This is a genomic window from Gelidibacter algens (assembly GCF_001678675.1).
Classification (GTDB): domain Bacteria; phylum Bacteroidota; class Bacteroidia; order Flavobacteriales; family Flavobacteriaceae; genus Gelidibacter; species Gelidibacter algens.
Map to the genome: position 1 here is coordinate 115,343 of NZ_LZRN01000001.1, position 57,671 is coordinate 173,013.

Annotated in this window: 45 protein-coding genes and 3 pseudogenes (2 of these 48 running past the window's edge); 19 read left to right on the forward strand and 29 right to left on the reverse strand. The window is 38.3% G+C overall.

The features are described from left to right. From A9996_RS00545 to A9996_RS00565, 5 genes are all read right to left on the reverse strand, one after another. Window positions 1–108: the start of a TonB-dependent receptor gene (locus tag A9996_RS00545; protein ID WP_066429690.1), read on the reverse strand. It extends 2,121 nt beyond the left edge of the window; the window shows 108 of its 2,229 coding nt (coding positions 1–108); the start codon lies at window positions 106–108; its stop codon lies off the left edge, out of view. Window positions 109–209: 101 nt separating this feature from the next. Continuing rightward, window positions 210–671, reverse strand: coding sequence for a hypothetical protein (locus A9996_RS00550; protein ID WP_066429694.1), 462 nt, complete (start codon window positions 669–671; stop codon window positions 210–212). 39 nt (window positions 672–710) lie between these two features. Further along, entirely contained in the window at window positions 711–4,838 is a 4,128-nt protein-coding gene (locus tag A9996_RS00555) for a non-ribosomal peptide synthetase (protein WP_066429701.1), read from the reverse strand. Between the two features lie 27 nt (window positions 4,839–4,865). Further along, the gene (locus A9996_RS00560) at window positions 4,866–5,102 is read right to left on the reverse strand and encodes an acyl carrier protein (protein WP_066429702.1); all 237 of its coding nucleotides are present in this window, start codon (window positions 5,100–5,102) and stop codon (window positions 4,866–4,868) included. Beyond that, on the reverse strand, window positions 5,099–6,670 hold the full coding sequence (locus A9996_RS00565; RefSeq protein ID WP_066429704.1) for an amino acid adenylation domain-containing protein: 1,572 nt from the start codon (window positions 6,668–6,670) through the stop codon (window positions 5,099–5,101). Before A9996_RS00565 ends, A9996_RS00560 begins: the two co-directional genes overlap by 4 nt. Before the next feature lie 358 nt (window positions 6,671–7,028). Between A9996_RS00565 and A9996_RS00570 the strand changes: the two genes are divergently transcribed. From A9996_RS00570 to A9996_RS00590, 6 genes and pseudogenes are all read left to right on the forward strand, one after another. Further along, complete coding sequence (locus A9996_RS00570; RefSeq protein WP_066429706.1) at window positions 7,029–8,288, forward strand: HupE/UreJ family protein; 1,260 nt, start codon at window positions 7,029–7,031, stop codon at window positions 8,286–8,288. A gap of 24 nt (window positions 8,289–8,312) precedes the next feature. Then, window positions 8,313–10,661, forward strand: a complete 2,349-nt coding sequence (locus tag A9996_RS00575; protein WP_066429709.1) for a non-ribosomal peptide synthetase — start codon at window positions 8,313–8,315, stop codon at window positions 10,659–10,661. 17 nt (window positions 10,662–10,678) lie between these two features. Then, a complete protein-coding gene (locus tag A9996_RS20775) occupies window positions 10,679–12,277 on the forward strand; it encodes a phosphopantetheine-binding protein (RefSeq protein ID WP_282955914.1) in 1,599 nt (532 codons plus the stop codon). Between the two features lie 539 nt (window positions 12,278–12,816). Then, the gene (locus tag A9996_RS20325) at window positions 12,817–13,458 is read left to right on the forward strand and encodes an MFS transporter (RefSeq protein WP_248912298.1); all 642 of its coding nucleotides are present in this window, start codon (window positions 12,817–12,819) and stop codon (window positions 13,456–13,458) included. Beyond that, window positions 13,388–14,011 (forward strand): MFS transporter, encoded by a 624-nt coding sequence (locus A9996_RS20330; RefSeq protein ID WP_248912299.1) that lies wholly within the window; start codon window positions 13,388–13,390, stop codon window positions 14,009–14,011. Before A9996_RS20325 ends, A9996_RS20330 begins: the two co-directional genes overlap by 71 nt. Window positions 14,012–14,123: 112 nt before the next feature. Next, window positions 14,124–15,091 (forward strand): annotated as a pseudogene (locus A9996_RS00590) (tRNA dihydrouridine synthase). Between the two features lie 86 nt (window positions 15,092–15,177). On the opposite strand, the gene A9996_RS00595 reads toward A9996_RS00590, so the two are convergent. From A9996_RS00595 to A9996_RS00605, 4 genes are all read right to left on the reverse strand, one after another. Then, entirely contained in the window at window positions 15,178–15,576 is a 399-nt protein-coding gene (locus tag A9996_RS00595) for a hypothetical protein (RefSeq protein WP_066429722.1), read from the reverse strand. Window positions 15,577–15,617: 41 nt separating this feature from the next. Further along, window positions 15,618–16,208, reverse strand: coding sequence for a T9SS type A sorting domain-containing protein (locus A9996_RS00600; RefSeq protein WP_066429725.1), 591 nt, complete (start codon window positions 16,206–16,208; stop codon window positions 15,618–15,620). Window positions 16,209–16,632: 424 nt separating this feature from the next. After that, window positions 16,633–16,821 carry a hypothetical protein gene (locus A9996_RS21025; RefSeq protein ID WP_428838879.1) on the reverse strand — a complete coding sequence of 63 codons (189 nt, stop codon included), beginning with the start codon at window positions 16,819–16,821 and terminating at the stop codon, window positions 16,633–16,635. Further along, window positions 16,793–17,185, reverse strand: coding sequence for a DUF7010 family protein (locus A9996_RS00605; protein ID WP_248912300.1), 393 nt, complete (start codon window positions 17,183–17,185; stop codon window positions 16,793–16,795). Before A9996_RS00605 ends, A9996_RS21025 begins: the two co-directional genes overlap by 29 nt. Before the next feature lie 482 nt (window positions 17,186–17,667). Here A9996_RS00605 and A9996_RS00610 point away from each other — a divergent pair, with 482 nt between their 5' ends. The 6 genes from A9996_RS00610 to A9996_RS00635 all read left to right on the forward strand — a co-directional run bounded on the left by A9996_RS00610 (window position 17,668) and on the right by A9996_RS00635 (window position 24,069). Beyond that, window positions 17,668–19,116: an NADP-dependent isocitrate dehydrogenase gene (locus A9996_RS00610; protein WP_066429728.1), complete on the forward strand. Its 1,449-nt coding sequence runs from the start codon at window positions 17,668–17,670 to the stop codon at window positions 19,114–19,116. A 165-nt stretch (window positions 19,117–19,281) separates the two neighbouring features. After that, window positions 19,282–20,625: a dihydroorotase gene (locus tag A9996_RS00615; protein WP_066429730.1), complete on the forward strand. Its 1,344-nt coding sequence runs from the start codon at window positions 19,282–19,284 to the stop codon at window positions 20,623–20,625. A gap of 12 nt (window positions 20,626–20,637) precedes the next feature. Next, window positions 20,638–21,600 carry an L-threonylcarbamoyladenylate synthase gene (locus A9996_RS00620; protein ID WP_066429732.1) on the forward strand — a complete coding sequence of 321 codons (963 nt, stop codon included), beginning with the start codon at window positions 20,638–20,640 and terminating at the stop codon, window positions 21,598–21,600. A gap of 14 nt (window positions 21,601–21,614) precedes the next feature. After that, complete coding sequence (locus A9996_RS00625; RefSeq protein WP_066429739.1) at window positions 21,615–22,463, forward strand: DUF6671 family protein; 849 nt, start codon at window positions 21,615–21,617, stop codon at window positions 22,461–22,463. 321 nt (window positions 22,464–22,784) lie between these two features. Continuing rightward, entirely contained in the window at window positions 22,785–23,687 is a 903-nt protein-coding gene (locus tag A9996_RS00630; RefSeq protein ID WP_066429742.1) for an AraC family transcriptional regulator, read from the forward strand. Window positions 23,688–23,718: 31 nt separating this feature from the next. Next, the gene (locus A9996_RS00635) at window positions 23,719–24,069 is read left to right on the forward strand and encodes a bleomycin resistance protein (RefSeq protein WP_066429745.1); all 351 of its coding nucleotides are present in this window, start codon (window positions 23,719–23,721) and stop codon (window positions 24,067–24,069) included. A gap of 120 nt (window positions 24,070–24,189) precedes the next feature. Here the strand turns inward: A9996_RS00635 and A9996_RS00640 are convergent. From A9996_RS00640 to A9996_RS00650, 3 genes and pseudogenes are all read right to left on the reverse strand, one after another. Continuing rightward, window positions 24,190–25,020, reverse strand: a pseudogene (locus tag A9996_RS00640) (3-keto-disaccharide hydrolase). A gap of 16 nt (window positions 25,021–25,036) precedes the next feature. Further along, a complete protein-coding gene (locus A9996_RS00645; RefSeq protein ID WP_066429749.1) occupies window positions 25,037–25,624 on the reverse strand; it encodes a gluconate 2-dehydrogenase subunit 3 family protein in 588 nt (195 codons plus the stop codon). Window positions 25,625–25,626: 2 nt separating this feature from the next. Further along, complete coding sequence (locus tag A9996_RS00650; protein ID WP_066429752.1) at window positions 25,627–27,318, reverse strand: GMC oxidoreductase; 1,692 nt, start codon at window positions 27,316–27,318, stop codon at window positions 25,627–25,629. Between the two features lie 189 nt (window positions 27,319–27,507). Between A9996_RS00650 and A9996_RS00655 the strand changes: the two genes are divergently transcribed. Genes A9996_RS00655 through A9996_RS00665 form a run of 3 tightly spaced genes read left to right on the forward strand, consistent with a single transcriptional unit; the run spans window position 27,508 to window position 30,852 of the window. Then, window positions 27,508–28,479: a sugar phosphate isomerase/epimerase family protein gene (locus tag A9996_RS00655; RefSeq protein ID WP_066429754.1), complete on the forward strand. Its 972-nt coding sequence runs from the start codon at window positions 27,508–27,510 to the stop codon at window positions 28,477–28,479. Between the two features lie 32 nt (window positions 28,480–28,511). Continuing rightward, window positions 28,512–30,023: a glycoside 3-dehydrogenase gene (locus A9996_RS00660; RefSeq protein ID WP_066429761.1), complete on the forward strand. Its 1,512-nt coding sequence runs from the start codon at window positions 28,512–28,514 to the stop codon at window positions 30,021–30,023. 55 nt (window positions 30,024–30,078) lie between these two features. Continuing rightward, entirely contained in the window at window positions 30,079–30,852 is a 774-nt protein-coding gene (locus tag A9996_RS00665; protein ID WP_066429762.1) for a 3-keto-disaccharide hydrolase, read from the forward strand. 475 nt (window positions 30,853–31,327) lie between these two features. On the opposite strand, the gene A9996_RS00670 is transcribed toward A9996_RS00665, so the two are convergent. The 4 genes and pseudogenes from A9996_RS00670 to bshC form a co-directional block, all read right to left on the reverse strand. Beyond that, the gene (locus A9996_RS00670) at window positions 31,328–32,530 is read right to left on the reverse strand and encodes an IS4 family transposase (RefSeq protein ID WP_066429769.1); all 1,203 of its coding nucleotides are present in this window, start codon (window positions 32,528–32,530) and stop codon (window positions 31,328–31,330) included. A 371-nt stretch (window positions 32,531–32,901) separates the two neighbouring features. Further along, complete coding sequence (locus A9996_RS00675; RefSeq protein WP_169817225.1) at window positions 32,902–37,533, reverse strand: LamG-like jellyroll fold domain-containing protein; 4,632 nt, start codon at window positions 37,531–37,533, stop codon at window positions 32,902–32,904. A gap of 405 nt (window positions 37,534–37,938) precedes the next feature. After that, window positions 37,939–39,309, reverse strand: a complete 1,371-nt coding sequence (locus tag A9996_RS00680) for a pyridoxal phosphate-dependent decarboxylase family protein (protein ID WP_066429932.1) — start codon at window positions 39,307–39,309, stop codon at window positions 37,939–37,941. 50 nt (window positions 39,310–39,359) lie between these two features. Further along, window positions 39,360–40,962 (reverse strand): annotated as a pseudogene (bshC, locus tag A9996_RS00685) (bacillithiol biosynthesis cysteine-adding enzyme BshC). A gap of 121 nt (window positions 40,963–41,083) precedes the next feature. Here bshC and A9996_RS00690 point away from each other — a divergent pair. Both A9996_RS00690 and A9996_RS00695 read left to right on the forward strand, forming a co-directional pair. Further along, the gene (locus A9996_RS00690; RefSeq protein WP_066429775.1) at window positions 41,084–43,573 is read left to right on the forward strand and encodes a M14 family metallopeptidase; all 2,490 of its coding nucleotides are present in this window, start codon (window positions 41,084–41,086) and stop codon (window positions 43,571–43,573) included. 77 nt (window positions 43,574–43,650) lie between these two features. Beyond that, on the forward strand, window positions 43,651–44,964 hold the full coding sequence (locus A9996_RS00695; RefSeq protein ID WP_169817226.1) for a carboxypeptidase-like regulatory domain-containing protein: 1,314 nt from the start codon (window positions 43,651–43,653) through the stop codon (window positions 44,962–44,964). Window positions 44,965–45,144: 180 nt separating this feature from the next. On the opposite strand, the gene rimO is transcribed toward A9996_RS00695, so the two are convergent. Next, complete coding sequence (rimO, locus tag A9996_RS00700; RefSeq protein ID WP_066429784.1) at window positions 45,145–46,452, reverse strand: 30S ribosomal protein S12 methylthiotransferase RimO; 1,308 nt, start codon at window positions 46,450–46,452, stop codon at window positions 45,145–45,147. Between the two features lie 151 nt (window positions 46,453–46,603). On the opposite strand from rimO, the gene A9996_RS00705 reads away from it, so the two are divergent. Further along, the gene (locus A9996_RS00705) at window positions 46,604–47,680 is read left to right on the forward strand and encodes a serine hydrolase domain-containing protein (protein WP_066429786.1); all 1,077 of its coding nucleotides are present in this window, start codon (window positions 46,604–46,606) and stop codon (window positions 47,678–47,680) included. Here A9996_RS00705 and A9996_RS00710 read toward each other — a convergent pair. Then, window positions 47,677–49,317, reverse strand: coding sequence for an amidase family protein (locus A9996_RS00710; RefSeq protein WP_066429935.1), 1,641 nt, complete (start codon window positions 49,315–49,317; stop codon window positions 47,677–47,679). The two genes, A9996_RS00705 and A9996_RS00710, sit on opposite strands and share 4 nt — an antisense overlap. Before the next feature lie 84 nt (window positions 49,318–49,401). Between A9996_RS00710 and A9996_RS20780 the strand changes: the two genes are divergently transcribed. Beyond that, the gene (locus A9996_RS20780) at window positions 49,402–49,524 is read left to right on the forward strand and encodes a hypothetical protein (RefSeq protein WP_282955915.1); all 123 of its coding nucleotides are present in this window, start codon (window positions 49,402–49,404) and stop codon (window positions 49,522–49,524) included. A 132-nt stretch (window positions 49,525–49,656) separates the two neighbouring features. Here the strand turns inward: A9996_RS20780 and ftsY are convergent, their stop codons facing one another. From ftsY to recR, 11 genes are all read right to left on the reverse strand, one after another. Then, window positions 49,657–50,610, reverse strand: a complete 954-nt coding sequence (gene ftsY, locus A9996_RS00715; protein ID WP_066429788.1) for a signal recognition particle-docking protein FtsY — start codon at window positions 50,608–50,610, stop codon at window positions 49,657–49,659. A 265-nt stretch (window positions 50,611–50,875) separates the two neighbouring features. Next, entirely contained in the window at window positions 50,876–51,028 is a 153-nt protein-coding gene (locus tag A9996_RS00720) for a DUF4295 domain-containing protein (protein ID WP_066429791.1), read from the reverse strand. Window positions 51,029–51,035: 7 nt separating this feature from the next. After that, on the reverse strand, window positions 51,036–51,218 hold the full coding sequence (rpmG, locus tag A9996_RS00725; protein WP_007648529.1) for a 50S ribosomal protein L33: 183 nt from the start codon (window positions 51,216–51,218) through the stop codon (window positions 51,036–51,038). A gap of 26 nt (window positions 51,219–51,244) precedes the next feature. After that, complete coding sequence (gene rpmB / locus A9996_RS00730) at window positions 51,245–51,481, reverse strand: 50S ribosomal protein L28 (RefSeq protein WP_066429794.1); 237 nt, start codon at window positions 51,479–51,481, stop codon at window positions 51,245–51,247. 78 nt (window positions 51,482–51,559) lie between these two features. Beyond that, a complete protein-coding gene (locus tag A9996_RS00735) occupies window positions 51,560–52,807 on the reverse strand; it encodes a competence/damage-inducible protein A (protein WP_066429798.1) in 1,248 nt (415 codons plus the stop codon). After that, window positions 52,807–53,148 (reverse strand): hypothetical protein, encoded by a 342-nt coding sequence (locus A9996_RS00740; RefSeq protein WP_066429800.1) that lies wholly within the window; start codon window positions 53,146–53,148, stop codon window positions 52,807–52,809. Before A9996_RS00740 ends, A9996_RS00735 begins: the two co-directional genes overlap by 1 nt. Next, entirely contained in the window at window positions 53,149–53,760 is a 612-nt protein-coding gene (locus A9996_RS00745; protein ID WP_066429937.1) for a fumarylacetoacetate hydrolase family protein, read from the reverse strand. A gap of 296 nt (window positions 53,761–54,056) precedes the next feature. After that, entirely contained in the window at window positions 54,057–54,833 is a 777-nt protein-coding gene (locus A9996_RS00750; RefSeq protein ID WP_066429939.1) for a 3'-5' exonuclease, read from the reverse strand. A gap of 169 nt (window positions 54,834–55,002) precedes the next feature. After that, a complete protein-coding gene (locus A9996_RS00755; RefSeq protein WP_066429802.1) occupies window positions 55,003–56,358 on the reverse strand; it encodes a dihydrolipoamide acetyltransferase family protein in 1,356 nt (451 codons plus the stop codon). Window positions 56,359–56,465: 107 nt separating this feature from the next. Beyond that, window positions 56,466–57,569 (reverse strand): glycosyltransferase family 2 protein, encoded by a 1,104-nt coding sequence (locus tag A9996_RS00760; protein WP_066429805.1) that lies wholly within the window; start codon window positions 57,567–57,569, stop codon window positions 56,466–56,468. A gap of 7 nt (window positions 57,570–57,576) precedes the next feature. Next, window positions 57,577–57,671, reverse strand: the 3' end of a protein-coding gene (gene recR / locus A9996_RS00765; protein WP_066429807.1) for a recombination mediator RecR. 523 nt of this gene lie beyond the right edge of the window; only the last 95 of its 618 coding nucleotides appear in the window; its start codon lies beyond the right edge, outside the window — the gene reads right to left on this strand; the stop codon is at window positions 57,577–57,579.

The window sequence follows — 57,671 nt, forward strand, 5'->3', positions numbered from 1 at the left end:
GACGCCTTCTAGTGCTTCATTACCTTGTGATGCAACTGTGCCACTCAGGTTATGGGCATACATTATACTCCCTAAAAGAGTAAATAAAACTGTAAAATATTTTATCATTGTGCACTGTTTTTTTATGCAAATGGATTATTGCGAATTGGAAAATAAATTTGATAATAGGAGGGGAGCTGAGTCGCCATGTAGATGGCAACCTAAAGCGTTCAAGAAAATTGCGGAGGTTGCTTGCTCATATTTAAATAACCGGCTGTGACTTTTTTGATAAGCGGATTGTATTCGCCTCTAAAAAATGTCATAAGTATTTGTGGTGAAGTGTAGGCATGGGTGGTAATATGTTTGTCCAACTTATCAATGCTTGGTACTGTTTCGTTGTCGGAATCATGGTCGTCTGACGTATTGAATAGGGATTCATAAAGGTCAATTGCTACATGCGTGTGCTCTTTTAGCGATAGATCATGTTCATGATAGGAATGCGTGATACCTTCCTGTTCGGAAACAGAGTCATGCCCAATGAGACCACTAGGAGCTTTGGCTACATGCGAAATTTCATGAAAAACGGAGCTTATTTCATGATGTAAAGGATTGGCCAAATAGCAAAGCCCTATGAGCAATGCCAAATAGTTCATAACGCAGGGCTTCAAGCCTTTTTTGTGACTGAGGTTCATAGGGTATGCTATATTAACGAAAACTTAAGTTAGAAGGTTTTATTCTTCTAAAAGTGCCATTAATGTTTGTTCTATATATGCACTATATTCTGCAATAGTGGGTAGTTCAAAGATTTTATTCAAAGGGAAATTTAATTCAATTTCGTCATTAATTCTGGCCGTTGCACGAATGGCGGCCAAAGAGTGTCCTCCCAAAGCAATAAAATTATCATAAATACCAACTTTTTTAAGTTGTAAAACTTCTTGCCATATACGTTCCAAAATTTCTTCTATTTCGTTTCTTGGGGCTGCATAAGGCGTGTCTAATTCCAATTGAACGCTAGTTAGATTTTTCAAAGCTTTTTTGTCGACTTTGCCGTTTTTGGTTAAGGGAATTTCGTTTAAATGCTTAAAAACGGTGGGCACCATATAGGAAGGCAGTCTTTGTTCTGCGAATTCTCTAATGTCCTTTAGTGATAAATTGGGGTTACCAGTATAATAGGCTACCAGTTTGTCAGAATTCTGCCAATCATCATCGGATTTGTCATAACCGATTTCTTTCATAATACGTTTAACCTCGGTCTCGTCAATAACCTCATTGATTTCTTCAAGACTTTCGTCACGTGTTTTATGTCCTAATCTGACGTCCCAACTGTACGGAAATGAATAATTGCTATAGCCCATTTCTTTTTTATGGACATAAATTCCGACTTGGTTGATGAGACAATTGGTAGACCTACCAGTATCAGTAGGTCGAACCCAGCCTACATTCTCCTTTAAATACACGAGCAGTTCTTCAAGACTCACATCGCTAAAACGATAGAAATCCACGAATTCCACTTTTTCGTAAAGCTTATCGTCGTCAAACATAGAAACGTCTAAAAGTTTCTTCACGGCATCGTCTTCCTGATGGTAAAGTTTTCGGGCCTCTAGAATGGTTTGATCAATCTTCTTGGTATCTAACGCTTCGTCCCAAAACAATTCTTCGGTCAGTCTCGTCTCAAAAAATTGACCTCTTGAAAGACCGGTTACGATAAAGGGGATCTCTTTTTCTAAAGCTATTTGGGTACTGAGGGTATATATCGTTTTAAAGCAACCGTTGCACACATTATGATGCCTGTGCAGACTATCGACAAAAATGTCGTTCATATGAGGTGTTTCTCCATAAACATGGTCCACACCTAATTTTTTAATGATGGTATCAATATTTGCTTTGGCCTGATCAGAAATGTAGCCATTGTCCATCGTAAAAGCCAGCACCCTTAAGCCCATATTGACCAATCTGGCCAAGACGTAGGTACTATCTTTACCACCACTCAAAAGCGAAATACAGTCATAGTTAGGATTTTGATTTCTTTTGGAAGTCAACACCTGGAGCAGCTCATCATCGTTTTTGAAATAGCGTTCAGCTTTCACTTTATAACTTTCAAATGCCGTACAGAGATGGCATACCCCGTTTTCGTTGAAATCAGTATTGGGATAGTTTGAAGGAAGCCCACATTCTATACAATTCACCACGTCTTCTTCAGGAATAGACGTTTTGTCTTCTATCAATACAACGGCACAGAGGTCAATTTCTGGATAATTGACAAGATTCGATTCGATATCAGATAACTCGATACGATACCCTCTTAATTTTACTTGGTCATCGGTTCTTCCTAAATATTCAAATTCTCCGTTCCCGTTTATTCGGCACAAGTCACCAGAACGGTACATTTTAGAATCTTTAAAAAAAGGATTTGCGACAAATTTAGCTTCTGTCATTTCAGGAGCATCGACATAGCCTTCCGCCAAACCGATGCCGCTCAAATATAGTTCTCCAACAACACCTTGGGGCACTATATTGTTATGGCTATCCAGAACATAGGCTTGCATATTCGCGATTGGCGTACCTATTGGGACGGATGTTCCTAGATGTTTTTGAGAGTCAAATTCACTCACTATGCAGCCAATAGTAGCCTCGGTTGGACCATATTCATTAAAGATTCTTAACGGATTGGGGAATGCAGATTGCATAGATTTTGCAAGGGCTATTTTAAGGTCTTCACCACCAATAATCATGGTATGGATGTAGGAAGAACTGATTTTTTTTTCTTGAACAAGAGCCAAGTGCGAAGGTGTCAGTTTAATGGTATTCACCATGTTGTCTTCAAAAACCTGCATCAGGCTCATATCGGCACCAAAAGTGTTCTCTTTATAGGTTATAATTCTGCCACCACTAATCAATGGTAACAGCGTCGAAGTGATGGTGAGGTCAAAACCGATGGAACTAAATAAGGGGAAAATCGATTTTTCATTGATGTTGTAAGCTGCCTTTGCCCAACCCAAATAATTGCTAAGAGCGCTGTGGGATATGCGAACGCCTTTAGGTTTACCAGTACTGCCCGATGTATATAAGATATAGGCCATGTCATTCTTTTTTAAATCCGATTGAATGGCCGTAAACGGCTGTTTCGAGATTTCTGAGCGTTCCTTGGTTATATCACATAATCGGTTTGAGTCTATATCTAAGTTTTTGATCAATCCACTTTCGGTCAATACCAGTGAGGCATCCGAATTTCCGATAATAAACCTAATACGTTCAGAGGGTTGGTCAGAGGGTATAGGTATAAAAGTGGCGCCCAATTTTAAAACCGCTAAAACCGCAATAATATACTCTGGATTTCTATAAAAATGAAGTGCTACTTTTTGGTTTTCAAGTATTTTTTTCTCATACAAATAATGAGCAAGTTGATTGGCTTTCTTGTTCAGCTCAGAATAGGTTAATGTTTGTTTGTCGCCCTGTAAGGCTACCGAATTAGGTCTTTTTAAGGCATTTTCTTCAAAGTAGGTAAGTGCAGTTGTTGTTGGTTCAACTATTTTAAAATCAGGGTCTATAAGTAATTTTTGCTCTTTAGGGGTTACTAAACTGGGCACTGAAATATCCATTTCAATATCCTGAAGCATGGCATCGAGAAGACTTAGCAAATGGTTAGGCACCTTTTGTTGCAGCTCATGATCAAAAGTACCGTGATTCAAGTCTAGCATTATCTTGTATTCTCCATTTGTTTCAGGGACCATGACATGACATCTCATTTGATGGTTACTATCAATATGACCAGTGTAAATCCATTCGGAGGTAGTTTTGAAACCATTGAAATTGGAGAAGCCGGTATGTATATAATTGAGGACTACATTAAAGCTGTTGCTGATCTCAGACGTCACCGTATCCTGTAACGCGTGTTTTAGGTTGTCGCTGTTTTCAAGTTTAACACGCTGTAACAGCGTTTTGAAACTATCGGCGTCATCAATTTCTGTCAACATGGGGAAAATCTCAAGAAAGTAGCCTACGGTGTGATGAAACTTTCTGCTGATCCTATTGTGCAAAGGCGCTCCGATAGATAACTTTTTTTGGCCACTGACCCTATACATAAAAATGAACAGTAGGGTTGACATGACATTGAACAAGGCTAATTGTGCTGTCCATCCCTTTACTTCAGGACGTTGTAAAAAGAGTTGTAATTTTTGTGAACGTTCTCGCCCCAAATGAAGAAAGACTCTTGAGGCTTCCGTCGCATCTGGTTTGGGATGAATACCATAAAAGGAATGGATTTTTTCTATATCACGGACCTTGGAAGACCAATAGCTGTCTTCGTGGGTTTTCGAACTGGCTGCATCCAATTCAGATTTGACATAGTCTAGATACGAGGCGCTATCAACGGGTTGAATTCCGTCATGATGACCCGATAGAGCTTCATAATATTTATTCATTCTATCGAAAATGATTTTTCGAGATACCCCATCGGTAATCAAATGGTGCATGTTCATGAACCAGATATATGTGTTCTCACTTTTTTTGATCAGGACAGTGTCAAAAACTTGCTGCGATAAATCCAACTTTTTCAAACTGCGGTTCAGGAGCCAATCTGAGATCATATTAAATTCTGGGTCAGAAGAAAAATCGATGACTTCTATGTTATAGTCCAATTTATCCTTTGCCTCTTGATATGGAATTCCATCTTCTTCATAAAACCGAATTCTCAACGCATCAGTAGTATCGATGAGCAACTGAAAAGCCTTCTCAAAGATTTGCTTATCAATGGCACCTGATATCTCATAAGAATAGGCCGTGTTATATAAAGGAACGTCTGGATTCATTTTTTGACCGACCCAGAGAGACATTTGACTTGCGGTGAGCTTTAGCTTCATGTATAAATTATTTGTGACTTAAAAAACTTAGATTTGAGGTTTTGATAGATAGGTAGATATGCTGCGGACAGAATTGAAATTTTCGACCGTCATATCCTCTGGATTTATAGTTACTTGAAATTCATTTTCCAAGAAGACCACTAGTTTCATCATTCCCAAAGAATCGACGATACCATTTCCTAAGAGGTCTTCATCCATATCTATGCTTTCTATAAATTCAATAGAAAGTTCGTCTTTAATATAAGTAATGATCTTTTCGTTCATAAAGTTTGTGTTTCAAGCAGTTCGATTATTTTATTTCGATCTATTTTTCCGGTTCCTGTTCTTGGAAATTTGTGCATAATAGTAATGTTTTGTGGTACCATATAGGAGGGAAGGAATAGTTTGCAAAAATCAATAACATCATCGGCGTTGATTTTCGCTCCATCTGCTAAACAAACCACTGCTTCAAGTTCTCTTATTTCTAAATCCTTTTTCACCACTATTACGGCCGCTTCGGTGATGAGTTCATTTTTTAATAAGATGGCTTCAATGTCGTCTAACTCAATTCTATACCCCCTAAGTTTTACCTGACGATCTATTCGCCCTAAAAACATGAGCTCTTTTTGTTCATTCTCATAAACCAAATCGCCCGTCCTATAATAAATATGATCATACCCAGGAGCCATTTCTATTTTGAAAAAGGATTTTTCAGTAAGTTCTTTTCTATTCCAATAACCGATCATCATTGTGGCTGTTCTGATCACTAGTTCTCCAGGTTCGCCATTATTTACCGGTTGATCGTCAGTGTCCAAGATTTTGAATTCGGTATTGTTCCAAACGGTACCCAAGGGTATCGGGTCGTCAGTTTCGGGTGGTTTCTCTAAAATATAGTAGGTGCATCGTGCTAGTTCTGACGGCCCATAGGAGTTGATGAATTTGGCATGTGGCCATTTCAGCATCAACTGCCTAAGCTGCTTAACGGGAAATACTTCGCCCCCAAACCTTATCCATCGTAAAGCACTGAAATCATGTTTTTCAATATGCCCATGCAATAAAACCTGTATCAAAATCAGGGGTACAGAAAACCAAATCGTAATGTTTTCCTTGGCTACCAATGCTGATAAACTTGCGGGAAGCTTTACGTAAGAATCGGGAAAAATTACCGTTGTGGCTCCTACTAAGGGTCCTGATAGGTACCCAAAAAGCGATTGGTCAAAATGCAGTGGCGCAAAATTTCCGATGATATCGCTATTGTCTAAATTATGTAAATCGGCTTCTAGCTTTGCCAAGCTCAGCAAACTGTGATGGGAGTGCATAATTCCTTTGGGCATTCCGGTAGATCCAGAAGTATATAAAATAGAGGCCAGATCATGTTCTAAAATTCTGGCCGGTGAATAATCATCCAATGTCCTAGAAAAGATAGCTTCCCAAGAAACGGTCTTTACGTCTAAATTTTCCGAGAGGCCAACTATGGATTTAAGAAAAGGGGCTTTTTGAGTAATTAATTTTATTTTTCTAGTTTGCGCTGGCGTTGTAACGATATGTTCTATCCCACAATCATTTAAAATTATAAGTATTCTTTCTAAAGGTAAAAACGGGTCAATAGCTACGAAAGCTCCGCCAGACTTAAGAATGCCGTAAAATGCAACGGCGGTATCAAGACAACGATTCATAAAAATAGCCACGCGATCTCCTCTGATAAGGCCTTTGTCTAAAAGGTAAGACGCCAGCTGATCGGCTTTGCTATCTAATGCTTTGTAAGAAATAGAGTCGTCTAAACATTTAAACGCATCTTTTTCAGGGTAACGGACTGCCGATTGCTCGATTAAATTCGTAATATTATAAAGCATGTATCATAAATTAATTATATGGAATGGTTTTTCATCAATATATTCCTGCTGACAATCCACTAATTTTGTAAATGACTAAGTTAAATCAAGATTATGAGGTTATCAAAAATAGGGGGTGTCCCTAAACCATTAAAACCGTAAGTTGGTCGAAAAAACAACAATTACGTGACAAATTTGTTAAATTAGTATCATATTTATTTGAGACACATAAACTGTTTAAACTATCAATCTTATCAAAAAAGTATTTAAAATCAATAGTAATCTTATCTTCTAAAGATTTTGATAATTTATTTGCAGAACTATAGCTTAAACAAATATTTGGTCTTAACTACAACCAGTTTAAACTAACCAATACCTTATGAGAAAGTTACATCTACAGATTACTTTCATTTTGCTTTTTTTAATACCAATTTTCACTTATGCCCATAAACCTGATAGAAGTGTAGTTTATCTTAGGGTCTATGAAACTGGGGGTATTGAAGGTCATTTTGATCTCGGCGTCGAAGATTTAAAGAAATATTTAGGTCTTGATCTAAAGTTGCACCCAACTTTGGAGGAGGTTGAGGTTTATAAGGAGGTAATCAGGTCATATATTTCAAAACACGCCTCATTTACTTCGCGATACGGAGAACATAAGATTGCGTTTACTGATGAGATGAGTATTTTATGGATAAGTTCAGGCTCGTTTGTTGTCTCTGATTTTTATCTGGAAAATATGGAAACGGTACCCGATAATTTGGAGGTAAGTTTCTCGGTATTTTTAGATGAGAATCCTATGCATACAAATGGTCTTGGAATAGAATATAATTGGAAGGCGGGACTAATCAATAACGAGAAAATTATTGCGTTAGATTTTACCACTAGCCACAGGACTAAAAATTTGGATTTAACGGACACCTCTGTTTGGAAAGGTTTCTTGGCAATGATAAAGCAAGGGATGTTGCATATCTGGGTAGGAATGGATCATGTGCTCTTTTTGTTGGCATTGATATTGCCATCGGTTGTAAGAAGGAGAAGTTCACTTTTAGGGGGAGGAGTGGGCGCTGTTGAAGATTCAGGGTATCGCATCTGGGGATGGCAGCCGGTACAGAAATTTAGACCTGCATTTTTGTATATTTTGAAAATCGTTACGTTTTTCACCATCGCCCATACCATTACGTTAAGTTTAGCTTCATTAAAAATTATAGTTTTACCTTCTTGGCTGGTAGAATCGATTATTGCCTTTTCCATAGGGCTTGCAGCCTTTCATAACATCAGACCTATTTTTAAAGGTAGAGATTGGATTATTGCGTTTGTTTTCGGGCTCTTTCACGGTTTCGGTTTTGCTACTGTTTTGGGCGAACTTGGCTTTAAGGGCGAAAATCTTTCGCTATCACTCTTTGGCTTTAATATTGGGGTGGAAATAGGACAGGTTGTGATCATCGCTTTAATATTTCCCTTTCTATTTCTGATGAGGAAACTCAGATTCTATCCGAAGTTCATGGTTGGGATGTCCGTAATTTTAATAGTAATTTCTATGTATTGGATGATAGAACGACTTTTTGATGTCGATTTTCCGTTGGATGAATATTTGTTGAATAAACTGCTTCCACTCGCCAAATGGTCAGGTTTAAAATAATGCGTATCGTAAAAAAATAAGTAAGTGGACTCAAAAAAAACGCAGCGATTATTAGACACATGGAAGAACAGCGATAAAAAAAAGTCGCTGCAAACCTCTATTTCCAAAGTGCCCCTGGGACTTCCCATTCCGCTTACCAGTGGGCAGCAAAGGTTGTGGTTCTTACAGCGCTTACTGCCTGAAAACCCCGTTTATAACTATTCAGAAAGTTTTATGTTAACGGGCCAATTAAACAATGAGGCATTTGCGCATAGCTTAAAACAAGTAGTTGAAGACAACAGTATTTTAAGGTCTACTTACCCCTACCAAGACGATAAGCCCGTTCTGGTCATTCACTGCGGTGTTGAGGTCAAACTGAATATAATTGATTTAAGTAAGGAGTCTTCAGAAGATAGAGAAAAACACAAAATTGAAACCCTGTTATCAGATGCAACGCGTCCTTTCAATTTGGCCGAATTTCCACTCATAAGAACTACCTTAATAAAACTAAGCGTATCTCAGCATGTCTTTTTGATGACCATGCACCATATTATCTTTGATAAATGGTCTATGGATTTATTTTTAAAAGCTTTGGGTAATGAGTATCGTGCGTTTGTTTCAAACGATAGTAGTGTGAAGGAAGAGAACGAGCTTCAATTTTCCGATTATGCGTTTTGGCAGAGGAATAAAGCATTGGATCCCGGCCAAGTTGCCTATTGGAAAGTGAAATTGGGTGGTGAGATTCCAACCTTAGATCTGCCAACAGACTACCCTCAACCACCAAGACCAACGTATAAAGGCACCTCATATAGGTCAAAATTTTCAGATGACTTATCCAAACGTGTACTGGATTTATCTAAAACTTTGGAGACCACACCGTATGTTTTGTTACTGGCGGTTTATTATCTGTTACTTCATAAATACAGTGGACAGAAAGATATTTTGATTGGTTCACCAATTTCGCATAGGATAAACAAGGCCTTGGAGAACATCATTGGCTTTTTTGATGAAACAATTGTTCTGCGCACCACTGTGATGCCGGAAATGACTTTTGCGGATGTTGTAAAAAGCGTAAGGGAGACAACATTGTACGCTTTTGCTAACAAAGATGTACCGTTTGAAGTATTGGTCAAAGAACTCAGCCCACAAAGGTCCTTGAGCGTCAATCCTTTTTTTCGTGTGATGTTTATTTATCATGCTGTGCAAAAGTCGCCTTCCTTTGGCTCTGCAATGGAGCTTTCCCATTCGTTCTTCAACCCAGGCGTATCGAAGTTTGATCTGACACTGTATGTTGCAAATCAAGAAGGTAGACTCTCCTGCGGATTTGAATATGCCAGCGATATTTTTAAGGAATCAACAATTATCCAATTTCAGGAGCATCTGACACTGTTACTGGAGGCGGTGACCACAAATCCAGATCAGAAGATTTTAGATATTGACATGTTGACGATCAAAGAAAGAAATTTCTTTTTTCAGGATCCTGATCTAGGCATAGGCTCCTTTCAAGAATATCAGGGCATACATCACATTATTGAAGCGGTTGGGAAAACTTTTCCACACCAAACGGCCTTGACCTACAAAAACGAATCTCTAACGTATCAAACACTAAACGAGAAGGCCGATGCCTTGGCCATAGCAATACTTGAACATACAAAAAGTCGAAATGAGATTATAGGCTTGAGTGTAGACAGATCTCTCGATATGATTATTGGCTTGCTCGGTATATTAAAGGCGGGTTGTGGTTATGTGCCACTTGACCCAAATTATCCGAAAGACCGTTTGGATTTTATTTTGAGAGATGCCGGATGCAACCTATTGATTACTCAAACACTCTTAGAGAAATATTTTGAGGGATCTGGCCAGCAAATCCTATGTATTGATGCTATTGAAGTTTCTAAAGACCGCCCTGTCCCAAGTCTCCCAATCGTAAGAGAAGATGATGTTGCTTATATCATATATACATCAGGGAGTACGGGCAGGCCGAAGGGCGTTCCAATTTCCCATAAAAACATTATTAATTCAACCGCTGGGCGTTTAGATTTTTACCCTGAAATTCCTGAGGTTTTTTTATTGATGTCTTCAATTTCTTTTGATAGTTCAAAGGCTGGTATTTTCTGGACATTATGCACGGGCGGTAATCTAGTCATTACTGAGAAACAAGCAGAACAAGATATAGCGCAAATTGAAGGTCTGATATCTAAGCATTCTGCAACACATACCCTTATGCTGCCCTCCCTATATAAGTTGATTCTTGAACATGGTTCGGTTTCTAATTTGACCAGCTTGAAAGCGGTGATTGTAGCGGGTGAGACCTGTTTGCCTTCGTTACGCAACTTACATTTTGAGAAACTGGCCCTACTGAGGGGACCGTGTGGTGTACCGCTTATCATATAAAAAAGAGTGATGCTAAAGTGGTCCCAATTGGAAAGCCTGTGGCCAATGCGAAAATATATGTATTAAATGAAAATTTGGGTTTAGTGCCTTTTGGAGCCATAGGCGATATGTATATTGGAGGCCCTGGCATTACCAGTGGTTATATTAATAGGCCTGAGTTAAATGAGAAGGCCTTTGTAAATAACCCGTTTAGCAACGTTACTAATGACCAGTTGTATAAAACGGGTGACCGTGGACGTTATGACCAGCATGGGAATATCGAATTTTTGGGTCGTGTTGATGAACAAGTCAAAATACGCGGCTTCAGGATTGAACTTGATGAGGTTGAAAAAGCAATACTTAAAAACAAAGCCGTCAATAATGTGGTGGTATTGGTAGAAGAAAAGAGTTCGACTACAAGACTGATTGCATTTGTAGAGACTGCAGAAGAACTGAATATGATGGAGCTTAAAGCGGATTTGAAGAAGATGCTTCCTGACTTTATGATTCCATCTGCCATTTTCACTATAGCAGAATTGCCATTACTGCCGAATGGCAAAATCGACAAAAAATCTCTCTTGCTCCTTGAACGACCTTCATCACAAGGTGTTGTGAATGATCATGATTTGCCTACAAGTGACATTGGGAGAAAATTGACGGAAATCTGGCAGGACGTACTTGGTCTCACCGCTGTAGGTGTTAACGATAATTTCTTTGAAATCGGTGGCGATTCCATCCAAAGCATACAAATGCTCGCCATGGCCAGAAAGGAAGGTGTTATTCTATCTCCCAACCAGATTTTTGAATACCAAACAATTAGAGAGCTTGAGAATTTTGTCTTAGAAAATGAGGGGCAGGATGAGCTATGGGATTATTTGGTGCCCTTTCGTAAAACGGGCAACAAAAAACCCTTGTTCTGTCTTCATGCAGGTGGAGGAAATGTATTTTTTTATAAAGGATTGGCGGATTATATTGATCCTGATAGACCATTGTATGGTATTCAGGCGTCAGGTATGTACGGTAAAAAACATAAGATGCATGCTACGATATCTGAAATGGCAAATGATTATATCAAGGCAATAAAATCTGTTCAAGCTGAAGGACCCTATAATATTATGGTGTACTGCTTTAGTGCTTCGGTAGGGCATGAAATGGCGATGAAATTTAAACGCTCAGGTGAAAAATGTAATTTGATAGTCATGGATACCATGGCAAAACCTTGGTCATTGAATACGCCACATCGCATTAAGGTTCGAATGGTTGTATTTGTGAATAGACTTTTGAAAAGTCCATTTTCCTCACTTAAAAATATGATTACAATACGTTTGAATAACGCTTCACGTCGGATGAAAAATTATGGAGGAAATAAGGAAAACACATTGGAGGAATTGCAAACCAACCTAGAAAGATTGTCCTTAACCTACCAATGGGAAGTATTCGATGGAGAAATTTCATTGATTCTTACGGAAAAAGCCCATGAAAGTCTAAACAGGGAAACTATCAACTCTTGGCATGAATTTGCTAGTGGCGGTGTTCGCTTACTGAAAACAAAAGGCAGTCATAGTAATTTGTTCAATGGAAATAACTTGGCATACGTAGCTGAAGATATTGAACAGTGCATGTTGGATAAAACATAAAAAATGCTCCTGCTCAACAAAGATAATGAGTTGATGCAAACAGTTTGTAGTGTTTCAGAAGAATGGAATTAACAGAAAAAGCAGCTTGTTTTTGGTTTTTTCAATCTTGACCAGACCCCAAGAAAACGGCATATTTAGAAGTTCGTTTCATGACTAATAGAAGAGGTAAATATATCTGCAGCAGTCTTGTTATGAAAGCTATATTCAGGCGAAAGAGCATCCCAAAGTTTGTGTGCTACCTATTTTGAATTCATACAGATCATTTGGGAATTAATTTATCGGACCTAATCTTCGTTAGTTTTAGACATATAGAGTGCTTTTTTATTGGATTATCTGCATATGCCAAAAAAAGATAAGCCTCATACCAATACACCTAGGAGCATAGCATAGAAAATTAAGCTTAGTCAAAAGAATAAAAAATCAAATCCATAAATTTGCTCTTACTGACGAAGATCTTAGATCTTTAAACACTTATATTTGAGTTAATATATAGTTGAGATCAATAGCTGCAAACTGAACACACATTCGAAAAGTATACATTGAAATACATAACAAAAACAGTTTGGATTTTATCATTGGTAAGTTTGTTTACAGATACAGCCAGTGAAATGTTGTATCCTATTATGCCGATTTACTTAAAATCAATCGGTTTTTCCATTGTGCTTATTGGAATACTTGAAGGAGTTGCAGAAGCGACAGCAGGTTTGAGTAAAGGCTATTTCGGCAAACTTTCAGACAATTCAGGAAAAAGAGTGCCATTTGTTCAAATTGGTTATGCGTTTAGTGCGATTTCAAAACCAATGATGGCCATTTTTATTTATCCACTTTGGATTTTCTTTGCTAGAACAATTGACCGTTTCGGAAAAGGAATTAGAACAGGAGCAAGAGACGCTATACTTTCAGACGAAGCAACGCCAGAAGCCAAAGGCAAGGTTTTTGGCTTTCACCGTTCAATGGACACCTTGGGTGCGGTTATTGGTCCTTCTTTGGCTTTGGTTTATCTGTATTATTTTCCAGAGAATTACAAAACACTTTTTTTTATTCGCCTTTATACCTGGACTACTTGCAGTTTTGGCTTCATTTTTATTGAAGGACAAAAGGACAAAAGAGATGAAACCAAAAGTTTCTACACCATTTTTCTCGTTTCTAAACTATTGGAAAGTAAGCCCAATAGCATATAAAAAATTAGGTCGTTGGACTTCTTGCTTTTACTACTTTTTAATAGTTCTGACGTTTTTTTACTTTTTAAAAGCAAAACAATCAGGACTTGATGACACTATGGTCATTGGTGTTTATATTTTTTACAATCTTATTTATGCAATGTTTGCTTTTCCAATAGGCATCATTGCCGACAAAGTGGGATTGAAAAAGATCTTTATAATTGGGCTTGTGTTATTTTCTGTGGTCTATTTTGGGATGTCAGCCAACACAAATCTGTATTTATTTTTTGGACTGTTTTTTCTTTATGGCATTTATGCCTCTGCAACAGAAGGAATTTCAAAAGCGTGGATTTCAAATATTACAGACAAAAAAGATACCGCCACCGCTATCGGCACATTTTCAGGATTCCAAAGCATCTGCACAATGTTGGCAAGTACATTTGCAGGACTTATTTGGTTTCAATTTGGAGCAACAATGACTTTTTTAATAACTGCAATTGCCACCCTAATTATTGTGCTATACTTCTGGACAATTCCTAAGCCTGACAACTTTAGAAACCAAGTAAAGAAATAATGGGAAAGGAAAATTCCAGTAAGATTTTGTTCAAAATATTACAAATTCATATAAGACACCTTTTCCCAAACCGTCCATCAATTATCCTATCTTTGCCCCTCTAAATATCAAGATGGCTTTTACACTACTTTCATCACCTTTACAGGGTTTTACAGATTATAGGTTTCGCAATGCCTTCAACCATTATTTTGGTGGCATCGATACGTTTTATGCGCCATACATTAGGCTTAATGGAAAGCTAAAAATTAAGCAATCCTATCAAAACGATTTGTTGCCAGAAAATAACTCGACTTTAGAGGTGATTCCGCAAGTAATCACTAATGATCCCGATGAGTTTATATATGTTGCCCAATACGTGCAAAGTTTAGGCTATAAAGAATTAAATTGGAATTTGGGATGTCCTTATCCCATGGTTACTAAATCTGGTATGGGCTCTGGCTTAATTTGCAATCCTAACAAAATTAACGAGGTCTTGCACAGAGCACACAACGAAACAGATATTTTGGTTTCCATGAAAATGAGAATGGGATATGATAATGCCGAAGAAATTCTAGATGCGTTTCCTATTTTAGATAGGTATCCGCTTAAAAATATTGCGATCCATGCCAGAATTGGAAAGCAGCTGTACACAGGGCCCGTAAATTTGGATGCCTTTGAAAAATGCATCAGCAGTACCAAGCACAAGTTGTACTATAACGGGGATATTACTAGCGTTTCTGCTTTTAAAGCTATGGAAGAACGGTTTCCAAGCATCGATCACTTTATGATTGGTCGTGGCTTAATTGCCGATCCTTTCTTGCCAAGTATGATAAAAAATAATACTACGGAATATCCCAAAAACCGATGGTCTATTTTTTCAGAATTCCATGACACTATTTACGAACAATACGATGACTACTTGTCTGGACCAACACCCATAAAAATAGAAAATGTTAGGTTTTTGGGAGTTCTTTTCCCAATCGACATCCAACCCCCAAAAAACATATAAAGCGAATAAAAAAAGCTGCAAACCCTATTAAATATAGACAAGCAGTAAGTCAAATTTTAAATACAGAGATGAAAGTTGGGAGCTCTTTCTAAAAAACTATCTTTATCGAATAGGCCAAACTTTTTTTATTGATAAAACCGAATACTTAATGATTGTGCTCTGTAGTTTAATGTTCTTTTTACCGTAGCCTTTCTATAACAAGAGATTGGTCATCTAAGGTTTTAATTTTCCAATTAATAGCTTCCAAACCATTCATTCCGTTATCAATGGTGATGGTGATAATTGAGTCATTTCTTTTCCAAGAGCCTTGAAAATCTGCAAAGATGAGTGGTGGCGTACCACACCAGCCAGAACTTCTTTCAATACAATTGCTTTCTGTTAAAAAAGATATGCCATATGCATCTTTTTTTAATGCGTTAGCGCGGTCTAATTTCAGCTCGGTATCATTGGCAACAGGCTTTATCCAATGGCCAACCAATTTGTCGGATTCATTAATTTGTAGTGATTCAACATCGGTATCACATCCAATATGGATAACCATTAAGAGTAATAGAAGGATTTTGATTCGTGGTTTCATGGTCCTTGTTTTTAAATTATGGTGAGATTAATAAATTTCACTTAATTCTTGATAAATCGTTGCGTTTGCTTTTGACTTCCAGATTCTATGGATATGAGATACAAACCAACATTAAAGTCGGACACATTGATGCTAATCGATTGTTTTTCATTAAATGGGAGACTATGGATGCTTTTGCCTTGCAAATCATGGATGGACAATTGACCATTGTTGATACTTTGAGGTAACTCAATCACTAGCATATCAGTAGCGGGATTGGAAACGATATTAAAAATCTTCAGTTCACTTTCGTCAACTCCCAAATTGCTGGTCACAGTTATCGTTCCAGACATACTTGCAGTACCATGGATACTACATAAATAATCGTTTGCGCCTATTACTGTAAACGTATGTGAAAAGGTAGAACCAACTGGACCTAAAAAGCCACTACTGAAGGTCTCCACAGAATTTCCGGGGTTATTTTCCACGGTGTGGTTAGGGTTGGTCCAAGTCCAGATGACTGTGTCGCCAGTTTCAATGGTCAAATCTACATTCGGACCGATCCCAGTAAACCAGTTTAGATTGTAAGTTGTTTGTGCATTTGCGCATAATACTCCGAAGAATGTTAGCATGGTAAGTAATTTTGTTCTCATGATTTAATTGTTTAATAATGATTAATTAATAATTGTATGTGCGCTCTAATTTAATTCTTAAAATCCACATTTTCAATAGAGTTACAAACTAAATCACTATGGACTAAAGTGCCATAGATTTTTTAAAACAGACTGAAAGTCTGTTGCATTCGTGAAATTTACAGTAAATGATTTACGACTGTATTTTCAATGAACCAATGAACCAATGAATTCGTGAAAATTCGTGAAATTCGTGTCAAAATTTTTAGAAGCTAAAGCGAGCACTAAAGTACAGAGTTTTAACTAAATCTGAGACCAATAAAATACGATGAAACCGAGTAACGCAATAACATTTATGCCTACAAGAATCCATAATATTCTATGCATTTTTTACTTTATTTTATTTATCGATTTTTTATTAATTAAGCATCTTGTATTCAAGTCATTACTTGTTTGTTTTTCTGTTTTTCAAAATGAAAATTGTTACAATATAAAGTATCACAATTGCAAAAGGAATGTATATAAATCTGTCTTCTGGAAATACATACCAAAGTGTCAATACAGAGAAGGTTCTCGTTAGTGTATGAAATAAACCAACCCAATGGTCAATAATCCATGTCACGGGAAGCCACATCAATCCGGTCAAAATTCCAACAGTTAACGGAAGTGAAGTATAATCTTGTAAAAAAAAATGGGATAGCTATGGCGTAAACCAAAATTGACTGTGCGACAGTCAGAAAAAATAGTTTGTCGAACGTATTTTTAGGTCTGCTTTTATCGAGAAAATCTTCTCCTGTCAGTTTTGATATTGCCATGGCTAAATAGACAATTGATCCTGTAGCAATAAATAGAACCCATACTGATATCGTGTCTGAAAAAAATAGGCCCGAAATCCCTACTGCAAGCCAAGCAAATAACCCTGCTAATGGCGAAGCCAAAAGTTTTCGTTGCTTAAACTCCTGTTTCTGTTTTTCTAGAGTCTCAATGATTTCTTTCATTTTATAGTTACAGTTAATTGGTTTATATAATTTTTTATCAATCAAAACGTACAGTGTTCCCCGGTTAAAGCTTTGTCTGATTCTTACTAAAGTTAATTAGAATTCTCAAAACTTTACTTTTGTACAAAGAATTTAAAATAATGCAGGTTTTCTTATGAAAATTCAGAGATAACATTTCTGAGATCTAGGTATTCAGAACGATATGATGCTTGGGAATATGGGAAATTAAGCTATTTTGATTACCTTTTCTTATCATTTGCTCTGGCAATTGAAATACTCAAAGCGCACCAAAATCTTCCTACTGATTTTTAAGATAAATATTGAAGTCAACAATCAACATTGAGCAGTTTTAATTTCTTCATAGGCGTTGCAAGTTACAAACCATTCATAAACTTTTTTTATGTAATAGATATAAGATATTAATAAAAATTTATGGGTCAATGTATCTAATTTTGTCTGTTGAACTAATAAATCAACAAATTATGACGAAAATAACGGTTGCCAAAGGGGACGGGATAGGTCCGGAAATTATGGATGCTACTCTCAAAATTTTGCAAGCAGCAGGGGCTAAGTTGGAAATTGAGCCTATTGAAATAGGCGAAAAGGTGTATTTGGATGGCCATAAGTCAGGGATTGCTCCAGAATCTTGGGAATCGTTGCGACGGACCAAAGTATTTTTAAAGGCACCTATTACAACTCCTCAGGGAGGCGGTTTTAAAAGTCTCAATGTAACTACCAGGAAAACCCTCGGTCTCTACGCCAACGTCAGGCCCTGCAAGTCTTACCATCCCTATGTGGCTACAAAACACCCAGTCATGGATGTGGTAATAATTAGGGAAAATGAAGAAGATCTCTACGCAGGTATAGAACACCAGCAAACCGATGAAGTGACCCAATGTCTTAAGCTGATTACCAAACCGGGAACAGAAAAGATTATCCGTTTTGCTTTTGAATATGCCAAAGCTTACGGGCGAAAGAAAGTTGCTTGCTTTACCAAAGACAATATTATGAAGTTGACCGATGGCTTGTTTCATAAAATGTTTGATGAAATTGCCAAGGAATACCCAGAGTTCGAGAGCGAACATTGGATAGTAGATATCGGGGCCGCCAAGCTAGCCGATACTCCTGAAAACTTTGATCTGATTGTGATGCCCAATTTATACGGGGATATCCTTTCAGACGTTGCCGCCCAAATCACCGGATCGGTTGGACTAGGGGGAAGTGCCAATATTGGAGCTGAATATGCCATGTTTGAGGCCATTCACGGCTCTGCTCCTAAAAGGGCTGGACAGGATTTGGCCAATCCGTCGGGATTGTTGCTTGGTGCTATCCAAATGCTGGTCTATATCAATCAGCCCAAAGTAGCTGAAAGAGTGCATAATGCTTGGTTAAAGACTCTCGAAGACGGGGTACATACCTACGATCTTTATAAAGAAAACGTAAGTAAGGAAAAAGTTGGCACTTCTGGTTTTGCTGACGCAGTGATCTCTAGATTGGGCCAAAGACCACAAAAATTAGAGGCAGTACATTATGATGAAGGCTTAAACCATCAGGTACAAGGCAGTTACTCAAAAGCAGTGCCTGCCAAGAAAGATTTGGTAGGTGTGGATATTTTTTTACATTGGAATGGGGAAGATAGGGATCCAAACGTATTGGGCGAAATTTTAAGCAAGATCACCTCAGGGCCGTTTAAAAATAACCTGATAACCAACAGGGGCGTTAAGGTTTATCCTGATGGGTTACCGGAAACGTTCTGCACTGACCATTGGCGTTGCCGTTTTACGTCTGAAAATATGGATCTTCCCGGCGACTATAAAAATGTCATTGCGCTAAGTCAGCGTATCTCTGATTTGGGGTTGGACATTATCAAAACAGAAAACCTATGCCGCTTTGATGGCGAGCGTGCCTTTTCACTCGGACAGGGACAATAGGAGCCTCAAAAGTTTAGTGTATATTGTTCGTAATTATTAAACACTGAATTGGGTACTGCACGTTTTCATTAAGCAAAAAAAACGGAGGGACTAGTATAGACATATGGCGAATTGCTTAAACCATATCCCACCATTAGTCCCTCTTACCAACCCAGTAAATAGAACATGGCCCAAATAATAGTAGTACAACATACAACCGTAGTAAATGAAGGAACATCTTTTATTGCAGATGTACTTTTAGTTGATGGACGCATTGAAAAAATTGGAACTATACCAATTAATCCGGGCTATCAAGTCGTTGATGGAACGGGAAAACATTTATTGCCAGGTATTATTGACGGTCAAGTTCATTTTCGGGATCCAGGGCTAACTCATAAGGGAGACCTATATACTGAAAGTAAAGCTGCCATTGCAGGCGGGGTGACTTCCTTTATCGATATGCCCAATACCGTACCCAACGTCTTGACAGTTGAAATGCTTGCTGACAAATACGAACTGGCATCACATAAATCGTTGGCCAACTATGCCTTCTTTTTGGGTGTCAATGGCGACACTATTGATGAAGTAATCAAAACCGATACGTCAAAATTAATTGGGGTTTCTGATGATGGCCTTTACTTCACTAAAAAAGGAAATTTGCTTGCCGATAATCCTGAAACAATGGAAAAACTCTTTACCCATTGTAAAGCTATCATCGCCATTCATTCTGAAAAGGAACAGTTGATAGAAAAAAACGAAAATGCTTATAGGCAAAAATATGGCGACAATGTTCCCGTCAAATTTCACCCAGTCATTAGAAGTACCAAAGCCTGTTACGAAGCCACAAAACGAGCTATCAGTTTGGCAAAAAAACACAATGCAAGACTGCACATTTTGCACTTAACGACCGAAGCGGAAACCCATTTATTTGAAAACGATATCCCGCTTCGAGAGAAAAAAATAACCACTGAAGTTTCTGTCCACCATCTTTGGTTTTCGGATAAAGACTACGAAAGGTTGGGAACGCTCATTAAATGGAATCCTGCAATAAAAACAGAACAAGACAAACAGGGCTTGCTACGGGCATTACTTGATGACAGAATAGATATCATTACCACTGACCACGCTCCGCATACCCTGGAAGAAAAACAAAAACCTTACTTTCAGTCTATGTCGGGGGCACCAATGGTGCAGCATTCCCTCAATTGTATGTTAGAGTTTTACAAGAATGGATTTATCTCTTTGGAGAAAATTGTCGAGAAAATGTGCCACAACCCAGCAATCCTTTATCGCATAGAAAAAAGGGGCTTTATCAAAGCGGGCTATTACGCAGACTTGACTCTGGTGGATTTGAACAATCCTTGGACGGTTACCAAAGAAAACCTTCTTTATAAATGTGGCTGGTCACCATTGGAAGGAACAACGTTTAGCACCAAAATAGAAAAAACGGTCGTTAATGGAAATTTAATTTATGACAATGGGCAGTTCCAGGAGGGTATATTCGGAATGCCCTTAGTTTGCAACAAGTAATAAAATGAGTGTATGACTATTATTTCAAAAGATATAGCGAAAGCTGTTGAAATCCTAAACAATCAAGACGTGGTTGCGATACCTACCGAGACGGTTTATGGTCTGGCGGGAAATATGTATAGCGAAAAAGCGATCCGTAAGATATTCGAGATAAAACAAAGACCTTTGTTCAACCCGCTGATTGTCCACATTCATTCAATAGCGCAGATAGATGACATAGCGCGCGAATTTCCGGATAAGGCAAAAGTACTTGCAAAGGCATTTTGGCCAGGTCCTTTAACCTTGGTTTTGAAGAAAAAAAAGAGCGTGCCAGATGTTATTACAGCAGGTAGAGATACCGTCGCGATTAGAATTCCAAACCACCCTGTGACCTTAAGCTTATTAAAAAACCTATCTTTTCCCTTAGCCGCACCTAGCGCAAATCCGTTTGGTAGTATCAGTCCAACAAGTGCCATGCATGTAGAAGGCTATTTTAAGAATACACTATCAATGATATTGGAAGGCGGGGATTGTAAAAACGGGATAGAATCAACAATTATTGGATTTGAAAATGATGAAGCGGTACTATATCGGCTTGGTTCTATTCCAATAGAAGATATCAAACATGTTATTGGCGAGGTTAAAGTTAAAAACAAGAAGGAAAGTGCGCCAAATGCACCTGGTATGTTAGCGAGACACTACGCCCCCAAGACAAAAACCTATCTCGTAGAAGATGCAGAACATTTTGTAAAGGCGTACTCCGATAAGAAAATTGGGGTATTACGATTTGATAAAGAAATGAAGTCTTCAAATATTGAACACGTAGAAGTATTGTCAAAAAAAGGTGACTTAACAGAAGCTGCATCAAACTTATACAATGCCCTACACAAACTGGATACCTTACATTTAGACATGATCGTGGCTGAAAAGTTTCCGGATTTTGGGTTGGGTGCCTCCATTAACGACAGATTGGAACGCGCTACAAAAACTAAATAACGACAACGGATAACATGAATAATGACTTATTTAGAAACAGGAAACTCATAATTGCCACAAAACATGAAAAAGAAAAAGTAATCGCACCACTTTTGGAAGCGGCCTTGGGTGTCATTTGCTATGTAAAAGAAGATTTTGATACAGATGCTTTAGGCACCTTTACAGGGGAGGTTGAAAGAAAGCTAGACCCAATTGCTACCGCACGGCAGAAATGCTTGATGGCAATGGAGGCTGGAAATTGCGATTTAGGAGTCGCCAGTGAAGGTTCTTTCGGTCCTCATCCTTCATTCTTCTTTGTAAGTGCTGACGATGAGTTTCTAATACTCATTGATAAAAAAAATAACCTAGAGATCATTGTACGTGAATTGAGTATGGCAACCAATTTTAACGGTATGGAAATTAAGAACGAACAGGAACTTCTGGATTTTGCTAATACGGTAAAGTTTCCCTCCCACGGACTAATACTTCGTAAATCGAAGTCTGACACTGAAAGCATCATTAAAGGCATTACAGACAAACAGAATTTGATGAAAGCTTATGAAACGCTGTATGAAAAATTCCATATGGTCTATGCCGAGACCGATATGAGGGCAATGTATAACCCCAGCCGAATGGCGGTGATTGAAAGTGCTGCCCAAAAATTAGTTGCTAGGGTAAAATCTTGCTGCCCCCACTGCAATATGCCGGGTTTTGGGATCACGGAAGCAAAAAAAGGACTGGAATGCAGTTTGTGTGGTTTGCCAACAAATGCTACTCTAAGTTATATTTATGTTTGTCAGCAGTGTCAATTCCAAAAAGAAGACATGTATCCACATCATAGAACAACCGAAGATCCTGATTTTTGCAATTATTGTAATCCATAACATCATAAGGGATTGACACCCGAGCTTTAAATTCAAACAGTTACATTGATAACAATCAAATTTGCCGAGAGCCAGATACTTAAAGGTCTACAGGAAAATGAACAAGGCTGAAGTTTAGGGGAGGAGTCAAGATCACGCACGGGTATCGACAAGAATACTTCAGATGCGACGCTGTATATAAGCCACTGCTGGGTCTGGGATTATCTGAAAAATTCTTAGGAATTTACCAGCGGAGTTTTGTATTTTTAGTGTTGCTTTGACACGCGGCTATTTCATCTTAACCTTGGTAGTCTTTAAGCGAACCGACTTACAAATAGTGAAATGAACGACGAATATATTAAACGAATAAACAAGGTCTTGAAATATATTGACGATAATTTAGACAAAGATTTATCGTTGGAAAAATTATCTGCCATTGCATGCTATTCGCCATTTCACTTGCATAGACTTTTTAAGGCATACACCAATGAAACACTGAACTCATTCATAACTCGCAAACGAATTGAAAAAACTGCGTCAGTATTAATTCACAAAAAAGAGATAACTATAACGGAGCTTGCATTGAGTTACGGATTTAATAGTAATTCTTCATTTACAAGAGCTTTCAAAAAATCCTATGGCGTAAGTCCTTCAGAATTTAAAAGGTTAAGCATAAATACTTATAGCAAGATTGGTAAAGTGCAAAGCAAGAATGGGCAAGTTCGACCAACATTTGAAGATTACATTTGCAACATGAATCATCATAACCGTTGGATTGAAATGAATGCAAAAATCGAAATAAAAGAAATAGAGAAGTTAGATCTTGCTTTTCTTACTCAAATTGGCGTAAGTGGTTTGCACAATGCCTTTGATAAGCTCGTCAAATGGGCGAAACCAAAAGGACTGTTTGAAAATCCTAATGTGAAAATGGCGAGAATTTATCACGACAGTTTTAAAATTACTGAACCCGAAAAAGTTAGAATGAGCGCTTGCGTGGTTCTGAACGAGCCGATTGAAGTGAGTGGAGAAATTGGTCTTACAGTCATCGAAAAAGGAAAATGTATAGTTGGACATTTTGAAATTGAACCGAAGGATTTTGGCAAATCCTGGAAGGCACTTTTTGTTTGGATGAATGAAAATGGCTTTAAAAAAGCTGATAAAAACCCTTTTGAAATATTTCACAACAATTTCAGGGAACATCCCGAAAATAAATCTATCGTTGACTTTTACATTCCGGTACTATGATAAGTAACAGAATCACTCAAAATTTAAAACAATGTTGACAACCATAAGTCCAAAATTACCAATGCGCAATAAATCCGCAACACAAGATTATTACATAAATCAATTGGGTTTTAAAGAAATAGGCGACTTTGAAGGGTATGTAATGGTCCAAAAAGAAGGTATAGAAATACACTTTTTTGAATTTAAAGAACTTGATCCAAAAGAAAATTATGGGCAAGTATATATCCGAACCGACAACATTGAAAGTTTATATTCGGCTTTACTTGCCAATAAAACAACAATTCATCCCAACGGAACATTGCAGACCAAACCTTGGGGGCAAAAAGAATTTTCATTGCTTGACCCTGACAATAATTTACTGACTTTCGGACAAAGTATTTGAAATCTACAATTGGGCATTTGGAGAAGCGCATGTCAACATAACAACGAAGAGGTTATGCCATTAGATGAAACTTTTGAGAGGATTTTACGGTCGGAAGAATGTCAGGAAAATAGTGTTTACTCAGCGCTCTAACTCCAGCAATTTTATATTTTTAAACTCTACCGGATGGCTCTCGCTTTGCAAAGAGATATAACCTCCTTTTATGGTTTCGCCTATTCTTTCTTTATATGCTTCAGTGTAAGCATCCATATCTGCCCCGCCGTATTGCGGTTTTGAATATCTCATTACTTCCTTCGTGTTGATTTTATGGATGATTAAAGAATCGTTGTAGACTTCAACTTCTAAATTGACTCACTGCTCATCGTAATACGTTTTGGAAGTTGAATTTGTACAATGCTCCGTAATCAGCTTGCCATCAATAACTACGTTGGTACCTGGTGTACATAAATTTGCTGTTGGCCTGCTTTCACCTTGGGTAATTCCTCCTAACATTTGCACCTCAATGCTCAATGGAAAACTTTGGTCTTTAGCCATTTCTTTGGGGTCTTGACAATGAATCATGACACCACTATTTTTGGTAGCCCACCCAGAACCATCTTCAATTTGATCTCCGGTAAAACGGTATTGCAATCTTAATCTATAATTGGAAAATGGAGTTTTATAGAAGAGATGTCCAAAGGCATCATTGAACTTTCCGTCATAGCCATCATAAACCACTTTAATTGCGCCATCTTCTACCCGAAAAGTGTTGTGAAGATTGTCGCCTAGATTGTAGCCTCTAATTTTTGGCGTCCATCCGTCTAAGTTCTTACCATTAAATAAGGAGATCCAATGTTCTGAAACTTTTTCTTCAATAGTGGCGTCGGGATTTTCAGTTTCGGGTTCTGATCTGCAGCTAACGATTAAAAATGTAACCAAAGCGATTAAAAGGGAGCTGGTTGTTTTGTACATAATGATGGGAATATTTTTAGAGCGACCAAGCTTTACCACCTGTAGCTTCTTCTACAGAGATACATCCTTTTTGCTGCCCCGGAATGGGGTTATAAGCTAACACATTCTCGCCAATCTCCTTGCTCGTAATGTAGGCAAAAACCGTCTGATCACGTATGGTTGTTAAAGTCTGAAATACTAAATCTTCTTCTAAGATATATGCTAATCTTTGCGCTCGTGTAATCCTTAAATATTTTGATAATAGCGATTCAAAATGTTCTGTTTTTAAAGCGAGTGGTTCATCGTTTAAAATCCCCAACTCTTCCATAACAGCATCTAAGCCCGTTTTATAGATTTCTTTTTCTTCGTCGGATATTGTTTTTGAGACAAATAGATCAATAAACTGTGGTACGTTAACATCTAAGGCTCCTGCAGTGTCCTTTGTTTTTGGCAAAATTAAGTCCACTAATTTTTGTAGGATATGCCCTTGTTTATTTGAAAAAAATAATGGTGTCCACTGTTCTGCATGCGATGTACAACTTTGAAGCATACTTAAGATGGTAGGCGTGGCAATAACATACCCTAAAGATAAACCCAAACCTTTTAGTGCGTCTCTTCTATTCATGATTATGTGTTGCTTGATTTGAATTGTTCCACGGCATGCTGTGCAGCTCTGGCCGTTAACGCCATATAAGTCAATGACGGATTTTGGCAACCTGCTGAGGTCATACAAGCACCATCAGTAACATATACATTAGGTACGCCATGCACCTGATTATGGGCATTAAGCACTGAAGTTTTTGGATCCCTCCCCATACGTGCGGTGCCCATTTCATGAATGCCTATGCCGGGTGCGTATCTCACATCAAAAGTGGTGACCTCTTTAAAACCTGCCTTTTCCAACATCTCGGCGGCCTGCTGTTTGATGTCTTCACGCATGATCAATTCATTTTCTTTCCATTCGGCATCAAAGGTAATTGTCGGCAGGCCCCAATCATCCAGCTTATCATAATCCATGGTCATTTTATTGTCATGATAAGGTAAACACTCACCAAAGCCCATAATGCCCATACTCCAAGGTCCTGGTTTTAAAATCGCCTCCTTAAATTTTTCGCCATAACCTATTTCCGCAACGTGCTCTGAAATTCCGTTTCTGCCACCGCCACCTTGATACCCATAGCCTCGCAAAAAGTCTTTACGTTCAGTGGCTTTATCACCTAAATTTCTAAATCGTGGAATGTAAATGCCGTTTGGGCGTCGTCCTTTGTAATAGTAATCCTCGTAGCCATCTACGATAGCGTTGGCACCTGCCCCTAAATGGTGGTCCATAATGTTATGTCCCAATTCACCGGAATCATTGCCCAAACCATTTGGAAATCGCTCTGATTTAGACTGCATTAATATGGAAGCCGAGGCTATTGCAGAAGCACAACAGAAAATAATATCAGCGCTAAAAACATGAGTTTCCTTGGTTTCAGCATCGATCACCTTAACACCTGTTGCTTTTTTTTGGGAGTCGTCATAGATGATTTCATGAACAATGGAATGTGGTCTTAACGTCATGTTGCCGGTGGCATCCGCAGCTGGCAAGGTTGAAGCATTACTGCTAAAATAGGCGCCGTAAGGACAACCTCTAATACATCTATTTCTATACTGACAATTACTTCTTCCTTTATGTTGATGATCACCAGTAATATGAGCAACTCTTCCTATAGTTAACAGCCGATCCTGGTAGTTACTGGCAAGTTGGGTTTTAAATTCTTCTTCTACACAATACAACTCCATTGGCGGAGAAAAAATGCCATCTGGCAAATGCGGAATTCCGAGCGCTTCACCACTGATTCCAATATATTTTTCTACATAATCATACCATGGGGCGATGTCATTGTAACGTATGGGCCAATCAACACCGTGGCCATCTTTAATATTAGCTGTAAAGTCTAAATCGCTTAAACGGTAACTCTGACGCCCCCAAGTTAGAGAACGTCCGCCCACGTGATACCCTCTCACCCAATCGAAACGCTTGGTTTCATTATATGGATGTTTAATATCATCCACAAACCAATGTTTACTTTCTGCAGCGGTGGCGTAGCCTGTTCTGGCTTGTTTTTCTTGTCTTTTTTGCGCTGCTATTGTGATGCCGCCACGCAATTCCATATCCCAAGGATCATCATGCATGGTAGGATAATCTCCATGTTTCACCATTCTTCCTCTTTCGAGTACCAAGGTTTTTAATCCATTCTCACATAGTTCTTTCGCCGCCCAGCCACCGCTAATCCCAGTGCCAATTACTATAGCGTCGTAATGTTCTTTTATCATAGTGTACTTTCCTTTTCAAACTATTATGGTCTACTAACGTAGAAGGAATAATCATAATTAATTAGGTGGTTGATACTTTTAAAGGCTAAACTTAATCAAATTAGTAGTAATCTGATAAAACTTTAGTATTTTCATGATACTTTATTTTTTTAAAAATATTACTATGAAACCAATTAAATCAAGATCAATATGACCAATAAGATTTTTAGAACTTTCTGTTTAACTTTTCTTGTAACAACACTCTTAGTAGGATGTAAAGAAACTGCAGCAAAGTCTGACCAAGCGCAAGTTATGGTTGGAGACAAGGCGCCATTTTTTAAGTTGTCACTAGCACAATGGTCTCTACACAGAGCCATTCAAAATAATGAGCTGGATCCGATGGATTTTGCTGAAAAAGCTAAAGAAATGGGTTTTGAGGGGATTGAATACGTCTCGGGTCTTTATACAAAAAAGTTGGAATCTATGGGGATGGAAGCGCTTCTGGATTCTTTAAAAGCAGAAAGTAAGGCACATGGTATTGAAAATGTATTGATTATGATAGATGGCGAAGGTGATTTGGCAGCATCCGATGAAAAAGAAAGAAATATGGCCGTGGAAAATCATAAAAAATGGGTTGATGCTGCGCAATTTTTGGGTTGTCATTCTATACGTGTCAATTTATTTGGCTCTAACAATGAGGATGAATGGACTTCAAATGCTACCAAAGGTTTGAAGCAATTGGCGGAATACGGTAAATCTAAAGACATTAATATCATCGTTGAAAATCATGGAGGTTTTTCTTCAAATGCCGAACTCTTGTCTAGTGTCATCAGAAATATAGATATGGATAATTGCGGAACGTTGCCTGATTTTGGTAATTTTTGTATGAAACGCGAAAGTGGGGGAAATTGGGACGGAAAATGCATTGATACATATGATAATTATAAAGGTATAGAAGAAATGATGCCTTACGCAAAAGGGGTTAGTGCCAAGTCTTATGATTTTGATGCTGAGGGTAATGAAACCACATTGGACTATCCTCGGCTTTTAAAAATTGTCAAGGATGCGGGGTATACTGGTTTTGTGGGCGTAGAATTTGAAGGAAGCAACGTAAGTGAAGAAAAGGGGATTGAATTGACACGGAATTTATTATTGAAAATAGGTAAAGACCTCTCTAAATAAACACATATTAACTCATTTAAATCGTACAAATTATGAGCAAAACTAATTATGATCATACAATTTCCAGGAGGAAATTTGTAGGAATGTCAATGGCTGCAACGGCGGCTTTTACCATTGTACCTTCTTTTGCGGTGAGCGGATTAGGTCATGTCCCACCTAGTGACAAGTTGAATATTGCCGGCATTGGCGTTGGCGGGATGGGTCTTGCCAATCTCAAACACCTGTCTTCACAGAACATTGTAGCACTGTGTGATGTGGATTGGAAATATGCAAGCGGTGCAGCTGCCACATTCCCCAATGCCAAAAAATACTGGGATTGGCGTAAGATGTTTGACGAAATGGGGAAAGACATTGATGCTGTTGTTATCGCCACTGCTGACCATACCCACGCCATCATTGCGGCACATGCCATGACTATGGGCAAACATGTTTTTCTACAAAAGCCCTTAACCCATTCTGTCTATGAGTCGCGGTTATTGACAAAATTGGCAAAAGAACATAAAGTGGCTACGCAAATGGGCAATCAAGGGGCGTCTGGAGAAGGCGTTGCAAAAACTTGCGAAATACTCTGGAGTGGTGCCATTGGTGATGTCAAAAGAGTGGAATCTTTTACAGATCGACCAATCTGGCCTCAAGGCTTAAATACGCCTGAAAGAGGAGATTGGGTTCCGCAGACTTTAGATTGGGACTTATTTACAGGTCCTGCTAAGATGAGACCTTATAACGAAGTCTACCACCCATGGAACTGGCGTGGTTGGTGGGATTATGGAACTGGAGCCTTGGGCGATATGGCCTGCCACGTTTTACATCCTGTATTTGAGGGCCTTCAATTGGGGTATCCAAGTAAAGTGCAAGCCAGTTCATCGTTGTTGTTAACTGATTCTGCTCCGGTGTCTCAGGCCGTAAAATTAACGTTTCCTTCAAGAGGAACAAAAGGTAAAATAAAATTAGGCGAAGTAGATGTCCATTGGTATGATGGCGGTATCCAACCCATGTTGCCAGACAATTGGCCAGCAGGAAAAAATCCGAATAAATCTGGTGGAGGTACATTTTTCTATGGCACTAAAGACATACTTCATGTGGGCTGTTATGGCATTGAGCCTGAATTATTGTCGGGCAAAACAATAGCTGCCCCTAAAACTGAACGACGCGTTGAAGAAGAACTCGGGTTATCTTGGAAAGACGGTGCACACGAAATGGATTGGGTGCGCGCATGTAAGGAAAACCCAGAAAGTAGAAAACCTACAACTTCTGATTTTGCTGAGGCAGGACCTTTTAATGAAATGGTCGTTATGGGTGTCCTAGCGGTAAGACTTCAGGCATTAAATAAAGTTTTGGAATGGGATGGAGAGAATATGAGGTTCACAAACATTGGCGCCAATGAAGAAATTAGAACGGTCATCAAGGACGGATTTAAGATTGAAGAGGGACATCCAACTTTTAATAAAGATTGGACGGAGCCTATGAATGCCATTGCATATTCGCAAGAGCTTATTAAACACACCTATAGAGAGGGCTGGACCTTACCAGATATGCCGTCGTAATAAAAATAAGTGTTGGATTTTAAAAATTAATAATTCAATCTAAAATAGCAAACCAATGAAAAAATTAAGTGCGATTGTAGTTTTTAGTTTAGCGTTGATGCCTTTGGTATCTAGCTGCAAAGACGAGAAAGAACAGACCAAAGAAGCAACCGAAACAGAAACCATCACTATGGATAAAAGTGAAGATGGTAAGGACTGGGTAGTTCTTTTTGACGGCACCTCATCAGAAGGCTGGCGAGGTTACAAAAAAGATCACTTTCCTGAAGCATGGAAAGTAGTGGATGGGACCATACATTGCGAAGGATCAGGACGGGGTGAAGCGGGCAATAAAGATGGAGGCGATATTATTTATGATAAAAAATTCAAAAATTTCACATTGAGTTTAGAATGGAAAATTTCTGAGGGAGGTAATTCGGGCATCTTTTATCTTGGGCAAGAGGAAGATCTAGATTATATCTGGAAAACGGCGCCGGAGATGCAAGTGTTAGACAATGACAAGCATCCTGATGCAAAATTAGGTATAGACAATAACAGGCAAGCGGGATCATTATATGATTTAATTGCTGCAAAACCACAAAATGCAAAACCTGTGGGCGAATGGAACCAAGTGGAAATTACCGTTTATGACGGCACTGTTGTCCACAAACAAAATGGTGTCAATGTGGTGGAGTATCACCTATGGACTCCTGAATGGAACGAATTGGTTGCAGGAAGTAAATTCCCGAAACTCAATGAAGATTGGGCAGACGTTGCCAACGAAGGTTATATCGGTTTGCAAGATCACGGCGATGACGTTTGGTTCAGAAATATTAAGATAAAAGAATTGTAGAATCCTCCACGTGGCTGCTCCCAAGGAGGGTTGTGCGTACTAAAGACCAAGGCAGCTATTAGTGATAACCTATAAGGTTGTGGTGAAAATGTGAGTTGTGGCTATAGACAATCACGCGAAAATCTTTTTACATTCAATCCAATTACTTCAAATAAAAAAGCTCAATCAAGGAAACTTGTTGAGCTTTTTTATGTTTAAATCCGCAACAAGGTTGCGCTTAATTGTGGAGCCGGAGACAACGACCATATTTTCAACTTCCCTCTGTTTATAAGGCTTTCAAAAGGTGCTATTTTTAGAGGTCACCGAATTGGTCTCGATTTAACAAACTTTAACGTTTTTGTTTTTGAAAGGATGTGAATTTATTATGTTCTAAATCATTAATGTCCGATAAAAATTAAACCGGCTTGATTTTATTTTTTATCTATATGATTTTCAGTGCTTTGATTTATATCTTTCGTTTTTTTTGAAAAACAGGTCACAGATTAAATACTAGTTGTTCTGATTCAGCTTTGTCAATTATCCAATCCTTTTCGGGGTTTTCCAGAAATCTCATCAAATTGATGTAATTGAAAAGGTGGATTTTGCAGAAGCTGACCAAATTTGAAAATGCCCAACTGCGCTTCAATCTCTTTTTAACCACTGCCAATAGCAGATTGACTATCAGAACACAATAAATTTGTATTTTAATTGCATTTTCATTATCTCCCAAGAAATATTTCAATGGAAAATTCTGTTTCAGCTGTTTAAACAGTATTTCTATTTGCCATCTTATTTTGTACAGGGCAGCAATTAAATCGGCGCGCAAGTCAAACAAATTAGTTAAAAATTCAAATTCTCGTTTGTTTACGCGGTCATAAAACGTCACTTTCCTCAATCTTAATTTCGATATTTCCTTGCCTTTTTTTACATCAACTTCAATAATTTCATCTTCTAAAACTCCGTTATGGATCCGTTCCCCAATATCTAATTTTTCGATACTTAGATACGATGCGTTGTCTTTTATGCGAGTTACAAATCCTGTTTTATGGGCTGTAAAATGCTCAAAAGCCTTGTAATCATTATATGCCTTATCAAAAACATAAATGGTGTTCTCATCGCATTTTAGCTTTTCTAAAAATTTATGATCGTGTGTTTTGGCTTCACTGAACCAGACCAAGCTCGGTACGATTTCATCTGCGTTGATAACAGAATGTACTTTTATTCCCCCTTTTCTTTTTCCGCTTTTTGGATTTCTGCCAACGCAACCCATAATGTCCCTAAAAAGGCTAATTGTTGAACTGTCGAAAATTTTGACCTGCTTTATTATGACATCTTTAATGCGGCTGTCCGATAAGAAACCACCATACTGTTTGAGCAATTGATGATAGATATTTTCAAAGACCAAAACATCCCTTTTCTTGTTTGCATCAGATAAAGTACTCCTTTTGGGAATATGGTTTAGCTGAAAACTACTCGTTTTTCCCGATAGACCCAGCATTGCTCCAGATATTTCACGCAATGACGTGCACTTTGAGAACGAACAGAAAAGCATACTTATCAAATGGTCCTTTGTGGTAAATCGCTTGGTGTAACGGTCTGAATCACATTTCTTGACCTCTCTTCTTATCAAAGAATCATCTATTAAAGAAATCAGCTGTCCGAAAACAGATTTACTGGAAAAATAATTACTTTTACTCATCGTATTTTAGTTTTTTGCAACTCCAAATTACGATTTTTTAAGAAGCCATTCATTTGGCTTCTTTTTTTATCGGACAACAATCTTATTTAGAACAGACTGAGTATTTAGTTGTTACTTTACAAAATGCGCTGTAATTTATTTAGTGGAGGCGACTAATTTTTTTTAATGAAGATGAACAGCATCTAAAACGAATTAAGTATCAAACATACTGTAAAATCATATTATAGTTTTTTTTAAAATTTATAATTTCTGGATTATATATTGAATCCGCATTTTGAAAGTACAACTAAATCTCAGTCTGTTCTAAATAGAAAAAAGCTGTCTCTAATTTCTTAGACAGCTTTTTTTTTAATTATAATCGTCACTAATTGCTATTTGATGATAACCTTTTGTGTTTTAAATTGATTATCAGTAGTAACTTTTACCACATACACACCAGTACTTACACGCGATATATCCACCGTATTCTCAGTATTGTAAGGATTTAAAACGGTGCTTAGTACCAATCGGCCTTGTATATCATATAGATTTGCTGTTGTTGCAGAAGTCAATGGGCCTCTAATTACTAAAGCTCTGGGCACTACCGTTGTATAGATCCGTAAGTTGTCATTGGACTGCATATCATCTACTGACAGGGTTTTAGACGAATAGTGTACATTGAACCGCTCGGCACTATTTAAATTTGTAGTCGTATCAAATGTATACGCGTTAGCATTCAATAAAGTAAACATATTATTTTGAATATCTTCCAAATAAACATTGATGTTGGATGGTATTGTAGAACCCTCATCAATACTGATGCTTAATTCAGTCCCCGCTTTCGCCTTGATTCCCAATGGTATAATCACATCGTTAAAATCGTCATAGGGCAAAGACTGGATAGCCATATCAAGACCTGTATTGTCTTCTAGTAAACTGGTAGCTATTGAAAAATCGACTCTTGCCCCTGAAAAAGTAGCAGCATCATAGCCAGAATCCAATCCTTTTGTAGAGCCTTCAATAAAATAGATACTAGTAGAGGTATCCTTGGAACCGCTGCGCAGTTTGAGCTTGCTTAAAGCAACATTTCTCTTAACTTGCCTCCCAAGAATAAAGTCATCTGAAGTTCCTGTGGTTCTCATTTCTGGCATAAACTTAACAATTCCTCCACCTAATTTAGATTTCACAAAAAAGCCCTGTCCAGGTGCAATCAATTGTGGCACTTCCGTAGCAATAGCACCGGCTAGAGTAGCAGAATTCCAAACTGTCCATCCATTTGAGAGACCAGTATAACCATATATGGCTTGATAGGCATCTCGGGAATCAAATTCAGCGGCATTGGCAGAAAAGAATGCATTAAAATCGATATATGAAGGATAGGGATTTCCAACAAGATTCCAAGCCTTGCCAAGAGGAGCATCAGAAATGACGATATCTACAGGGTTTCTAGTTGTCCGTCCTTTAAAGATCACAGAGTCGCCATTTAGGGTAGCAGCTCTATACCCCAAACCAGAAATAATCGGAATTTTTCCGCTATAATCGCTACCAATATTAAAATTCTCATAAGCACCACTAGATACATTGTAGGGCGCAAATGCAAATTCTCCACGATTATTAATATTTTCAGCTAGCTTAGGATTTATAGTCACGAAAGTCTGGTCAAAATTTGCCCCTTCTATAGGAGAAGAAATAAGATCATTGCCACCACCTGCTGAGGTTCCAATAACATTTACATGACGATTATAGTTAACTTCGCCAGTTAACCATCCTTTATCAATTAAACTAGCAAAAGACATTGATGTCGAATTTAAGGTAAGCCCACTCTTTACGGTTAATATAACAGAGGTATTCCCAATGGCATCTTCAATGGACAATGATGCACCTGGATTAATTGTCACACTTTGACATATCGTGTTTTCGGAAATTACGGCATTACCTGAATCAATTATAATCTCATCAAATTGACCCGATACACCACTTGGATCCCCGGAAGACCAGGCACCATTGAAGGTATAGGTTTTTGGAATCTCTACATTTATCTGCAAGGTCTTTTCGCATGGAATGTAGTCTGTTTTTATAATTCTAATCTCTGCAGCGGAGGCTCCTTTCTCCTGATTTGAAATCGCTACCAGGCGCACGTATCTTCCTTGTTTTTCAGGGAAATTGACGGTCTTTAAATCTCGGTCAAAAGTCCATGTTCCATAAGCATCAGGCTCGGTATCCCAAATTGTAGATGAATCACTTACATAAATTTGATAATTGGTAATTGTACCGTTTATTACATTATCTTGGCGGGGTAGATACTCAAGACCTGACACAAATGAGCTCACACCTAAATCAATATGAATCTCATGAGGGGGTGCTGCTTTTGGCAGAGGACTCCATTTTGTATGCCAGAAGGTTTTACCGTCGCGATCAACTGCTTTGAAACGTTCGGCTTTTTGACCAGTCTCCTGCTCACTACTCGCATAAATTGCCACTAAATTCTGCGCCAAAGAAAATTTCTTTACTGCAAAATTTACTGTATAGAGCCCAGACTGCGTGATATTTTCAATGACATTATCAGAGAGCTGGACCTCGAAAGGATCAGACACCGTATAATCAATACCTTCCACGTCAAGGAAGAAGCCTACAGTATCACCTTCACGAACTGTAATTTCTTTTCGACGACCGTCTCTGACCCCATTCAATTCAAATTCTAAAGCCACCTCATCACATGGCCCCTCAACATTGACAACATCTCTTTCCTTATTGTAAATGCTGCTAATCTCTTGAGCTGTAAGGGCAATGTTATATAATTTAAATTTATCCATACGCCCATCAAGTTCATCAGAAATACCACTACCGTTTGAACCTGTTGGTAGTGCACTGCGAAGACGTCTTTCATAAAAACCAGAAACTGTGAAGGTATTAAAGAATTCATCTGAAGTATTCATTCTTAGGTCACCTGACATTGGTTGATCACAAATCTTCTCACCATTAACATAAAGCTTCGCCCTCGCACCATCATACGTAGCTACAACATGCTCCCACACGAGAGGAGTGAAGCGTTCGTTTGTATAACAACTGAATATACCGTTAGTTGCATTATAGAATTCCAACTTGTATTGGGAACCATGATACCCAATAAAAAAAGAAGGATAGTCATGGGCAAAAATGGACACATTGGGTATATTATCAGCTTCATTTCTATTGACCCATGCCATCACTGTAATTTTATTCGTTAAGCCTTGTAATGCTGGTGATGGTGGAATTTCGAGGATCGAATTACTATTATGCTCCTTGCCATCCATTTCCAAAGCGTTTCCTGACAGTCCATTGGTACTCCAATAATTTTTGGTTAAAGCTATTGGAATGCCATTATCATCACGTTCCTTCATGGTACCGTGGTTATCTTTCCCTGAGGTATCCATAACCAAAGCGCCACTGCCTTCAAAAAAATCATACTCTACCAGTAAGTTGTTTTCTTTAATTTTTAAATCAGGAGGGCTTACCAATACGGCCTCAGAAATACTTGGCACACCATCAGCATTTAGTGCGAACAGCATATAATATCCCGGAGGCATCGTATTTGCATTAGGCATATTCAAATGATAATAGCCGTCAATTATTGAAAAAGTTACAGGAATGCGACGTTGTTCATTATTGATACTGTGAGTTGCCGTAGACATTCTCAAAAAAGCAAATTCAGTAACGTCTGCCGATGCAATAACTGGGAATGCTCTCTCGTAAAAAGCATTATCAGGGGCATTTAAACTAGGACGATCGGCCAACTCTCCAAGAGAATTAAATAAATAAGGTGGGCTATAAATTTCAGCATCTTTATGATTCGCAGGACAATGATCACCGCATAGGCCTCCTCCACCCATAAAGACGCGGCCATCAGCTAAAAGAATGCCGGCACTATGATAAGTTCTTGGGACTAGCATACTGGCCAACGGTATGAATAAATTTGTGGTAGGGTCAAACATTTCAGCAATTAAATGCGCACCTTCATCTGAAAAAACCACGGCATTTTCCATGCCTCCTAAAACCAAAACCTCTCCATTAGGGAGCACCACACTAGTAACATATATTCTGGCGTTTTGCATATCATTTAAGGTACGGGTTACGATAACATTGGCATCATCATTTATATCTATTACATAAGCCTTTTCATTACTTACGCTTCCAGAAGAATAAGATCCACTACCACCCACCTTTAAAATTTTGCCTATATCAAACATGACGGTGTTGCCATTCATCGATGAGGTGTCATCGCCTCTTGGACCAATTTCTACGAATGATCCTTTGATTGTCTCATTGCCGCCGTTAACATCAAACCAATGCATCGTCTCTCCTGGGCCTGCATGAAAAATTTTTCCATTAGGAGCAGCGAATAGCCAAGCATGATTATCCAACCTATAAGTACCCTCTGGTTCTAAGGCAGCATCGTTAGCATTCCAAAGTAGTTCACCTTTTAAACCCTTAAGCTCAATCCATCCAGTCGCCTCCGTCCAAATTTCTGCATCTCTCCCACCATATGGACCACCACTCCACGAACCGCCAATAGTAAAAGCAGAGCCATCAGATAAGGTTACGGCACCCTGATAGCCCCTCGGTATATTCAAGTTACCGGCATTAGTCCATTGTTCTGTTCTAGGATCATAAATACTGGACTTTTCATCAGAACTTCCTCCTGACACTAAGATTCTTCCATCTGCTAAGTTATTAATCCCAGGACAGAACATATCATGGTTGGTATCTGTAACCGTTCTTGGCAACACGCCTCCTAAGCTATCTAAACCGCCTAAAGGATCAAATATTTGGGTGAACGTGAAGCCGTCATCACCTCCAAAATCGTGATGGTATTTTGAAGACCATGTCACCAATCTACCATCTGGCAAATTAGCTACAGCGACAGGCACGATATCGAATTCAATTTTAGGACTCCATTGACCAACTTGCTGAGGGTCTTGAGAAAACCCTTTGAAACCTATAAATACTAACAGAAAAAAAACAGCGGAAAAATTTGAGGTTTTCATAATAGCAGGCATAATAGTTAGTAAAAAAGGGAGAGAAAAGTTGAAATAGTCTTGTCGACTTTTTTTCAACTCACGTTACAATAATTCATTTAAGAATAAATTAAATGGATTAGGGGCCCTTTAACTTCCAAATAAACACACTTATTTTGACAATAAACTTTATTCAAGGTGAACAGCTAATATTATCGACAAACTATCTCAAAATCTTTAGTTTTAATAGTCCAATGTCCTAGCTTTAAATTGTTTACGGATTGTTTCTATTTATAACGAAAATCTATCGGACACCATAATATTTTCGCATTATATAAAACAATTGAGAAGGAGAATAACACTCTTGAAAACACTTTATAAGCTGTGATTCCAGTTAAATTTTCAGATCGCAATTTTGATTAAAATAGTACTAATTTAAATCATCGTATCTAAAATCATTTCAATATCCTTTTCTGTAGTATCAGGATTAATAAAACAAAAGCGTGAAACGGTTTCAAATGCATCTCCATTTTTCCATTTGGTGGGTGTAACCAAAGCAAAACCCTTGCGGTGGTTTTCATAGGTCCAATGAGTATAATCTTCTGGTTGCCACCCTTTTCTTCTGTACAACACACAAGATAAACTAGGCTCTCTTACCAACTCTAAATCAGGATGTGCTTCAATCATTCTGCCCGCAATTTGCGCTAGTTCAATACCACGCTCTACGGCTTCCTTGTAACGATCTGTACCATGTGTGGCCAAAGAAAACCACAAAGGCAATCCGCGTACGCGACGTGTTAATTGGATTTGATAATCCGTCGGATTAAAACCATGTGCGCCTTCGTCCTTAAAAATATCTAAATAAGACCCTTGTTGGGAATGTGCATTTTTTGCCAATTCTGGTTCCTTGTAAAGTACAGCGCCACAATCATAGGGTGAAAACATCCATTTGTGTGGATCAATGGTAATGCTATCTGCTTTTTCAATCCCATTAAACAAATGTCGCACGGAATCAGCCACTAAAGCGCCTCCACCATAAGCGGCATCCACATGGAACCATAAGTTTTCTTGTTCACAAACTGCAGCTACACCTTCCAAATCATCAATAATTCCAGCGTTTGTTGTTCCTCCTGTAGCAACTACCGCAAAAAGCCGTTTGCGCTGATGCTCGGTCAGATGTTGAATGGTGGTCATTAAATCTTCGCCGGTTAAGCGTTCTTCAGAATCGACCAAAAGAATATCCACATCCGCCACTTTGGCCATCGCTTTGATGGATGAATGTGCACCAATAGAGGTGATGATCAAGCCTTTTTCGCGTTCATACTCCGGGTTTTCGCGCCAGTGTTCTCTTGCCGTTACAATAGCAGAAAGATTTGCCGCCGTTCCACCACTGGTAAACACACCAAAGGCGCCATTTGGCATGCCAGTGAGAGACACCATCCATTTCATAGCTTCGTTTTCACAAAAGATGCCACCGGCGCCTTCCATCCAATAGGCACCGTGAATACTGGACGCCGACGTGACCAAGTCAAACATAATAGCCGCCTTGGTTGGAGACGCTGGTACAAAAGCTAGATTACGCGGATGATCTACTGGCACATTGGCTTTTGCCAAATGTTCTTTCCACAAATTAAACGCATATTCGCCACCAATTCCTTTTGCGGTAATGGTTTCGCCCACCAGAGCTTTGAGTTCTTCTTCTTTTTTGGGCTTGCCAATAAGATGCTCAGTTGCTGAAATACGCCCAATGGCATATTTCATGACATCCAAAGTCATCTCAATTAAGTCCAAATCAATTTTATGCATACTCTTCATAGGTCGCTATAGTTTGTAGAAATTAGAACTCTTTCTAAAATTTAGAGTTCTAAGATTAAAAATTCGGAATGTAAGGGATCAAGGTTTTGAACTAATTTTTGAATGATCTCTTCGCCATATTCCAAATAGAATTCTGAAATATTCATGTTTCGTTCCTGAAGGCTTTGGCCCGGAAATAATTCATCCTGTAACAGTCTAACGCGATCTAAAATATCATCTAATTTTCGCTTTTGGGCTTTCAACAATCGGTGCTCAAGGTTTTCAAGACCTTTAATTTGCTTCACTTCCTGAGCAGCAACAGCGCCCTTAAAAGATTTATCAGTTTGTTCTGCCAATAGGTATAGGTCATCAAATTGTTTTTGGAGCTGATCTTTTTGCGGACTGAAATCAATGTTGATGTCTGAGATGGACTTGGTAACCTTAGTCATTAAATCATCCTGATTCAAAAAAAGGTCGCCGACTGAGACATTCATTTTAGCAAGTTTTTCCTTTTGCTTTTCTGTGATGAGCAATACAGAGTTTCGCAAAAGAAGCATAGGAAACGTCACATTGTGAGATTCAAAATTAGACTTCAATTGCAACCAATACGCCAATTCTCCACCGCCGCCAATATAGCAAAGGTTAGGCAGAATAATTTCTTGATAGAGCGGGCGTGAGATCACATTAGGACTAAAACGTTTTGGATGTTTTTTAACCTCAGCAAGCAACTCCTCCTTAGTCCAACGGATGTCAGTATCCAGAACACCGTATACGCCATCAGTTTCTAAAATACGTTCTCTTAAGTTGTGGTTGATGTAAAACAGATTAATTGCTCTGGGGTTGACCTGTATTTTATAGTTTGAGGGTAGGGCATTAATATCTTCATTGGTTTTTGACACCACTTTAAAGGATGTTTGCTGGATCAATTCTTCCTCAATGTAGGGCGTGTAAAGCTTTTTCAATAGGGCATCATTGCCATCCAAAATAACCAACCCATAAATTGAAAATAGTTTATTGACCAAAAATACGGGTGGCTTCTGTTAAGGTCGTATGTTCCAAATAGGCTTGATGGAACAGTTTTTTTAATGATTTTGCAGTTTCGCTAGAATCGAGTTGTGCAGCAAACACATCATACACCTGATCTAGACCTTCTAAATTGAATTCACCAACAGCACCAGAAGCCGCTCTGTTCCATTGTACTTTTTTCCCTTTAAAATTAAAAAAATTGATTTCTTCAAAATCATGATCCTCTGTAGCCATCCAATAAACAGGTACAAAATTATAATGGGGATAGGTCTCTTTCAAGGTTCTACACAAATTAATTGTGGAAATAATCTTGTAGAAAAAATACAGCGGTCCTGTAAATAAATTCAGCTGGTGTCCCGTGGTGACGGTAAAGGTTGAATTGTGTTTTAAGAGATCAATATTAGTGAGCGTCATTGAAGAAATACTCAAACCTTCATACTGAATCATCAACGCCCTCACCAAATCGGCTCTGTAGTCATTATTAAAAGAGCGTTGTTTTTCTTCAATCTGCTTTTCAAAATTTTCAAGTTTTGGAAAGCGGTTATAAAATGGTTTTAAGCCATCTTTTTCATCCAAATAATCGATGATCAATGAAGAAAAATAATTTGTGTCTTTAAATGGGATACAATCGGTTGGCATATTCAAATTTAAAAATGAATTGTAAAGATAGCGCTCTTGACTTTTTTTGAGTCCTAAATTTGAGTTAATTCACTTTGGCTTGCTATCTTTACTGAACTAAACTATTCCACACCCTTTCATTATGCAAAAATTATCCGTATTCCTTTTTGTTCTTATGGGCAGCATTTTTGTCTCAAAAGCGCAAAGCCTTCAATCGCCATCAGATTTTCTTGGTTATCCCTTAGGTACAGAGTTTTCAAGACACCATCAGGTCATCGATTATTTCAAAATGGTGGCTTCCCAATTGCCCGATCAGGTTAAACTTGAAAACTATGGAGAAACCAATGAAAGGCGCCCACTATACACGGCTATTATTTCCTCTGAAGAGAATATAAAAAACTTAGAGAACATTAGACAAAACCATCTCATGAACGCAGGAATAGGTGAAGGAACTGCAACCTCAAATGACATTGCTGTGGTATGGTTGAGTTATAACGTTCATGGCAACGAGGCTTCCAGTACTGAAGCGTCCATGAAAACCATCTACACCTTGTTGACAGAAAAACAAGAGTGGCTAAAGAACACTGTAGTTATCATTGATCCGAGTCTCAACCCAGATGGCCGCGACAGATACGTGAATTGGTATAATGAGACTAAAAGCACACCTTACGATATTGACCAGCAAGCCAGTGAACAAAATGAACCATGGCCAAGAGGAAGGGCCAACCATTATTTATTTGACCTCAATAGAGACTGGGTTTGGGCCACACAAAAAGAAACGCAAGCACGCTTAAAACTCTATAACAAGTGGATGCCACAAATTCATGTTGATTTTCACGAACAAGGCATAAATGAACCGTATTATTTTGCCCCTGCAGCGGAACCATTTCATGAAATTATCACCGATTGGCAGCGTGATTTTCAAACGCAAATTGGAGAAAACCATGCCAAATACTTTGATGCCAATGGTTGGTTGTATTTTACACGTGAGCGTTTTGATTTGCTCTACCCTAGTTATGGTGACACCTACCCTACTTATTTAGGAGCTATTGGGATGACTTACGAACAAGGTGGTCAATCAGGACTTGGAATTCTCAATGATGAAGGTGAAGTTTTAACTTTGGTAGACCGTGTGGAACACCATTACATTACTGGATTATCAACAGTTGAGATGGCCTCTAAAAATGCTGAAAAATTAAACACCGAATTCAAGAAGTACTTTGCCAATAAAAATTTCAAATATAAGAGTTATGTGTTGCGTGGCTCTACTGATAAAATTGAGGGCTTAAAATCGTTGTTAGACAAACATGAGATCCGTTATGATGATGCTGCTTCTGGAAAAATTTCAGGTTTCAATTACAGTGATAGCAAAAACGGAAATCTCAATGCCACTTCTGAAGATTTGGTAGTGAGCACCAATCAGCCAAAAGGACAAATGGTTCAAGTGTTGTTTGAACCTAACACCGTACTAGCAGATTCCATCACCTATGATATTACCGCTTGGAGTTTGCCCTATGCTTACGGTTTGGATGCTGTTGCCAGTAACGACATGGCAAAAACAACCAATGTAGAGGACACTTTTCAATTGAATTCTAAAAACACCAATGCTACGGGATATATTCTGAAATGGGACCATATGAAAGATGCTGAGTTTTTAGCAGAATTATTAAAAAAAAATGTCAAAGTCCGATTTACTGAGAAACCCTTCACCACCAAAAATCCTGAGCAAGACTTTGATAGAGGAGCCTTGATTATTGTAAGGGGCGACAATAAAAAAATTGCAAATTTTGATGCTGTCGTGATTGCTGCTGCGGATAAATTTAGAAGAAAAGCAGTGGCCGTTTCTAGCGGATTTTCAAAATCGGGACCAGATTTTGGTTCGCCTGATGTTAAGTTGGTCAACAAACAACATATAGCGTTGCTGTCAGGAAATTATACTTCTTCTTTGGGATATGGCGAAATATGGCATTTCTTTGAGCAGCAACTGCATTATCCAGTAACCTCTTTAAATACCGATGATTTTGCAAAAATTAATCTTGATAAGTATAGCGTATTGGTAATTCCTAATGGCTATTATGGCGTATTTTTTAATGACGCCAATTTAGAAAAACTTAAAACTTGGGTCAAAAAGGGCGGTAAGGTAATAGCTATTGATGGCGCTCTTGACATTTTTGCGGATCAGAAAGATTTTGGTCTGAAAAGAAACATATCCAAAGACACCACCACAGTAAAACCAAACCTTACTCCTTATGCCGAACGCGAACGTGAAGACACGAATGACTTGATTACAGGAGCAATTTTTAAAACCGAAGTAGACAACACACATCCTATGGCATTTGGTTATGGCGACAATTATTTTACCTTGAAATCAGGATCTACGGCGTACGGGCTTCTTGAAGATGGTTACAATGTGGCATATTTGGGGAAAAAACCTAAAAACGTATCCGGATTTGCGGGAAAAAACACTTTGAAAAATCTTGAAGACTCACTTATTTTTGGTGAAGAGCGTTTGGGCAATGGCAGCATCGTTTATATGGCTGATAACACACTATTCAGAAATTTTTGGGAAAATGGCAAACTGTTTTTCGTCAATGCCGTTTTCTTGGTGAACACCAATGCCTTTGAATTATAGATTGCTTAATATTAATAGTTAAAACAATTTACAGCGTCTATATTTTTAGTAATTTATACAATAAAAAATAGCACCTGATGAAAATTAAAAACAATTTTGCGCAAGCACCAATCCAACTACGCATGATGTGCGTTGCATTTTTATTACTTTCTGGAACTCAATTGTTTTCAAACACAATGTTCCAGAAACAAACAGTCGTACAGGCTTTTAAAGAATATCGAGGCACGGTCATTGATAGCAAATCAAAAAGTGCACTGGCTTTTGCAACCTTAAATGTCAATGACACCAATATCAGTACCGTTACCAATTCTGATGGTGAGTTTTTACTTAAGGTACCCAGTGATCTCATCAATAATGAAATGACCATCTCTTTTTTAGGATACCAGACGAAGATCATTCCGCTTTCAAATCTCAATGGAGAAGATATTCAAATTCTGTTGGAAGAATCCGTCATGCAACTTTCAGAAGTGAAAATAAACGCTCATAAGGATGCCCGAAGCTTAGTGAAATTGGCACTTGCAAAAAAAAGCGAAAATTACCTCGATAAAGAAACTGTTATGACTGCGTTTTATAGAGAAACTATAAAGAAAAGACGCAGAAACGCTTCCCTATCTGAAGCCATCGTAGAAATTTACAGACACCCCTACAGTTCTTCTAAAACAGACAAAGTAAAACTTATTAAAGCACGAAAAAGCACAGATTACAATAGGCTGGATACCTTGGCCATCAAACTTCAGGGTGGTCCTTTCAGTGCGCTTTATGCTGATGTCATCAAATACCCGCAGTATATTTTTAATGACGTCAATCTTTTCAATTATGATTTTTCTTTCGATAAAGCGACAGAAATTAACAACCGCGCTGTGTATGTCGTCAAATTTAAACAGCGACCAGACATTGTTGAACCTATGCATTATGGCAAGCTTTATATTGATGTTGAAAACTATTCGCTTATCAGCGCCATCTACAATTTGAATGTTGAAAATGGAGAAATGGCTGCGGAATTGTTTGTCAAGAAAAAGCCCATCGGCGTCACGGTTTACCCAACAGAAGCAGCATACCGGGTGGACTACAGACTTAAAGATGACCAATGGTATTATGGCTATAGCAATATCCAATTGACCTTTAAAGTGAATTGGAGGGGACGTTTATTTAATAGTGTGTATACCTTAAGCAGCGAGATGGCTATAACCGATTGGCAGAAGAGTTTGGATGATGGCTTTACACGGAAAGAAACGTTGCGACCTTCAGTAATTTTAAGTGATGAAGCCTCCGGATTCTCTGATCCGAGATTTTGGGGAGAATATAATATTATTGAACCTGAAAAATCAATTGAATCTGCTATTGAAAAGATCAACAAGCAATTGGAGAAACGAAAAGTGGATAACCAATGATATAAGTAATCTTCTAAACTGATTGGTTTTCAACCGGTTTAGAAGATTAAGTGGTTATAACGTGAATCGTTTTGAACTACCAAAAAAATAAAGGTTGTTAGAAAAACGATGCCTTATTTGGAAAGCCCTCTTATTTCCAATAAATAGTAATGAATAGTAACGGCAGGATAATAAGGATTTCTAGAAAGAAACCACGTCTCCATACAAATCAAAATCCTCAGCTTCGGTGATCTTTACAGTTGTAAATTCACCTGTCTTTAAATAGTATTTGGAAGCGTCAATACGTACTTCATTATCTACATCTGGCGAGTCAAATTCTGTACGGCCCACAAAGTAATTGCCTTCTTTTCTATCGATCACCACTTTAAGAATCTGTCCTATTTTGGTTTGGTTCAACTCCCAGGAAATTTGGGACTGGATTTCCATAATCTCGTTTGCTCGCTGCATTTTTACATCAGCAGGAACGTCATCTTCTAGATTAAATGCGTGGGTATTCTCTTCATGAGAATAGGTAAAACAGCCCAAACGCTCAAAGCGCATGTCTGTAACCCATTGTTTTAATTCTTGAAAGTTTTCCTCTGTTTCTCCTGGATACCCAACAATTAAAGTAGTCCTAATCGTCATCTCTGGAACCGTTTTTCTGAACTCCTTTAAAAGCTTGGTTGTTTTTTCTTTGGTAGTACCACGACGCATACTTTTAAGAATGTTATCAGAAATATGTTGTAACGGGATGTCTAGATAATTACAGACTTTTGCCTCCCTATTCATCACCTCCAAAACATCCATCGGGAAACCTGTTGGAAAGGCATAATGTAATCGGATCCATTCAATACCGTCAACTTTTACCAAGGCTTCCAATAATTCGGCCAAATTGCGTTTTTTGTAGATATCAAGTCCGTAATAAGTTAAATCTTGGGCAATTAAGATCAGCTCCTTAACGCCATTAGCGGCCAATTTTTCTGCCTCTATAACCAGGTTTTCAATAGGCGTGCTTTTGTGTTTACCGCGCATTAAGGGGATGGCACAAAAACTGCACGGTCTGTCACAACCTTCAGCAATTTTTAAATAGGCATAATTTTTTGGTGTGGTTGTTAAACGTTCACCAATAAGTTCATGTTTATAATCGGCACCAAGCGCTTTCAACAAACCTGGTAATTCTGTCGTTCCAAAATACTGATCTACATTTGGGATTTCCTTTTGTAAGTCTGGTTTGTAACGTTCACTTAAACATCCGGTCACGAAAACTTTATCAACTTCGCCATCTTCCTTTTTCTGCATAAAATCAAGAATGGTATTGATGCTCTCCTCCTTCGCATTATTGATAAATCCGCAGGTATTGATTACCACAATGTTGCCTTCCTCTTCATGCACCACATCCTTACCGCTCGCTTTGAGTTGCCCCATAAGGACCTCACTGTCGTAGACGTTTTTGCTACAACCAAGGGTTACCACGTTAATGCGGTTCTTTTTAAGTGACTTCGTTCTCATATCCTAAAAAATTAAGTGTGCAAAGATACATAATGATTTATGATATATGCATATTGATACATGCAATGTAAAAGGCAGGATCTGTTACTTTACACATTCTGTATTTAAACTTTTTCTGAATATCTTGGTCTTATAAACAAACGTCTCACTTATGAAAACTTTTTGGCTTTGTATTGCCATTTTGTGTTTTGGATTATCAAGTTGCTCCTCTGAGACTGCTGAAATTGAACAACCGCAAGATGAAGCGATTTATTTTCCTCCATTAACTTCAGAAACATGGGAAATGGTTTCCATTTCGGAATTGGGTTGGAACGCAAGCCAGCTTCAACCGCTTTTAGAGTATTTGGCGTTGAAGCATTCAAAAGGTTTCCTAATGCTCTATAATGGGAAAATTGTAGAAGGCACGGAAAGTTACATGAATGGACATAGTGCCAATACACTTTGGTATTGGGCGAGTGCAGGAAAAACATTGACGTCAACCATGGCCGGAATTGCGCAAGATAAAGGTTTGATCAAAATCAACACTAAGGTCTCTGATTATTTGGGAACTGGCTGGACGAGCGCGCCTTTAGAAAAGGAAAATTTGATAACTTGTAAGAACCTATTAACAATGACTTCAGGTTTGGACGATGGTTTAGGTGATGGCGTTTTGGCTGAAAACCTCCACTATACTGCCGATGCTGGAACACGTTGGGCCTACCATAATGTGTATGTCAAAATGCAGGATGTTATCTCAAAAGCGAGCAACCAAACTTGGAACGCTTATTTTAACTCACAATTGAGAGACCCAATTGGTATGGATGGTAATTGGTTTACTTTTGAAAACTCTAACGTTTATGCCAGCACCACAAGAAGTATGGCACGTTTTGGTTTAATGATCTATGCCAAAGGCAAGTGGGGAAATACTCAGATTGTGTCAGAAAACTTTTTAACTCAAGCTACAACTACCTCCCAAAACATCAATGAAGCTTATGGCTATTTATGGTGGCTCAACGGAAAACCAACCTACCACTTACCACAAACACAACTGGAGTTTCCAGGAAGTTTGATCCCTACTGCGCCATCAGATATGTATGCGGCCTTGGGTAAAAATGATCAGAAGTTATATGTTGTGCCCAGCAAAAAATTAGTGATTATCAGAATGGGAGAAGCAGCTGATGCCCAAAATTTTGGCCTATCAGATTTTGATAAGGTACTATGGTCTAAAATTAATGCTTTGATCAATTAATTATAGTTTTCTGGTGAAAGACGTCTTTTTGATTCTTGTTCATATTGATAAGCCCAACCCAACAACTGTTTTTCAGAGAATGGCTTTCCTATTAATGTCAAGCCCTTTGGTGCTCCATTTTCAGCATAACCCATAGGCACAGTAATTGCCGGATATTCGGCCACCGCAGCAAAACCAGCATGATAATTGTTTATAGAGAGAAAACCATCCAAATTGTTAACTTTCATGGGCGTATCAAAAAATAGTCGCCCGTTGGTTTTAAGCGTATTTTTCAGCGTCTCAAATTCGTCATCTGTAGCAGCATCTGCAACAACACCTGCAAACAGTTTTTGTCCATAAGGCATGGTTTTCAATGAATCTTTTAAATTAAAAGCCATGACATCTTCTACAGATTTAATGTTCAAGGATGAATCTCCTGAAGTTGAAATATAAACTGGTAAATCGGTTTTCATATCCAAATTCAAAAGTCTCAGAAAATCTGGGAGCTCAACTTTTTCTTCTTCAATTTCAACAATCACAGCACCTTTCGATTTTAAATTGGCAATAGCTCTGACATATAAAGAATCTTCCATCAAACCTTTAAATGCTCCGAAACGTTTTCCTTTTAAATTAAAGCCTTTAAAATCAACATCATTGGCATTTCCATTTTCTGAGATTGTATTGATGGATTTTGAGTCGTTCGCGTCATACCCAGTCATGGCATCCAAGACAATGGCGGTATCCGTGACATTCCTAGTGATTGGTCCAGGGGTATCCAAAGTTGATGAAATTGGCACAATGCCACTTCTGCTCAACAATCCAATGGTTGGTTTTAATCCGACCACAGAATTTTGGCTTGAAGGCGATAATATAGAACCTGAAGTCTCGCTCCCCACTGCTGCAACGCAAAAATTGGCGGCTACGGCAACGCCGCTTCCAGAACTGGAGCCTCCAGTATCCATGATTTTTCGACCATACGGATTTAAGGTCTGTCCGCCAATGGCACTATACCCACTTGGGCAATCGCCACAAAAGAAATAGGCCCATTCACTTAAGTTTGCTTTTCCCAGAATGAGCGCCCCTTGTTCCTTTAAACGCTCAACAATAAAAGCATCCTTAGTTCTATTGTTTTGAAACGCGACAGCGCCTGCTGTTGTTGGCATTTCAACAGTATTAATATTATCTTTTAAAAGAATTGGCATTCCGAAAATGGGATGCTTTAGCATTTTATTCTTAAAATCGATATCTTTTTGCTTGGCTTCAGAAATAATGTTTGGGTTCAGGGCGATCACTGAATTTAAGGACAACTCATTTTCTCTGTCAAACTTTCTGATGCGATAGAGATAGAATTTTGTCAAGTTCTCATAGGATAAGTTCCCATCCTGAATATGTTGTTGCAAGGTTGGAATGTCCTGCTCTAAAACTAGAGGTTTTAATGAGGCATATAGTTCTTCTGTAAAATTTTCAAGATCTGTATTGAAATTTTGCCAAAGCTCATCTTTGTTGATGTATTTAGAATCCAAGACCTTAAACTCCGTAAAGTTTTTAGTAGAAATGGCACTGATATCTGTAGAAGGCTTTTTCCCTACTTCTGTTGTGTCAGAATTTTTACAGGAAAAAATGAATAGAAATGTAAAGAAGAGTAGAAATAATTTCATAGGTATATTTTCAATAAAAATAATGAAAAACCATGCTACTGTTACAAGGTCTTTAAAAAAAGATGATTTCTTAGTACTGGACTTATGGTGAAAATTTTGGAAATAAAAGAAATGTGGAAAATGTTGTTGGTGGAAAATACCAACAACGGCAAAAATATTGTTGGTGGAAAACACCAACAATGGCATAAAACACCAACAATGGCATAAAAAGAAATGTGGAAAATGTTGTTGGTGGAAAACACCAACAACGGCATAAACCAGCAACGGCATAGCTGTTATTTGAACAGTACAAAATGAATTTAGCTTGACAGAAAGAGATTCTGGCTATTTAGGAATTGGCTACTTAAAAAACGAATCTACAAATTCAAATTTGTTAAAAACCTGTAAATCGTCAATACCTTCTCCAACACCAATATATCTAACTGGTATTTTAAATTGGTCAGAAATACCAATAACGACGCCACCTTTGGCGGTTCCATCGAGTTTGGTGACTGCTAAGGAAGTGACTTCTGTGGCTGCGGTAAAATGCTTGGCCTGTTCAAAAGCATTTTGACCTGTAGAACCGTCCAACACTAAAAGAACATCATGAGGTGCATCAGGGAGTACCTTTTGCATGACACGCTTTATTTTGGTCAACTCATTCATTAAATTGACTTTGTTATGCAAACGCCCGGCAGTGTCAATAATCACAACATCTGCATTTTGGGTGACCCCGCTTTTCAGCGAATCAAACGCCACAGATGCTGGGTCGCTACCAAAGTTTTGTCGTACCATGGGCACATCTACCCGGTCTGCCCAAATTTGTAATTGATCTATGGCTGCAGCTCTAAAAGTATCGGCAGCACCAAGAACAACGTTCAGGCCTTGTTTTTTAAATTGCGATGCCAATTTACCAATGGTAGTGGTTTTTCCAACGCCATTGACACCCACAACCATAATGACATAAGGTTTCTTATCTTTTGGGACGGTAAATTCCGTGGCATTGCCACTGTCAACTTCAGAAAGTAATCCTGCTATTTCCTCACGCAAGATTTGATTGAGCTCTGAAGTCCCTAAGTATTTATCTTTCGAAACACGCTCCTCAATTCTTCCAATAATTTTTAGAGTGGTATTGACACCAACATCACTTGAAACAAGAATTTCTTCAAGATTGTCAAGGACATCTTCATCAACTTTTGATTTTCCGGCAACGGCTTTATTGAGCTTGGTGAAAAAAGTGGTTTTTGATTTCTCTAAACCTTTATCTAATGTTTCCTTTTTTTCTGAAGAGAATATTTTTTTAAAAAAACTCATGTGTCTTTAAGTTGTATATCGTTTGTTGTGAAGTCGAATATGCCTTTCGACGACGGATTTGCGTTAGGGATTGAAGCGGCATCCTTTTTTTATGATGGATTGAGCTTGCGAAATCCGTCATAAAAAAAGATATAGCGGAAAGCCCGACCTTTAGGTAACGCCCAAAAAAAAATTATCCACCAACTACTTCTAACATTCAATCAAATATAGACATAAAAAAACTGCTTTCAAATGAAAGCAGTTTTAAAAAATATAGGGTATATATTTATTTTTTCTTCAAAAAGTCGTCTACAAACTCAGGTGCCATAACCGATTCAACGAACATGTAAGCTCCTGTTTTTTGAGATCTAACCATTTTAACAGCTTTGGTTAATCTCTTAGATCCTGTTTGTAACGATGCTACTGATTTCTTTGCCATGACTTACTTATTTTATCTCTTTATGAACTGTCATACGCTTAAGGATAGGATTAAATTTCTTAATCTCCATTCTGTCTGGCGTATTCTTTTTATTTTTTGTAGTAATGTAACGAGAAGTTCCTGGTTGTCCAGACTCTTTATGCTCAGTACACTCTAATATAACTTGTATTCTATTCCCTTTTTTTGCCATTATCTTAACTTTTTAGCTTGTGGCTATTATTTTAAAAATCCTTTAGATTTTGCTTCTTTGAGTGCAGCAGCAATTCCAATTTTGTTGATGGTTTTTAACGCTGATGTAGAAACTTTTAAAGTAACCCATTTATCCTCCTCAGGAATATAGAAACGTTTTTTGATCAAATTTGCATCAAATTTACGTTTCGTTTTATTCATCGCATGAGATACGTTGTTTCCAACCATCGCTTTTTTACCAGTAAGTTCACAAACTCTTGACATTCTTTCTAACTTTAATGATGTTATTTAAAACAGTTTGCAAATTTAGTAAAACTTTACAATATCAACAAACTAAAATTGTTACTTTTTTGAAATTTCTTTCTGAAGCATTTCAAAGGCCTTATTTGCCGCTCGATTAATGACTTTATGACGGTGGTTTCCAAACGTAAATTGTTCTGAAAACACCTTGTCTTTTGTGGCAAGTGCAATAAATACCGTCCCCACTTCAGCATCTGAATCGCCCTTATCAGGTCCTGCATTTCCTGTTGTGGCAATCGCATAATCCGTATCAAAAAGTTTTAGGGCTGATGCAGCCATAGCTTCTGCTACCTGACTACTAACCACTGAAAACTCGGCAATTAAGTGTGCATCAATTTTCAAAAGATCTACTTTGGCTTGGGTATCATAACTGACCACACTGCCTTTAAAATAATGTGATGCACCTGCATTTGCGGTAAATGACTCGGCAATTTTTCCGCCAGTACAACTCTCTGCAGTAGACACTGTTTTGCCCAAAGCAATCAATTGTTGTCCGATAACGGCTTCTATAGATTCATCACGTTCGTAGCCCACAAAAATATCTTCAATTTGTGGCAACAACAACGCAATTTGATGTTTTATTTCGACCTGAATCAACTGTTTGTCCATGGATTTACCCGAAAGGCGCAAACGCACCCTCCCCAAACTTGGCAGATAGGCCAATTTTATATAAGAAGGCAAATGATCTTCCCAAGCTTCTATACGTTCTGCCAAAGCGCTTTCGCCCAGACCATAGGTCAATAGGGTTTCATGTTGAATGTAAGGGAATTTAAACTGTTGTCTTAACTTTGGGATTACCTCATCATCAATCAAGCCTTTCATCTCATAAGGCACTCCAGGAAGCGATATAAATACTTTCCCGTCTTTCTCGAGCCACATCCCAGGAGCACTCCCATGTAAATTCATGAGCACTTGCGCTTTTGAAGGTACCAGAGCTTGATCGAGATTGACTTGTGTGGGGATTTTATTGATGAAATCTGACCAGATGCGTTGAATATTTGCGGTTACCGCCTCGTTTCTGACCAAGGTGTCGTCAAAATATTCTGCAATGGTTTTTTTTGTAATATCGTCTTTGGTTGGACCTAATCCGCCAGTAATAATGATAATTTTGGCGTTCTCTTCAGCTTCTTTTAAAGATTTCAGGATGTGCGACTTATCATCCTGCACAGAGGTGATCTGATAAACGGACACTCCAATTTTATTGAGCTGCTTGGCGATAAAGGCTGAGTTGGTATCGATAATCTGACCAATGAGAATTTCATCTCCAATAGTTATAATTTCTGCTAACATTAGAGGTTAAAATCGTTTTTGATTTCTTCAGTAGTTCTTTCTACTGCCTCCAACACCAATTGTAATTGCGCCGAAACATCTTCGTCTTTCTTTTCAAATTTACCCCAATCCTGCACAGTAATCAACTCTTGCAAAACCCCAAGTTCAAACAGATCAATGGTAGGTTTCATTTTATGGGCCGCTTGATAGGTGGTATAATAATCTGCTTCAGCCACTGCCTTTTTGAGGCGTGCAGCATCCTCAGGAACTTCTTCCAAAAACGCCGCAGCAATTGCCATAATAAAATCCTCATCGCCATCAGCCAATTCACGAACGCGATAAAGCTTATAATTGTTTTCCATTTACTTGACTATTACTTTAAACATTTCGTTGTTTTCAATCCATCCCATAAGTTCATCATGAGCTTCTACTTTAGCAACTCCTGATGGTGTGCCGGTAAAGATAATATCTCCGATCTTCAAAGTGAAATATTTCGACACATATTCTATAAGCTCGTCAATTTTCCAGAGCATGTGACTCGTATTGCCCTCTTGCACAACTACTCCGTTTTTTTTCAATGAAAAATTAAGCGCGTCTACAGACTCAAACTGTGATTTCGGCAACCATTTGCCTACAACTGCTGCGCCATCAAATGCTTTGGCTTTCTCCCAGGGCAAGCCTTTTTCTTTTAATTGCTGTTGTACGTCTCGCGCTGTGAAATCAATACCAAGACCAATTTCATCATAATATTTATGCGCAAATTTTTTAGCGATATATTTTCCAACCTTAGAAATTTTCACTAAAACTTCCACTTCATGATGCACATCATTTGAGAAATCTGGAATAAAAAAGGGCTGCTTATTTAACAAAATAGCGGTGTCCGGTTTCAGAAACACTACTGGATCCGTTGGTTTTTCATTGGCCAATTCCTTTATATGCTCAGTGTAATTGCGGCCTATGCAGATGATTTTCATGGGTGTTCTTTGTAAAGTTGTTTGTTGTTTTTGTGTTGTGTTGCCACGAATGCCCGAATAGTTTTCAATTGTCAAAATTATAAAAAAAACAGAATGCCGTTGGTTAAAATTGTTGTCGAAATATTACACAGAGCTGCGCAGAGAGCCACAGAGTTACACAGAGCAAAACTGAAAGCTGACAATGTCACACTGCCAACTGCTGACTGTTGCCAGAGAAATTAGGAAAATAAGGAATGAATATCTCATAAAAAATTACTCAGAACGTGAGACCAAGAGATTCCTGCCTTCGCAGGAATTTATGCCAATTTATTATTAAAAGCCCTCAACTTTATGGCGGTCAATACTTTTTTGGTATACAGCGGAAAATCGGCATTGAGCAACCAACCAAAATAACCAGGCTCTTCATTCAGGACGTCTTCTACCCTTTTGGTTTTATGTTTCCCAAATGAGAAGCACTCTTCGTTATATTTATTGTAGACAATGAAACCCGCAAAATCGGCAAACTTTTTACGCGAACTGAATTCGGCCAAAAATTTGGTGTCATTTTCCAATTCTTCATATCTGCCCAGTTGCGCCTTTAAAACTTCATAGGTAGCATCAGTATCTGCAGCGGCGCTATGTGCGTCTTCCAAATTCTTATCACAATAAAATTTGTAGGCTGCAGAAAGCGTCCGTTGTTCCATTTTATGAAAAATGGTTTGTACATCAACGGCTACGCGACCTTTCATATCAAAATCAACATCAGAACGCAGCATTTCTTCCGCCAATAATGGAATATCAAACCGATTGGAGTTGAATCCTGCCAAATCTGAATCTTTGACCATGGTATTGATCTCTTTCGCTAACTCCTTAAAAATGGGCTTATCAGCAACATCGGCGTCAGAAATTCCATGAATCGCCGTAACCTCAGCAGGAATAGGCATTTCTGGGTTTACCAACCATGTTTTTCGTTCTTCCTTGCCATCAGGAAAGACCTTCAAAATAGCAATTTCTACAATTCTGTCAGTGGTGATGTTAATGCCTGTGGTTTCAAGGTCGAAAAAACAAATGGGTTTGGTAAGATTGAGTGTCATCTTTGTTTGTTGTTTGTTGTTTGTTGTTTGTTGTTTGTTGTTTGTTGTTTGTTGTTGCGTAAAAATAGAGAAACCCAACTGCTTTAAGGTTAGGTTTATGAATTGTTTAAGTTTTGCTTTGAGACCTGACAGCCCCGAAGCTTCGGGACTGTCAGGTTTGATCTATATTTTAAATTTCTCGATTCACATCCCAAGCTTCCAAATAGTCTTTGACCGCTTTTACAAATTGTCCACCAAGAGCACCATTGACGACGCGGTGGTCATAAGAATGGGATAAGAACATTCTATATCGGATTCCAATAAAGTCACCTTGAGGAGTCTCAACAACCGCCGGTACTTTTCTGATAGCCCCCAAGGCCAAAATACCAACTTGTGGCTGATTGATAATTGGTGTGCCCATGATGCTTCCAAAAGTACCCACATTTGTAACGGTATAGGTTCCGCCTTGAATATCGTCTGGTTTCAATTGGTTTAAACGGGCTCTATTTGCCAAATCGTTAACACGTTTGGTCATCCCAATTAGGTTCAACTGGTCTGCATCTCTAATAACAGGCACAATAAGATTCCCGTCAGGAAGCGCAGCGGCCATACCTAAATTTATATGTTTCTTTTTTATGATTTTATCATCTTGAAGCGAAATATTCAACATTGGGAACTCACGAAGTGCCTTCGCAACAGCTTCCATAAATATTGGAGTGAAGGTCAAACTTTCGCCTTCGCGTTTCGCAAAATCGTTTTTGACTTTATTACGCCAGTTCCAGATATTGGTCACATCAGCTTCAATAAAACTTTGTACGTGTGCCGATTTCTGTACAGACTCCACCATATGATGCGCAATGAGTTTGCCCATTCTGGTCATCTCAATAATCTCATCCCCGTTATCAGCAACTACTGACGTGGTTTTCGATTTTTCAGATGATTTCTCTTGCGCTGCAGGCTGCTGTGTTTGTGCTGTTTCTTTTACCGAGTCGGTAGAACTTTGCGACGTTGTGGTTGCATCAGATTTTCTATTTTCAATGTGCTCCAAAATATCATTTTTGGTGACACGTCCTTCTTTTCCGGTTCCAGAAATAGTATCCAATTCAGATTGGGAGATGCCTTCTTGTTTGGCTATATTTTTAACCAAAGGTGAATAAAAACGATCTTCAGTAGAGGTTACAGGCGCTGCTACCGCAGTTTTGGCTGCCTCAACGGTTTGGCTAACTTCAGCAACTTCAGGAGCTTCATTTACCGGCGCTTGCGCTGGTTCTTCTTTTGGAGCACTAGACGCATCGTCTGAACTGCCTTCCGTTTCAATAATAGCAATAGTTTGACCTACTTTTACAACATCATCCACCTTAAAGAGAATCTCTGTCAACACCCCATCTACTTCACTTGGCACCTCGCTGTCCACTTTATCTGTTGCAATTTCCAATACTGCTTCATCAGCTTCAATAGTGTCGCCCACATTTTTCAACCAAGAGGTAATGGTTGCTTCTGCTACACTCTCTCCCATTTTAGGAAGTTTCAATTCAAACTTTGCCATATTACTATTCTAATGCTAAAATATTTATTTGCTCTTGCAAAATTAGTTAAAAATGCCATACTTCATTACATAATCCTCTATAATTTCCGAATCCGTTGTGCATATGCTCACTGGAGTTTTGGCAGCACAATGACTTCTCCTTGTTGCTGTGAACTATCGCTACCAATGATAAACTGAGCATTTTTAGGTAAAATCCTAAAAGTTAAAAACTTCTTCTTATCTGAGGATATCATGTCATCAATAATCTGCTTGTAGCTCATGGTATTGCCATCAAAAATAACCTGAGAATTGACTGCCACGGTTTTTAAATTTTCTGCCATCTCAAATTTAAACGGAAACTTGATATTGACGTCCAGATGTTCAGATAATAGGATGCGACCACTTGTTTTTTTATCGACCTTTTTAGGTGTTTTTAAAACTAATCGAGACCCCCTTATGCCAAACCATACCATCATGTCAAAAGCCCAATTTGATTTGAAATGCTTATTATAAAAAATCTGCATGGCGCCATAAAAGCGTTTGGCATATGTTTTATCTTTTAAAGTGCTCTCTCCCTTATAATGTATAATGCTGGCTTCTCCAAAATAAAAATTCTGAAATCCCGCCTTTAAAACTTTGTAGGAAAGATCGATATCTTCACCATACATAAAATAATCTTCATCAAAGCCTTTTACGTGTTGATAAACAGTTTTTTTCAGAATCATAAAAGCGCCCACAAGAACGTCAACTTCACCAATATCAGATGGCGATACATGTTTAGCATAGTAACCGCTTGAAAAGCCCAACACTTTTTTAATTGATATGATTGGTGTAGGAATATTTCGTTTGCTTTCAGGCAGAAATTGACCGCGTCCATCAATAAGTTGACAGCCTAAGATCCCCATTTTTGGAATCACCTCAGCAAATGCCAAAGTTTTTTTAAACGTATCTTCAGCAACAACCGTATCAGGATTTAGAAGGCAGATATATTCGCCATTTGCTTGGGTAACGCCAATGTTATTCCCTTTGGAAAAGCCAAGATTCTGTTTGTTCTCAATGAGTGTAATCTCTGGAAAGAGCGTCTTTACCATTTGGCAACTGGCATCTGAAGAATGGTTATCAACAACAATAACTTCAGCATCCAAGTCTGCTATTGCGGCCTGGACACTCTTAATGCACAACTCTAAAAAGTAGCGCACATTATAGCTCAATATGACAACAGACAATTTCAAATAAACATCAAGATTTTAAGGACGCTTCAAAAGGGATTCTGTTTAAAATGCTCCTTCCTAGGGTCACCTCATCTGTATATTCCAGCTCATTACCTACGGAGA

Bases quoted from the DNA above. Each gene is read 5' to 3' on its own strand.
- A9996_RS00550 (WP_066429694.1), bottom strand. From the start codon at position 671: ATGAACCTCAGTCACAAAAAAGGCTTGAAGCCCTGCGTTATGAACTAT.
- A9996_RS00555 (WP_066429701.1), bottom strand. From the start codon at position 4,838: ATGAAGCTAAAGCTCACCGCAAGTCAAATGTCTCTCTGGGTCGGTCAA.
- A9996_RS00560 (WP_066429702.1), bottom strand. From the start codon at position 5,102: ATGAACGAAAAGATCATTACTTATATTAAAGACGAACTTTCTATTGAA.
- A9996_RS00565 (WP_066429704.1), bottom strand. From the start codon at position 6,670: ATGCTTTATAATATTACGAATTTAATCGAGCAATCGGCAGTCCGTTAC.
- A9996_RS00570 (WP_066429706.1), top strand. From the start codon at position 7,029: ATGAGAAAGTTACATCTACAGATTACTTTCATTTTGCTTTTTTTAATA.
- A9996_RS20330 (WP_248912299.1), top strand. From the start codon at position 13,388: ATGAAACCAAAAGTTTCTACACCATTTTTCTCGTTTCTAAACTATTGG.
- A9996_RS00595 (WP_066429722.1), bottom strand. From the start codon at position 15,576: ATGAAACCACGAATCAAAATCCTTCTATTACTCTTAATGGTTATCCAT.
- A9996_RS00600 (WP_066429725.1), bottom strand. From the start codon at position 16,208: ATGAGAACAAAATTACTTACCATGCTAACATTCTTCGGAGTATTATGC.
- A9996_RS21025 (WP_428838879.1), bottom strand. From the start codon at position 16,821: ATGTGGCTTCCCGTGACATGGATTATTGACCATTGGGTTGGTTTATTT.
- A9996_RS00605 (WP_248912300.1), bottom strand. From the start codon at position 17,185: ATGAAAGAAATCATTGAGACTCTAGAAAAACAGAAACAGGAGTTTAAG.
- A9996_RS00610 (WP_066429728.1), top strand. From the start codon at position 17,668: ATGACGAAAATAACGGTTGCCAAAGGGGACGGGATAGGTCCGGAAATT.
- A9996_RS00615 (WP_066429730.1), top strand. From the start codon at position 19,282: ATGGCCCAAATAATAGTAGTACAACATACAACCGTAGTAAATGAAGGA.
- A9996_RS00620 (WP_066429732.1), top strand. From the start codon at position 20,638: ATGACTATTATTTCAAAAGATATAGCGAAAGCTGTTGAAATCCTAAAC.
- A9996_RS00625 (WP_066429739.1), top strand. From the start codon at position 21,615: ATGAATAATGACTTATTTAGAAACAGGAAACTCATAATTGCCACAAAA.
- A9996_RS00630 (WP_066429742.1), top strand. From the start codon at position 22,785: ATGAACGACGAATATATTAAACGAATAAACAAGGTCTTGAAATATATT.
- A9996_RS00635 (WP_066429745.1), top strand. From the start codon at position 23,719: ATGTTGACAACCATAAGTCCAAAATTACCAATGCGCAATAAATCCGCA.
- A9996_RS00645 (WP_066429749.1), bottom strand. From the start codon at position 25,624: ATGAATAGAAGAGACGCACTAAAAGGTTTGGGTTTATCTTTAGGGTAT.
- A9996_RS00650 (WP_066429752.1), bottom strand. From the start codon at position 27,318: ATGATAAAAGAACATTACGACGCTATAGTAATTGGCACTGGGATTAGC.
- A9996_RS00655 (WP_066429754.1), top strand. From the start codon at position 27,508: ATGACCAATAAGATTTTTAGAACTTTCTGTTTAACTTTTCTTGTAACA.
- A9996_RS00660 (WP_066429761.1), top strand. From the start codon at position 28,512: ATGAGCAAAACTAATTATGATCATACAATTTCCAGGAGGAAATTTGTA.
- A9996_RS00665 (WP_066429762.1), top strand. From the start codon at position 30,079: ATGAAAAAATTAAGTGCGATTGTAGTTTTTAGTTTAGCGTTGATGCCT.
- A9996_RS00670 (WP_066429769.1), bottom strand. From the start codon at position 32,530: ATGAGTAAAAGTAATTATTTTTCCAGTAAATCTGTTTTCGGACAGCTG.
- A9996_RS00675 (WP_169817225.1), bottom strand. From the start codon at position 37,533: ATGAAAACCTCAAATTTTTCCGCTGTTTTTTTTCTGTTAGTATTTATA.
- A9996_RS00680 (WP_066429932.1), bottom strand. From the start codon at position 39,309: ATGCATAAAATTGATTTGGACTTAATTGAGATGACTTTGGATGTCATG.
- A9996_RS00690 (WP_066429775.1), top strand. From the start codon at position 41,084: ATGCAAAAATTATCCGTATTCCTTTTTGTTCTTATGGGCAGCATTTTT.
- A9996_RS00695 (WP_169817226.1), top strand. From the start codon at position 43,651: ATGAAAATTAAAAACAATTTTGCGCAAGCACCAATCCAACTACGCATG.
- rimO (WP_066429784.1), bottom strand. From the start codon at position 46,452: ATGAGAACGAAGTCACTTAAAAAGAACCGCATTAACGTGGTAACCCTT.
- A9996_RS00705 (WP_066429786.1), top strand. From the start codon at position 46,604: ATGAAAACTTTTTGGCTTTGTATTGCCATTTTGTGTTTTGGATTATCA.
- A9996_RS00710 (WP_066429935.1), bottom strand. From the start codon at position 49,317: ATGAAATTATTTCTACTCTTCTTTACATTTCTATTCATTTTTTCCTGT.
- A9996_RS20780 (WP_282955915.1), top strand. From the start codon at position 49,402: ATGGTGAAAATTTTGGAAATAAAAGAAATGTGGAAAATGTTGTTGGTG.
- ftsY (WP_066429788.1), bottom strand. From the start codon at position 50,610: ATGAGTTTTTTTAAAAAAATATTCTCTTCAGAAAAAAAGGAAACATTA.
- A9996_RS00720 (WP_066429791.1), bottom strand. From the start codon at position 51,028: ATGGCAAAGAAATCAGTAGCATCGTTACAAACAGGATCTAAGAGATTA.
- rpmG (WP_007648529.1), bottom strand. From the start codon at position 51,218: ATGGCAAAAAAAGGGAATAGAATACAAGTTATATTAGAGTGTACTGAG.
- rpmB (WP_066429794.1), bottom strand. From the start codon at position 51,481: ATGTCAAGAGTTTGTGAACTTACTGGTAAAAAAGCGATGGTTGGAAAC.
- A9996_RS00735 (WP_066429798.1), bottom strand. From the start codon at position 52,807: ATGTTAGCAGAAATTATAACTATTGGAGATGAAATTCTCATTGGTCAG.
- A9996_RS00740 (WP_066429800.1), bottom strand. From the start codon at position 53,148: ATGGAAAACAATTATAAGCTTTATCGCGTTCGTGAATTGGCTGATGGC.
- A9996_RS00745 (WP_066429937.1), bottom strand. From the start codon at position 53,760: ATGAAAATCATCTGCATAGGCCGCAATTACACTGAGCATATAAAGGAA.
- A9996_RS00750 (WP_066429939.1), bottom strand. From the start codon at position 54,833: ATGACACTCAATCTTACCAAACCCATTTGTTTTTTCGACCTTGAAACC.
- A9996_RS00755 (WP_066429802.1), bottom strand. From the start codon at position 56,358: ATGGCAAAGTTTGAATTGAAACTTCCTAAAATGGGAGAGAGTGTAGCA.